Origin of the sequence: Leifsonia sp. NPDC080035 (genome assembly GCF_040050925.1) — a bacterium.
Lineage (GTDB): Bacteria > Actinomycetota > Actinomycetes > Actinomycetales > Microbacteriaceae > Leifsonia.
The window spans coordinates 3705658-3763328 of sequence record NZ_CP157390.1 but is presented as its reverse complement, the minus strand read 5'-3'; the positions used below and the strand labels follow the sequence as shown (position 1 = coordinate 3763328).

The 57671-nt window shown below is 71.0% G+C and carries 54 protein-coding genes (2 of these 54 only partly in view); 50 read left to right on the top strand and 4 right to left on the bottom strand.

What is annotated here, in order from left to right:
• On the top strand, positions 1-1956 hold the 3' portion of the coding sequence (locus AAME72_RS18240; protein ID WP_348787946.1) for a bifunctional (p)ppGpp synthetase/guanosine-3',5'-bis(diphosphate) 3'-pyrophosphohydrolase. 294 nt of this gene lie to the left of the window's left edge; only the last 1956 of its 2250 coding nucleotides appear in the window; the start codon falls outside the window, past its left edge; it ends in the stop codon at positions 1954-1956.
• A gap of 8 nt (positions 1957-1964) precedes the next feature.
• On the opposite strand, the gene AAME72_RS18235 is transcribed toward AAME72_RS18240, so the two are convergent.
• The 3 genes from AAME72_RS18235 to AAME72_RS18225 all read right to left on the bottom strand — a co-directional run bounded on the left by AAME72_RS18235 (position 1965) and on the right by AAME72_RS18225 (position 4675).
• Positions 1965-2525: a hypothetical protein gene (locus AAME72_RS18235; protein ID WP_348787945.1), complete on the bottom strand. Its 561-nt coding sequence runs from the start codon at positions 2523-2525 to the stop codon at positions 1965-1967.
• Positions 2526-2615: 90 nt separating this feature from the next.
• Entirely contained in the window at positions 2616-3845 is a 1230-nt protein-coding gene (locus AAME72_RS18230) for a DUF349 domain-containing protein (protein WP_348787944.1), read from the bottom strand.
• A gap of 56 nt (positions 3846-3901) precedes the next feature.
• Positions 3902-4675 carry a peptidylprolyl isomerase gene (locus AAME72_RS18225; RefSeq protein WP_348787943.1) on the bottom strand — a complete coding sequence of 258 codons (774 nt, stop codon included), beginning with the start codon at positions 4673-4675 and terminating at the stop codon, positions 3902-3904.
• A gap of 123 nt (positions 4676-4798) precedes the next feature.
• Between AAME72_RS18225 and AAME72_RS18220 the strand changes: the two genes are divergently transcribed.
• The 48 genes from AAME72_RS18220 to AAME72_RS17985 all read left to right on the top strand — a co-directional run bounded on the left by AAME72_RS18220 (position 4799) and on the right by AAME72_RS17985 (position 56607).
• Entirely contained in the window at positions 4799-6139 is a 1341-nt protein-coding gene (locus AAME72_RS18220) for a replication-associated recombination protein A (RefSeq protein WP_348787942.1), read from the top strand.
• 186 nt (positions 6140-6325) lie between these two features.
• Positions 6326-6949: a 30S ribosomal protein S4 gene (rpsD, locus tag AAME72_RS18215; protein ID WP_314145922.1), complete on the top strand. Its 624-nt coding sequence runs from the start codon at positions 6326-6328 to the stop codon at positions 6947-6949.
• A gap of 122 nt (positions 6950-7071) precedes the next feature.
• Positions 7072-7449 (top strand): DUF948 domain-containing protein, encoded by a 378-nt coding sequence (locus AAME72_RS18210; protein WP_348787941.1) that lies wholly within the window; start codon positions 7072-7074, stop codon positions 7447-7449.
• A 52-nt stretch (positions 7450-7501) separates the two neighbouring features.
• Positions 7502-7693 (top strand): hypothetical protein, encoded by a 192-nt coding sequence (locus AAME72_RS18205; protein ID WP_348787940.1) that lies wholly within the window; start codon positions 7502-7504, stop codon positions 7691-7693.
• Positions 7694-7735: 42 nt separating this feature from the next.
• Positions 7736-10393, top strand: a complete 2658-nt coding sequence (gene alaS / locus AAME72_RS18200; protein WP_348787939.1) for an alanine--tRNA ligase — start codon at positions 7736-7738, stop codon at positions 10391-10393.
• A gap of 3 nt (positions 10394-10396) precedes the next feature.
• Positions 10397-10849, top strand: coding sequence for a Holliday junction resolvase RuvX (ruvX, locus tag AAME72_RS18195; protein WP_348787938.1), 453 nt, complete (start codon positions 10397-10399; stop codon positions 10847-10849).
• 5 nt (positions 10850-10854) lie between these two features.
• Positions 10855-12372 (top strand): endolytic transglycosylase MltG, encoded by a 1518-nt coding sequence (mltG, locus tag AAME72_RS18190; protein ID WP_348787937.1) that lies wholly within the window; start codon positions 10855-10857, stop codon positions 12370-12372.
• Positions 12365-13540 carry a shikimate dehydrogenase gene (locus AAME72_RS18185; RefSeq protein WP_348787936.1) on the top strand — a complete coding sequence of 392 codons (1176 nt, stop codon included), beginning with the start codon at positions 12365-12367 and terminating at the stop codon, positions 13538-13540. The genes mltG and AAME72_RS18185 overlap by 8 nt, the downstream gene beginning before the upstream one ends.
• 54 nt (positions 13541-13594) lie before the next feature.
• Positions 13595-14803 carry a chorismate synthase gene (gene aroC, locus AAME72_RS18180; RefSeq protein ID WP_348787935.1) on the top strand — a complete coding sequence of 403 codons (1209 nt, stop codon included), beginning with the start codon at positions 13595-13597 and terminating at the stop codon, positions 14801-14803.
• An 8-nt stretch (positions 14804-14811) separates the two neighbouring features.
• Complete coding sequence (locus AAME72_RS18175) at positions 14812-15303, top strand: shikimate kinase (protein WP_348787934.1); 492 nt, start codon at positions 14812-14814, stop codon at positions 15301-15303.
• Positions 15300-16379, top strand: coding sequence for a 3-dehydroquinate synthase (gene aroB, locus AAME72_RS18170; protein WP_348787933.1), 1080 nt, complete (start codon positions 15300-15302; stop codon positions 16377-16379). Before AAME72_RS18175 ends, aroB begins: the two co-directional genes overlap by 4 nt.
• Complete coding sequence (locus tag AAME72_RS18165) at positions 16379-16768, top strand: hypothetical protein (protein WP_348787932.1); 390 nt, start codon at positions 16379-16381, stop codon at positions 16766-16768. The genes aroB and AAME72_RS18165 overlap by 1 nt, the downstream gene beginning before the upstream one ends.
• A gap of 5 nt (positions 16769-16773) precedes the next feature.
• The gene (locus AAME72_RS18160) at positions 16774-17211 is read left to right on the top strand and encodes a type II 3-dehydroquinate dehydratase (protein ID WP_348787931.1); all 438 of its coding nucleotides are present in this window, start codon (positions 16774-16776) and stop codon (positions 17209-17211) included.
• A gap of 104 nt (positions 17212-17315) precedes the next feature.
• The gene (gene efp, locus AAME72_RS18155) at positions 17316-17879 is read left to right on the top strand and encodes an elongation factor P (RefSeq protein ID WP_348787930.1); all 564 of its coding nucleotides are present in this window, start codon (positions 17316-17318) and stop codon (positions 17877-17879) included.
• Positions 17879-18298 (top strand): transcription antitermination factor NusB, encoded by a 420-nt coding sequence (nusB, locus tag AAME72_RS18150; protein ID WP_348787929.1) that lies wholly within the window; start codon positions 17879-17881, stop codon positions 18296-18298. Before efp ends, nusB begins: the two co-directional genes overlap by 1 nt.
• 13 nt (positions 18299-18311) lie before the next feature.
• Positions 18312-19016, top strand: coding sequence for a thioredoxin domain-containing protein (locus AAME72_RS18145; protein ID WP_348787928.1), 705 nt, complete (start codon positions 18312-18314; stop codon positions 19014-19016).
• A gap of 171 nt (positions 19017-19187) precedes the next feature.
• Positions 19188-19739 carry a bifunctional pyr operon transcriptional regulator/uracil phosphoribosyltransferase PyrR gene (gene pyrR, locus AAME72_RS18140; protein WP_348787927.1) on the top strand — a complete coding sequence of 184 codons (552 nt, stop codon included), beginning with the start codon at positions 19188-19190 and terminating at the stop codon, positions 19737-19739.
• The gene (locus AAME72_RS18135; RefSeq protein WP_348787926.1) at positions 19736-20695 is read left to right on the top strand and encodes an aspartate carbamoyltransferase catalytic subunit; all 960 of its coding nucleotides are present in this window, start codon (positions 19736-19738) and stop codon (positions 20693-20695) included. Before pyrR ends, AAME72_RS18135 begins: the two co-directional genes overlap by 4 nt.
• The gene (locus AAME72_RS18130; RefSeq protein ID WP_348787925.1) at positions 20692-22032 is read left to right on the top strand and encodes a dihydroorotase; all 1341 of its coding nucleotides are present in this window, start codon (positions 20692-20694) and stop codon (positions 22030-22032) included. The genes AAME72_RS18135 and AAME72_RS18130 overlap by 4 nt, the downstream gene beginning before the upstream one ends.
• Positions 22025-22573, top strand: a complete 549-nt coding sequence (locus AAME72_RS18125) for a hypothetical protein (protein ID WP_348787924.1) — start codon at positions 22025-22027, stop codon at positions 22571-22573. The genes AAME72_RS18130 and AAME72_RS18125 overlap by 8 nt, the downstream gene beginning before the upstream one ends.
• Entirely contained in the window at positions 22539-23744 is a 1206-nt protein-coding gene (gene carA, locus AAME72_RS18120) for a glutamine-hydrolyzing carbamoyl-phosphate synthase small subunit (protein WP_348787923.1), read from the top strand. The genes AAME72_RS18125 and carA overlap by 35 nt, the downstream gene beginning before the upstream one ends.
• Positions 23744-27025, top strand: a complete 3282-nt coding sequence (carB, locus tag AAME72_RS18115) for a carbamoyl-phosphate synthase large subunit (protein ID WP_348787922.1) — start codon at positions 23744-23746, stop codon at positions 27023-27025. The genes carA and carB overlap by 1 nt, the downstream gene beginning before the upstream one ends.
• Positions 27022-27891, top strand: coding sequence for an orotidine-5'-phosphate decarboxylase (pyrF, locus tag AAME72_RS18110; RefSeq protein WP_348787921.1), 870 nt, complete (start codon positions 27022-27024; stop codon positions 27889-27891). Before carB ends, pyrF begins: the two co-directional genes overlap by 4 nt.
• A complete protein-coding gene (gmk, locus tag AAME72_RS18105; RefSeq protein WP_348787920.1) occupies positions 27884-28813 on the top strand; it encodes a guanylate kinase in 930 nt (309 codons plus the stop codon). Before pyrF ends, gmk begins: the two co-directional genes overlap by 8 nt.
• Before the next feature lie 71 nt (positions 28814-28884).
• Entirely contained in the window at positions 28885-29145 is a 261-nt protein-coding gene (gene rpoZ / locus AAME72_RS18100) for a DNA-directed RNA polymerase subunit omega (RefSeq protein WP_348787919.1), read from the top strand.
• A gap of 61 nt (positions 29146-29206) precedes the next feature.
• Positions 29207-30487 carry a bifunctional phosphopantothenoylcysteine decarboxylase/phosphopantothenate synthase gene (locus AAME72_RS18095; protein ID WP_348790172.1) on the top strand — a complete coding sequence of 427 codons (1281 nt, stop codon included), beginning with the start codon at positions 29207-29209 and terminating at the stop codon, positions 30485-30487.
• Between the two features lie 37 nt (positions 30488-30524).
• Positions 30525-31718, top strand: a complete 1194-nt coding sequence (gene metK, locus AAME72_RS18090) for a methionine adenosyltransferase (RefSeq protein ID WP_348787918.1) — start codon at positions 30525-30527, stop codon at positions 31716-31718.
• A 2-nt stretch (positions 31719-31720) separates the two neighbouring features.
• On the top strand, positions 31721-33727 hold the full coding sequence (locus tag AAME72_RS18085; RefSeq protein WP_348787917.1) for a primosomal protein N': 2007 nt from the start codon (positions 31721-31723) through the stop codon (positions 33725-33727).
• A gap of 144 nt (positions 33728-33871) precedes the next feature.
• Positions 33872-34780 (top strand): methionyl-tRNA formyltransferase, encoded by a 909-nt coding sequence (fmt, locus tag AAME72_RS18080; protein ID WP_348787916.1) that lies wholly within the window; start codon positions 33872-33874, stop codon positions 34778-34780.
• On the top strand, positions 34777-36153 hold the full coding sequence (locus AAME72_RS18075) for a transcription antitermination factor NusB (RefSeq protein ID WP_348787915.1): 1377 nt from the start codon (positions 34777-34779) through the stop codon (positions 36151-36153). The genes fmt and AAME72_RS18075 overlap by 4 nt, the downstream gene beginning before the upstream one ends.
• A 130-nt stretch (positions 36154-36283) precedes the next feature.
• Positions 36284-36943: a ribulose-phosphate 3-epimerase gene (gene rpe / locus AAME72_RS18070; RefSeq protein ID WP_348787914.1), complete on the top strand. Its 660-nt coding sequence runs from the start codon at positions 36284-36286 to the stop codon at positions 36941-36943.
• A gap of 264 nt (positions 36944-37207) precedes the next feature.
• Positions 37208-37471, top strand: coding sequence for a phosphoribosyl-ATP diphosphatase (locus AAME72_RS18065; protein WP_348787913.1), 264 nt, complete (start codon positions 37208-37210; stop codon positions 37469-37471).
• 55 nt (positions 37472-37526) lie between these two features.
• Positions 37527-38366: an ATP phosphoribosyltransferase gene (hisG, locus tag AAME72_RS18060; protein WP_348787912.1), complete on the top strand. Its 840-nt coding sequence runs from the start codon at positions 37527-37529 to the stop codon at positions 38364-38366.
• Positions 38366-39130, top strand: a complete 765-nt coding sequence (gene hisF / locus AAME72_RS18055) for an imidazole glycerol phosphate synthase subunit HisF (protein WP_348787911.1) — start codon at positions 38366-38368, stop codon at positions 39128-39130. Before hisG ends, hisF begins: the two co-directional genes overlap by 1 nt.
• Positions 39127-39543, top strand: a complete 417-nt coding sequence (hisI, locus tag AAME72_RS18050) for a phosphoribosyl-AMP cyclohydrolase (protein WP_348787910.1) — start codon at positions 39127-39129, stop codon at positions 39541-39543. Before hisF ends, hisI begins: the two co-directional genes overlap by 4 nt.
• Positions 39540-41081, top strand: coding sequence for an anthranilate synthase component I (locus tag AAME72_RS18045; protein WP_348787909.1), 1542 nt, complete (start codon positions 39540-39542; stop codon positions 41079-41081). The genes hisI and AAME72_RS18045 overlap by 4 nt, the downstream gene beginning before the upstream one ends.
• Positions 41071-41766: a Trp biosynthesis-associated membrane protein gene (locus tag AAME72_RS18040; RefSeq protein ID WP_348787908.1), complete on the top strand. Its 696-nt coding sequence runs from the start codon at positions 41071-41073 to the stop codon at positions 41764-41766. Before AAME72_RS18045 ends, AAME72_RS18040 begins: the two co-directional genes overlap by 11 nt.
• Before the next feature lie 67 nt (positions 41767-41833).
• Positions 41834-42064: a DUF6704 family protein gene (locus tag AAME72_RS18035; protein ID WP_348787907.1), complete on the top strand. Its 231-nt coding sequence runs from the start codon at positions 41834-41836 to the stop codon at positions 42062-42064.
• 3 nt (positions 42065-42067) lie between these two features.
• Entirely contained in the window at positions 42068-42838 is a 771-nt protein-coding gene (trpC, locus tag AAME72_RS18030; RefSeq protein WP_348787906.1) for an indole-3-glycerol phosphate synthase TrpC, read from the top strand.
• Positions 42838-44049 (top strand): tryptophan synthase subunit beta, encoded by a 1212-nt coding sequence (trpB, locus tag AAME72_RS18025; protein ID WP_348787905.1) that lies wholly within the window; start codon positions 42838-42840, stop codon positions 44047-44049. Before trpC ends, trpB begins: the two co-directional genes overlap by 1 nt.
• Positions 44046-44831 (top strand): tryptophan synthase subunit alpha, encoded by a 786-nt coding sequence (gene trpA, locus AAME72_RS18020; protein ID WP_348787904.1) that lies wholly within the window; start codon positions 44046-44048, stop codon positions 44829-44831. The genes trpB and trpA overlap by 4 nt, the downstream gene beginning before the upstream one ends.
• Positions 44832-44916: 85 nt before the next feature.
• A complete protein-coding gene (gene lgt / locus AAME72_RS18015) occupies positions 44917-45909 on the top strand; it encodes a prolipoprotein diacylglyceryl transferase (protein WP_348787903.1) in 993 nt (330 codons plus the stop codon).
• Positions 45910-46095: 186 nt separating this feature from the next.
• Positions 46096-50673: a glutamate synthase large subunit gene (gltB, locus tag AAME72_RS18010; protein WP_348787902.1), complete on the top strand. Its 4578-nt coding sequence runs from the start codon at positions 46096-46098 to the stop codon at positions 50671-50673.
• A 42-nt stretch (positions 50674-50715) separates the two neighbouring features.
• The gene (locus tag AAME72_RS18005; protein WP_348790171.1) at positions 50716-52173 is read left to right on the top strand and encodes a glutamate synthase subunit beta; all 1458 of its coding nucleotides are present in this window, start codon (positions 50716-50718) and stop codon (positions 52171-52173) included.
• A gap of 60 nt (positions 52174-52233) precedes the next feature.
• Entirely contained in the window at positions 52234-53649 is a 1416-nt protein-coding gene (gene pyk / locus AAME72_RS18000) for a pyruvate kinase (RefSeq protein WP_348787901.1), read from the top strand.
• A 141-nt stretch (positions 53650-53790) separates the two neighbouring features.
• On the top strand, positions 53791-54831 hold the full coding sequence (locus tag AAME72_RS17995) for a DUF2092 domain-containing protein (RefSeq protein ID WP_348787900.1): 1041 nt from the start codon (positions 53791-53793) through the stop codon (positions 54829-54831).
• Positions 54828-55766, top strand: coding sequence for an ABC transporter ATP-binding protein (locus AAME72_RS17990; RefSeq protein ID WP_348787899.1), 939 nt, complete (start codon positions 54828-54830; stop codon positions 55764-55766). Before AAME72_RS17995 ends, AAME72_RS17990 begins: the two co-directional genes overlap by 4 nt.
• On the top strand, positions 55753-56607 hold the full coding sequence (locus AAME72_RS17985) for an ABC transporter permease (protein WP_348787898.1): 855 nt from the start codon (positions 55753-55755) through the stop codon (positions 56605-56607). The genes AAME72_RS17990 and AAME72_RS17985 overlap by 14 nt, the downstream gene beginning before the upstream one ends.
• 3 nt (positions 56608-56610) lie before the next feature.
• On the opposite strand, the gene AAME72_RS17980 is transcribed toward AAME72_RS17985, so the two are convergent.
• Positions 56611-57195 (bottom strand): GNAT family N-acetyltransferase, encoded by a 585-nt coding sequence (locus tag AAME72_RS17980; RefSeq protein ID WP_348787897.1) that lies wholly within the window; start codon positions 57193-57195, stop codon positions 56611-56613.
• A gap of 185 nt (positions 57196-57380) precedes the next feature.
• Between AAME72_RS17980 and AAME72_RS17975 the strand changes: the two genes are divergently transcribed.
• A protein-coding gene (locus AAME72_RS17975; RefSeq protein ID WP_348787896.1) for a phosphoketolase family protein crosses the window boundary here: on the top strand, positions 57381-57671 show its start. Its footprint extends 2154 nt past the window's final position; only the first 291 of its 2445 coding nucleotides appear in the window; it begins with the start codon at positions 57381-57383; its stop codon lies beyond the right edge, outside the window.

Sequence of the window (57671 nt, the reverse complement as noted above, 5' to 3'; positions counted from 1 at the left end):
ACCGTCGAGGACACCGAATACACCCTCGACGAGCTTCGCGACCAGTTCGGCGACGAGATCGCGATGCTGGTAGACGGCGTCACCAAGCTCGACAAGGTGAAGTACGGCGACAGCGCGCAGGCGGAGACCGTGCGCAAGATGATCGTCGCGATGTCGAAGGACATCCGCGTGCTGATCATCAAGCTCGCCGACCGGCTGCACAACGCTCGCACCTGGGGCTTCGTGCCGGCCGCGAACGCCGCCCGCAAGGCGACCGAGACGCTCGAGATCTACGCGCCGCTGGCGCACAGGCTCGGCATCCAGGCCATCAAGTGGGAGCTCGAAGACCTGTCGTTCGCGGTGCTCTACCCGAAGCTGTACGCGGAGATCGAGAGCCTGGTCAAGCAGCGCACACCCGAGCGTGAGCGACTGGTGCAGCAGGTGATCGCCTCGATCAACGAGGACCTCAAGTCCGCGAAGATCCGCGGGAAGGTCGTCGGCCGGCCCAAGCAGTACTACTCCATTTATCAGAAGATGGTCGTGCGCGGTCGCGAGTTCGACGACATCTACGACCTGGTCGGCATCCGCGTCCTCGTGACGACGGTGCGCGACTGCTACGCCGTGCTCGGCCAGATCCACGCCCGGTGGACGCCGATGCCCGGTCGGTTCAAGGACTACATCGCGACGCCGAAGTTCAACCTCTACCAGTCGCTGCACACCACCGTGATCGGGCCTCAGGGCCGCCCCGTCGAGATCCAGATCCGCACCGAGGAGATGCACCAGCGCGCCGAGTTCGGTGTGGCGGCGCACTGGAAGTACAAGGAGCAGACGACCGGGAAGAGCGCCGGGGGACCGTCCAAGGTCGACACCGACCTCGCCTGGCTCGCCCACATCTCCGATTGGCAGGCCGAGACCGCAGACCCGTCCGAGTTCCTGGACTCGCTTCGGTTCGAGATCGGCGCCAAAGAGGTCTACGTCTTCACGCCGAAGGGCCGGGTGATCGGTCTGCCCGCCGGTGCGACACCGGTGGACTTCGCGTACGCGGTGCACACGGAGGTCGGCCACCGCACGATGGGCGCCAAGGTGAACGGTCGCCTTGTGCCGCTGGAGAGCACGCTTGCCACGGGCGACGTCGTGGAGATCTTCACCTCGAAGAACCCGGACTCCGGCCCGAGCCAGGACTGGCTGAACTTCGTCAAGAGCCCCCGCGCTCGGAACAAGATCCGCCAGTGGTTCACCAAGGAGCGCCGCGACGAGGCGATCGAGCAGGGCAAGGATGCGATCGCCCGGGCGATGCGCAAGCAGAACCTGCCGCTGCAGAAGCTGATGACGCAGGATGCGCTCGTCGAGGTCGCCTCCTCGCTCAAGCATCCCGACGTCTCGTCGTTGTACGCGGCGGTCGGGGAAGGCCACATCTCCACCCAGTCCGTCATCGAGAAGATCGTCGCCTCGCTGCAGAGCGAGGTCGAGTCGGATGGCGAGCTGGACATCCCGGTCAAGGGCCGTGGCAAGCAGCTGCGGAACAGCGACTCGGGCGTGCTCGTGCGCGGGGCCCCGGACATCCTGGTGAAGCTCGCGAAGTGCTGCACCCCGGTTCCCGGTGACCCGATCGTCGGGTTCGTGACCCGTGGGCAGGGCGTCTCGGTGCACCAGGCCAGCTGTCACAACGTGCAGTCCCTGCTGCAGGAACCCGACCGGATGATCGACGTCGAGTGGGCGCCGAGTTCCAAGAGCGTGTTCCTGGTGCAGATCCAGGTCGAGGCCCTCGACCGCTCGGGGCTGCTCTCTGACGTGACGCGGGTGCTGTCGGAGCACCACGTGAACATCCTTTCCGCGACGGTCACCACCTCGAGCGACCGGCTGGCGCTCAGCCGGTTCGTGTTCGAGATGGGGGACACCACCCACCTCGACCGCGTGCTGAACGCGGTCCGTCGCATCGACGGCGTCTACGACGTCTACCGCGTCAGCGGCGGCTGACCGGGCGGTCACGGCAGGACCGCCCGCTCGACCTGCGCCACCCGTCCGAGTGCGCGCTTCACGCCGTTGCGCCGTGAGGAGGCCAGCCGCTCGGTCAGCGCCGTGACGCTCGCGCCTGCGATGGCGAGCAGGTGGGCAGCCTCCTGTGCGTCACGCCGACCGAACCGCGGCAGCGTGAGAAGCAGATCGGCGGCGGTACGCAGCGGTGAGGTCACGCGCACACCGGCGAGCGAGACGGCATCGCCGAGGGCGACATCGTGCTGGTGCGCATCCACACCGTCGGGCAGGCGGCCACGGCGCTTCGGGTCGATGCAGACCTGCGCCTGTGGAGGCGGCTCCGCCCGGACGCCGTGAATCCACGCCGCCGTCCCGCGATCGGCGATCGCCGGCCCGGCGCCGAGCTCGGCGAACGCGCGGGCGCGCAGACCGGGGGAGTCCGCCACGTCGAGCGGGGCGAAGGCGTCCCCGACGCGGAACGCCTGACCGTCGAGCACGAGCGCGAAGAGCTCGGCGATGGGCATGACGCTCCTGTCGAGGAGCGCGGGAGTTGCGGGATTCGCTTTCGTCATGCCCTCAGCCTCCCCGGCGCGAACGTGCTGAGGGGATGGCTGAGGGAATCGGTGGAAAGGTCCCGGGACGAACCGGGCTGTGGAGAAGGGCTACTTCAGCGCGTCGAGCCAGATCTTGCGGGCATCGAGCGCCTCCTGGGCCGCCTTCACCTTCGCGGCATCACCAGTGGCCTGGGCCTCGGCGAGCTCCTGCTCCAGTTTGGCGATCGCCGCGTTGAGCTGGCTGGCCAGCCCCTCCGAGCGCGCCTTCTTCTCGGGGTCGTTCTTCTCCCAGTGCTCCTCGTCGAGACGGCGGACGGCCGCCTCGACCTTGCGCAGCCGGTCCTCGATGGGGCGCACCTGCTCGCGGGGCACGCGTCCGATCGCGTCCCAGCGCTCCTGGATGGAGAGCAGGGCGGCGCGTGCGGTCTCGCGGTTCTTCTCGTGCAGGAGCGGCTCCGCCTCCTCGAGGAGCGCCAGCTTCAGCTGGAGGTTCGCCTCGTACTCGACGTTGTCGCGCGCGTCGACCTCGGCCTTCGCCGAGTAGATCGCGTCACCGGCTGCCTTGAACCGCGCCCAGAGGGCGTCGTCGTTCTTCTTGCCCGCGCGTCCCGCCAGCTTCCACTGGTCGAGCAGCCGCCGGTACTCCGGCACGCCGTCGGCCCCGAGCGGCACCAGACGCTCCGCCTGCTCGATGAGCGCGTTCTTGCGGGAGCGCACGTCGCGGTGCTGGCTGTCGAGCTCGGCGAAGAACGCCTTGCGGTTGTGCTCGATGGTCGACCGGGCGGCGCGGAACCGCTTCCAGAGCTCGTTCGCCTCGTTCTTGGGCAGGCGCGGCCCGTCGTGCTGGTGCGCCTGCCAGCGCGCGAACAGCGCATCAAGCGACGCGGTCGTCTGCTTCCACTGCGTCCGCTCGGGGTCCTGTGCCGCGAGCGCCTCCGCCTCCTCGACGATGGCGGTGCGCTCGAGGATCGCGTTCTCGACGGCGGCCTTGGCCTCGGCGCTCTGCTGCTCGGTCAGCTCCTCGACGGTGCCGCCGAGGGCGTCGAGACGGGTGAGCAGGGAGGCGAGGTCGCCGACCGCGTTCGCGCCCTCGACGGCGCTGCGGAGGTTGGCGACGGACTTCGCCACGTCGTTCGCCGGGGCGCCGCGCCGCGCGCGCTGCTCGAGCAGGCCGACCTGGCCGGCGAGATCCGTGTACTTGCGCTCGAAGTAGGCGATCGCCTCCTCCGCGGTACCGTCCGGGTACTCGCCGACGACGCGTTCGCCGTCGCCCTCGCGGACGTACACGGTGCCGGTCTCGTCGACGCGACCCCAGGGGTGCTGTTCAGAAGTAGCCAAGAGCCTCACCTTGCTTGCGGTGCCGGGATTGGGAAAAGCCTATTGCACGCGCCGCGTCACTGCAGCGTGAAGGTGTCGATCTTCGTCGACACGGCGGGTGCGCCGTCTCCGGCCCCGCCCTTCACGCCCTTGTCGGCGACCTGGCTCACCAGCGTGTCCAGTCCGCTCGTGACCTTCCCGATGACCGTGTAGCCGCCCGCGTCGTCCCGGCCGAGCTTCGTGTCCTTGTAGACGATGAAGAACTGGCTGCCCTGGCTCTTCGCGTTGTTGCCCTGGCGCGCCATCGCGATCGTGCCGGCGGGGTAGGTGTCGTCGCTCGGCGCGTTCTCGATGGGCCCGTACTCGTAGCCGGGCCCGCCGCCGCCCGTGCCTTCCGGGTCGCCGCACTGCAGCACGTAGATGCCGCTGGTCGTGAGGCGGTGGCAGCTCAGCCCGTCGTAGAACTTCTTCTGCGTCAGGTAGACGGTGCTGGAGACGGCCTGGGGCGCCTTCGCACCGTCCAGCGACACCCCGAGCGGGATGCCGTTGATCGTCATGGTGCCGGTCCAGGTGCGGTCCTCGGCGAGGGACTTCGAGGGCAGCGACAGCGCGGCGGACGACGCGGAGGGCGACGGCGACGCGGATGCGCTCGCGGGACCGGGCTTCGCGAAGTACAGCAGCTGCGTCCCGACGGCGAGCCCGACGATCACGATGACGGCGATGCCGGCGACCCAGTTGTCGCGCTTGCGCCGCTTCGTCTTCTCCTCGTGGACCGTCTGCCTGGCCTGGTACGCCCGGAGGCGCTCGCGGGCCTGTCGCGCGTCGCGGTCGTTCTGCTTGCTGGGTGCCACGTGTGTCCTCCGGGGGCGCCGTCGAGCGGGAATCTGCTGGATCGAACCCTATCCGGCGCTCCTATGGACTCCAAACCGCTCGGGCGGGGAAGCGGCGTCGGTGGTTGCGACTAGCCTTATCGGGTGGTCGATGTGCAGCCTGGGCTCCGGACGGGGGCGACGCCTCTCGCCGTGCGCATGCGGCCGAAGTCCCTCGACGAGGTCGCCGGCCAGCGGCACCTGCTGCGGCCCGGCTCGCCGCTCGTCGCGCTCGCATCCGACAAGGAGGGGCAGTCGGGCTCCGTCTCGGTCATCCTCTGGGGCCCTCCCGGCACCGGGAAGACCACGCTGGCGCAGGCGATCGCACACTCGTCCGGGCGGCGGTTCGTCGAGCTCTCCGCGGTGACGGCCGGCGTCAAGGACGTGCGGCTGGTCATGGAGGAGGCGCTCTCGACGCGCGACCTGTACGGCGTCTCCACCGTGCTCTTCCTCGACGAGATCCACCGCTTCACCAAGGCCCAGCAGGATGCCCTGCTCCCCGGTGTCGAGAACGGCTGGGTCATCCTGGTCGCCGCGACGACCGAGAACCCGTCGTTCTCCGTCATCTCGCCGCTGCTCTCGCGCTCGCTCCTGCTCACCCTCGAGACGCTGAGCGACGACGACCTGGGCGTCGTGATCGACCGCGCTGTCACAGACGAGCGCGGGCTCGCCGGACAATACACGCTGGACGACGAGGCGCGCGCCGCGCTCATCCGGCTGGCCTCCGGCGACGCCCGGCGCGCGCTCACCGCGCTGGAGGCGGCGTCGGTGACCGCCGCATCCTCCACTCCGGCGACGTCGAAGAAGAAGCCGGTGATCACCGCCGAGCTCGTGGCGCAGGCCGTGGACAGGGCGCTGCTGCGCTACGACCGCAACGGCGACGAGCACTACGACGTGATCAGCGCCTTCATCAAGTCGGTGCGCGGCTCGGACGTGGACGCGGCGCTGCATTACCTCGCCCGCATGATCGAGGCGGGGGAGGACCCGCGCTTCATCGCGCGGCGCATCATCGTCTCGGCCTCCGAGGACATCGGCATGGCCGACCCGCAGGCACTGGTGGTCGCGATCGCCGCGGCGGACGCGGTGCAGTACATCGGGATGCCCGAGGGGCGCATCCCGCTCGCCCAGGCGGTCGTCCACCTTGCAACGGCGCCGAAGTCGAACGCCGCGTACATGGCGCTGGATGCGGCGATCGCCGACGTGCGCGCCGGCAAGATCGGGCGAGTGCCCAAGCACCTGCGGGATGCGCACTACCCGGGCGCGAAGCGACTCGGCCACGGCAAGGGCTACAAGTATCCGCACGACGACGCGCTCGGTGTGCTGCGGCAGCAGTATCTGCCCGACGAGCTGAAGGGCACGAGCTACTACGCCCCGACGGAGCACGGCAACGAACGCGACGTCTCCGCGCGGCTGGCCAAGCTCCGCCGCATCGTCCGCGGGGAGTGACGAAAGCGGCGCGCGTGTTCTGCTAGAATCGATGCGCCTAGAAGCGTGTTCAGGGTGCGGCTGCCAGGGACACGGTTTCGACGGAATGGCCCTTTAGCCGGGCGTCCACGGCGACAATCCCTCTCTCTGCGGGCTTCAGCGTGCCCGCATCCATCGAACCTATAGAGAGAAAACCGAAAGGAAACCGTGTCTTCACGTTCCCGCAGCAAGACCCGTGAGTCTCGCGCACTGGGCATCGCCCTCACCCCGAAGGCCGCCCGCTACATGGAGAAGCGCCCGTACGCCCCGGGTGAGCACGGCCGCACGAAGCGCAAGGCCGACTCCGACTACGCCGTTCGTCTGCGCGAGAAGCAGCGTCTGCGCGCCCAGTACGGCATCCTCGAGAAGCAGCTCCGCATCGCGTTCGAGGAGGCCCGCCGCACCCAGGGTCTGACCGGTGAGAACCTGGTCGAGCTCCTCGAGATGCGTCTGGACGCCCTCGTGCTCCGCGCCGGCTTCGCCCGCACCATCTCGCAGGCCCGCCAGTTCGTCGTTCACCGTCACATCCTCGTCGACGGCAAGATCGTCGACCGCCCGTCGTTCCGCGTGAAGCCGGGTCAGACCATCGGCGTCAAGGCCCGCTCCGAGGGCACCGAGCCCTTCCAGGTCGCGGCCGCCGGCGGTCACGTCGACGTTCTGCCGAAGACCCCGGGCTACCTCGAGGTCGAGCTCGACAAGCTGCAGGCGGTGCTCGTGCGTCGCCCGAAGCGCGCCGAGGTCCCCGTCACCTGTGACGTCCAGCTCGTCGTCGAGTACTACGCGGCCCGCTAAGGATCGCGAGACTCCCTGGAACGGGGTCGTGGCTTCGCGCCACGGCCCCGTTCTCCTTTTCCCCGACGCGGCATTCCCGTACGCTGGGAATGTATGCCCGTCACGGAATGGAGGGGGCCGACATGTCCGCAGGAGACATCGCGGGACTGATCGCGGCGGTGGTCTTCGCCGTGCTGGTTGGCTTCATCGCCGTTCCGCTGCTGAAGCTCGGGCGCGTCCTCGACTCCACGAGGGATGCGATCAAGGAGGCCAGCGACGGCATCACGCCGATCCTGGATGAGACGGCGACGACGCTGCAGGAGACGAACAAGCAGCTCGCGCGCGTCGACGTGATCACCAAGAACGTCGCCGACGTCACCGGCAACGTCTCCGCCCTGGTCGCCCTGTTCGCCGCGACCGTGGGCGGCCCGCTCATCAAGCTCGCGGGGTTCAGCGCGGCCGCGCGGGCCGCGTTCCGGGCGGCGGGCGGCTCCCGGCGTCGCCGCGGCGGAGCGGACTAGACTTGCGCGAGTGCGCCTCGCGCGCACGCATCCAGGGAGGGAAGATCCAGCAATGAAGAGTTTCCTGTGGCTGCTCGCCGGCGTCGCACTCGGCTTCGCCGTCGCCCACAAGGTCAACGAGACCCCCAAGGGCCGCGAGTTCTTCAGCACGCTCGACAAGAAGGCGCGCGACTTCGGCGAGGCCGTCTCCGACGGCTACCGGCAGCGCGAGGCCGAGATCCGCTCGGCCATCGACGGCGACTGACCGTCTCTCATCCCCACGCACGCTTCGATACGACCGGAACCCATGCAGACTGCTGAAATCCACCGCCGCTGGCTCGACTTCTTCGCCAAGCGCGGTCACACCGTCGTCCCCTCCGCCTCCCTGGTCAGCGACGACCCGTCGCTGCTCTTCACGGTGGCCGGGATGGTGCCCTTCGTTCCGTACCTGACCGGTGTCGTCCCCGCGCCGTTCCCGCGCGCGACGAGCGTGCAGAAGTGCATCCGCACCCTCGACATCGAGGAGGTCGGCAAGACCCCTCGGCACGGCACGTTCTTCCAGATGTGCGGCAACTTCTCGTTCGGCGACTACTTCAAGGAGCAGGCGATCACCTTCGCCTGGGATCTGCTGACCACATCCGAGGAGGAGGGCGGCCTCGGCTTCTCGCCGGACGACCTGTGGGTCACCGTCTACGAGGAGGACGACGAGGCGCGGGAGATCTGGCAGCGCGTCTCCACCCTCCCTCCCGAGCGCATCCAGGACCTCGGCAAGGACACCAACTACTGGTCGACCGGCCAGCCCGGCCCCGCCGGCCCGTGCTCGGAGATCTTCTTCGACCGCGGTCCCGCGTACGGCATCGACGGCGGTCCCGCGACCGACGACGACCGCTATGTGGAGATCTGGAACCTGGTCTTCATGCAGTACCTGCGCGGCGAGGGCACGGGCAAGAAGGACTTCGAGATCCTCGGCGACCTGCCGAAGAAGAACATCGACACCGGCATGGGCCTCGAGCGCGTCGCGTTCATCAAGCAGGGCGTCGACAACATGTACGAGATCGACCAGGTGCGTCCGGTGCTGGACCGCGCCGCGGAGCTCGCGAACAAGCCGTACGGCAACGAGGCGCACGAGGACGACGTGCGACTGCGCGTCGTGGCGGACCACGTCCGCAGCGCGCTGATGCTGATGACCGACGGCGTCACGCCGTCCAACGAGGGCCGCGGCTACGTGCTGCGCCGGCTGCTGCGCCGCACCGTGCGCGCGATGCGGCTGCTCGGCGTCGAGGGTGCGACGTTCCCGGAGCTGTTCCCGGTGTCCCGTGACGCCATGAAGGCCGCATACCCGGAGATCGAGACAGAGTTCGCGCGCACCTCCCAGCTGGCCTACGCCGAGGAGGAGACCTTCCTGCGCACGCTCGCGGCCGGCACCAGCATCCTGGACACCGCGGTCGCGAACACGCGCAAGTCGGGTAAGGACCAGCTCGCGGGCGACACCGCGTTCCTGCTGCACGACACCTACGGCTTCCCGATCGATCTCACGCTGGAGATGGCGGAGGAGGCGGGCCTCAGCGTCGACCGCGGCGCGTTCGACAGCCTCATGGCCGACCAGCGCGCCCGCGCCAAGGCGGACGCGAAGGCGAAGAAGACCGCGCTCGCCGACCTCTCCGTCTACAGCGCGTTCCGCGCGCAGGGTGAGACCGTGTTCACTGGGTACACGGACCTGGAGACGGAGTCGAGCGTTCTCGGGCTGATCGTCGACGGTCAGTCTGTCTCGAAGGCGACCGAGGGCCAGGTCGCCGAGATCATCCTCGGTGCGACGGCGCTCTACGCCGAGTCGGGCGGTCAGGACGCGGACGCCGGCACCATCATCGGCCCGGGCTACGAGCTCGACGTGCTCGACGTCCAGAAGCCGGTGAAGGGCCTGATCAGCCACAAGGTGCTCGTCCGCAGCGGCGAGGTGGGCGTCGGCGCGCCGGCGACCAGCCTGGTCGACGCACAGTACCGTCGCGGCGCCAGGCAGGCGCACTCCGGCACGCACATCGTCCACGCCGCGCTCCGCCAGGTGCTCGGCCCCAACGCGCACCAGTCCGGCTCGTACAACAAGGCCGGCTACCTGCGCCTCGACTTCTCCTGGAACCAGGCCCTGTCGCCGGAGACGCGCAGCGAGATCGAGGAGATCTCGAACAACGCGATCCGGGACAACCTGGAGGTGACCACCCGCGAGCTGCCGCTGGCGGAGGCGAAGGCCCTCGGCGCGATGGCGCTGTTCGGCGAGAAGTACGGCGACGTCGTGCGCGTCGTCGACATCGGCGGCCCCTGGTCGCGCGAGCTCTGCGCGGGCACGCACGTGTCCAGCAGCGCCGAGATCGGGATGATCAACCTGGTCAGCGAGTCGTCCGTCGGCTCCACCAACCGTCGAGTGGAGTCGCTCGTCGGGCTGGAGGCGTTCCAGGACCTCGCGGTCGAGCGCACGATCGTCTCGCAGCTCTCCAGCTCGCTGAAGACGCCGCGCGAGCAACTGCCGGAGAAGATCGCCGACCTGATGGCGAGCCTGAAGGCGGCCGAGAAGCGCATCCAGGCGTTCGAGGCGCGCGCCGTGCTCGACAAGGTTCCGGGGCTGCTGGAGTCCGCGACCCGTCGCGGCGCGGTGACCGTGGTCGCGGAGGACGCGGGCACCCTGAACTCGGCCGACGACCTGCGCCTGCTCGTCACGACCGTGCGCGAGCGCCTCGGGTCCGACCCGGCGACGGTCGCCCTCGCGGCGCGCGCCGCGGGCAAGCCCGTCGTCATCGTGGCCACGAACCAGGCCGCGCGCGACGCCGGCGTGAACGCGGGCGCGCTCGCCAAGACCGCCGCGGGCATCCTCGGCGGGGGCGGCGGCGGCAAGGCGGACCTCGCACAGGGCGGCGGAACGGACGCGGACGCGATCCCGGCCGCGCTCGGCGCGGTGTCGTCGGCGATCGGGTAGCGCGTGCGGACGGGAGTTCGGCTCGGCATCGACGTCGGCAAGGTCAGGATCGGCGTCAGCCGGTCCGACCTCCACGGGATGCTGGCGACCCCTCTCGAGACCGTCGCACGCTCCGAGGATGCTGCGGATCGCCGCAGGATCGCCGAGATCGTGAGCGAACTCGGAGTTTTCGAGATTATCGTCGGGCTTCCGTTGGCCCTTTCGGGCGCGCACACCGCATCCACCGCCGACGCCGTGGCCTTCGCCGAAGCGCTCGGCGGGGAGGTGGAGGCTCCGATACGCCTTGTGGACGAGCGGCTGAGCACGGTCTCGGCCCATTCCGCGCTCCGGGCGTCCGGCAGAAACTCGAAAACTGCGCGTCCGGTGGTGGATCAGGTGGCGGCCACGATAATTTTGCAGCACGCCCTCGACGCGGAGCGCGCCTCTGGCCGTCCGCCGGGCGAACCCGTCGAATAAGAGCATTGGACAGCAGCTTGGCGCAGAACCCGCAGGAGAAGCCGGATCCCCCCGCGTTCCCTGCCGTGAACCGACCGCCGATGACCCGCCGCGAGGCGCGCGAGGCCCGGCAAGCGGCAGAGGCCGCCGAGGCGGCCGAGGCGCAGCAGAACGCGACGTCACCGGAGGCGGCGCAGCCGCAGGCGGATGCGCGGGAGGCCGAGCGCAGCGCGCTCGCGGGGCTGGACTTCGACTCCGTCATCACCGGGCCGGTCGCCAAGGTCGAGCCGGCCGAGGAGCCGGAGCTGGAGGCCGTCGGCGTCGGCGTCAGGCACGGATCCGACCAGGGCCACGAGCACGAACATCCCGTTCGTGCGCTGTTCGGTGCGCTCGACGAGGAGCCTGCCTCCTCCCAGGCCGAGTCGCCGCTGGCGTGGCGGCAGCAGCACTACCTCTCGCACGAGGACGCTCCGAAGCGCAAGCGCCGCTGGGTGAAGCCGCTCGTGGTGACGCTGGTGGTCCTGCTGATCCTGGGCGGACTGGGCGGGGGAGCGTACGCGTTCTTCCAGCCGCAGATCGCCAAGATCGTCACCGCGCTGAGCCCGGTGGACAACGACTACACCGGCGACGGCACCGGCGAGGTCATGTTCACGATCAAGTCGGGGGACACCGGCGACAGCATCGCGACGAACCTGCACGCCGCGGGGGTCACCAAGAGCTACGACGCGTTCTACGAGCTGCTGCTCCGCCAGCACCCGCAGGTGGAGTTCCAGCCCGGCGTCTTCAAGCTGGCCAAGCGGATGAGCGCGCAGTCCGCGCTGATCGCGCTGCAGGATCCCGCCTCGCGCGTGGAGAACACCGCGGTGATCCCGGAGGGAACGACCGAGAAGGACATCCTGAAGATCGTCGCGGACAGCACCAAGATCCCGCTCGCCGACCTGCAGAAGGCGTCCTCGACGCCGGCCGCGTACGGGCTGCCGCCGCAGGCGAAGTCGCTGGAGGGCTTCCTGTTCCCCGCGACGTACACCTTCGGGCCGAGCACCACCGCCAAGGAGGCCATCACCACGATGGTGAACCGGATGTTCCAGGCACTCGACGACGCGGGCGTCGCACCGGCGGACCGCTGGAGGACCGTCCTGCTCGCGTCCGTCGTGCAGCGGGAGGCGGGCCTGAAGGACGACTATCCGAAGGTCGCCCGCGTCTTCCTCAACCGGCTCGCGCAGGGCTGGAAGCTCGAGTCGGACGCGACCGTCACCTACGGCACCGGCCACACCGAGCGTGCGGGCACGACCGACGCCGAGCGCGCCGACGCGAGCAACCCGTACAACACCTACGTGCACCCGGGTCTGCCGCCCGCCCCGATCTCGAACCCGGGCGACCTGGCGATCAACGCCGCCGTGCACCCCGCGAACGGCCCGTGGATGTTCTTCGTGACCTGGAATCTGAAGACCGGAGAGACGATCTTCTCGACGACGCTCGCGGAGCACGAGGCGGCGGTCGAGAAGTGGCACCAGTGGATGAAGGACAACCCCGGATATGAGTGACGCCAGCAAGAAGAACGCACGCGCCGAGTCCGTCGAGGACGGCGTGTCCGAGGCGTCGGCCGAGGCCCTGATCGCCGAGCTCGTCGAGGCGGAGCGCGAGGCCGAGGCGGAGGAGAAGGCCGTCGCGGAGGCGGAGGCCGCCGCCGACAGCGAGGAGCCGGCGGACGACCAGGAGGTAGACGCCGCCGCGGACGAGCCCGCGCCGGAGGCCGAGCCCGAGCCGGCAACCGCGCCGGCGCCCACACCGGCCAAGCCCGCGGCGAAGAAGGCGAAGCCGTCGTCCGCCAAAGCGAAGACCTCCGCGAAGGCCCCCACGCGCAAGCTCGCGGTCCTCGGCTCGCCCATCGGCCACTCGAAGTCACCGGCCCTGCACCGCGCCGCCTACGGCGTGCTCGGCCTCGACTGGGCGTACGAACCCGTCGACGTCGCCGAGGGGGCCATCGCGGGCTTCATCGACGGACTCGGGCCCGAGTGGCGCGGTCTGTCGCTCACGATGCCGCTCAAGCAGGCCGTCCTCCCGCTGCTCACCGAGACCGACCGGGTGGCCGAGCAGACCGGCGCCGCCAACACGGTGCTGCTCGACGGCGACGAGGTGCGCGGCTTCAACACGGACGTCCCCGGCATGGTGCGCGCACTTCAGGCTGCCGGCGTCGAGAGCGCCCGCTACGTCCACATCCTCGGCGGGGGAGCGACCGCCGCATCCGCGCTCATCGCCGCGGCAGAGCTCGGCGCCGAGCGCGTCGACGTGCACGTCCGCAATCTCGAGAAGAGCGTGTGGCTGGAGGCGCTCGCGCACGAGGCCGGGCTGATGGTGCGGCTGCGGTCGTTCGCGCAGGCGGACCGCTCGCTGGACGTCCCGGAACTCGTCATCAGCGCCCTGCCGGGCGGCACCTCCACCGCCGCGGTCTACACCGACTCCACGCGGCGGCGCTCGCTGCTGTTCGACGTTGCGTACGACCCGTGGCCAAGCGCGCTGGCCGCCAGCTGGCAGGCCGTGGGCGGCCGGGTCGTGTCCGGCCTCGCGTTGCTCGTCCACCAGGCGCTGCTGCAGGTGCGCATCTTCGTCTCCGGTGACCCGCTGCAGCCGCTGCAGGGCGAGGACGAGGTGCTCGCAGCGATGCTCGACGCGGTCGGGATCGACGCGGCCGGCGCCCCGGTGAGCGAGTGACCGTCCCGGCGTAACCCGGCGGGGCGCTCCACCGCGCTGTGCCAGAATCGAAGCATGCTTCGTTGGCTCACCGCCGGGGAATCCCACGGCCCCGAACTCATCGCCGTCCTGGAGGGGCTCCCCGCCGGGGTGCCCGTCTCGCTCGAGAACGTGCGCGCCGATCTCGCGCGCCGCAAGCTCGGTTACGGCCGCGGCGCACGGATGAAGTTCGAGCAGGACGCACTGGAGGTCTCCGGCGGCGTCCGGCATGGCCTGAGCCTCGGCAGCCCGATCGCGCTGCGCATCGGCAACACGGAGTGGCCGAAGTGGGTCGACGTGATGAGCCCGGAGCCGGTCGACCCCGAGAAGCTCAGCTCGGGCCGCGGAGCCGCGCTGACACGCCCGCGCCCCGGCCACGCCGACCTGGTCGGCATGCAGAAGTACGGCTTCGACGAGGCCAGGCCGGTGCTTGAGCGCGCCAGCGCCCGGGAGACGGCCGCGCGCGTCGCGCTGGGCGCCGTCGCGCGCTCGTTCCTCGCGGAGCTCGGGATCACCCTGGTCAGCCACACGCTCTCGATCGGGCCCGTCCGGGTTCCGGAGGACGCCCCGCTGCCGAAGCCGGGGGATGTCGCGGCCCTGGACGCCGATCCGCTGCGCTGCTTCCACCCGGAGACCTCGGAGCGGATGGTCGCCGAGGTCGACGCCGCCCACAAGGACGGCGACACGCTGGGCGGCGTCGTCGAGGTGCTCGCCTACGGGCTCCCGCCGGGGCTCGGCTCGCACGTCCACTGGGACCGCCGACTGGATGCGCAGCTCGCCGCGGCGCTGATGGGCATCCAGGCGATCAAGGGCGTGGAGGTCGGCGACGGCTTCCTGACCACGACCCGTCGCGGGTCGGAGGCGCACGACGAGCTCGTCGCCGAGGACGGCACCATCGTCCGCACCAGTGACAAGGCCGGCGGCACCGAGGGCGGCATGAGCACCGGCAGCGTTCTGCGCGTCCGCGCCGGGATGAAGCCGATCGCCACGGTGCCGCACGCGCTGCGCACCATCGACATCGCCACCAGCGAGGCCGCGCCGGCGCACCACCAGCGCTCGGACGTCTGTGCCGTCCCCGCCGCCGGCGTCGTGGCCGAGGCGATGGTCGCGCTCGTGCTGGCGAACGCCGTGCTGGAGAAGTTCGGCGGCGACTCCGTCGCGGAGACCGCGCGCAACCTGCGCGGCTACCTCGACGCCATCCCGGAGAACCTTGCGACCGAGCGCCTGAGCGCTCCGTACGCCTGAGCGCCGCGGTGACGATCGTCCTGATCGGGCCGCCCGCGGCGGGGAAGACCAGAATCGGCAAGCGGCTGGCCAAACGGCTCGGGCTGCCGTTCGTGGACACCGACGCGGTCGTCGTCTCCCAGCACGGACCGATCCCCGGCATCTTCGCCGAGCACGGCGAACCGTACTTCCGTCGGCTGGAGCGCGCGGCGGTCGCCGAGGCGGTCGCAGAGCCGGGCGTCGTCTCGCTCGGTGGCGGCGCGATCCTGGACGCCGACACCCGCGCCGACCTTGCGGAGACGCGCGTGGTCCTGATCACCGTGCAGCCGGAGGCGATCGCCAAGCGCATCGCGAACAGCAAGCGGCCGCTGGTGACCGACATCGAATCCTGGAAGCGGCTCGTCTCCGAGCGCCGGGGCCTCTACGAGTCGCTCGCCGACTACACCGCTGACACATCGTCCCGGCCGATCGAGACCATCGTCGAAGAGATCGCCCGCTGGGCCGAGGAGGGAATGGAATGACCGACGAACCGACCGAGATCCTGGTGGCGGGGGAGCGACCGTACCCCGTCGTCGTCGGGCGCGGCCTGCGCTTCGAGCTGGCGCGTCACCTCGGCAGCGGCGTCAGCAAGATCCTGATCGTGCACGCGCCGACCCTGGGCGCCGCGGCCGCTGAGCTCCGCGAGTCGCTGCTCGGGACGTACGAGGTGCTCCTCGCCGAGGTCCCGGACGCCGAGGCGGCCAAGCGCATCGAGGTCGCCTCGTTCCTCTGGCAGATCATGGGCCAGGCCGACTTCACGCGCTCCGACGCTGTCGTCGGTTTCGGCGGCGGATCGGTGACCGACCTCGCCGGCTTCGTCGCGGCCACCTGGCTGCGCGGCGTGACGCTCGTGCAGGTGCCGACGACGGTGCTGGGGATGGTGGATGCGGCGGTCGGCGGCAAGACCGGCATCAACACGGCGGAGGGCAAGAACCTCGTCGGCGCCTTCTACGCGCCGTCGGCCGTGGTCTGCGACCTGGACACGCTCACCTCGCTCGGGCGGAACGAGCTGCTCGCCGGCTTCGCCGAGGTCGTCAAGTACGGCTTCATCGCCGAGCCGGAGATCCTGGACATCATCGAACGGGACGTGGACGTCGCCACCGACCCGGAGTCGCCGGAGTTCCGCCGGCTCGTCGAGCTCTCCATCGGCATCAAGGCGCGCGTCGTGGGGGAGGACTTCACCGAGCAGGGCCTCCGCGAGATCCTCAACTACGGCCACACCCTCGGCCACGCGATCGAGCACGCGGAGCGCTACCAGTGGCGGCACGGCGCGGCGATCTCGGTCGGGATGGTGTACGCGGCCGAGCTCGGCCGGCTGAGCGGGCGCCTGAGCGACGAGGTCGTCGAGCGGCACCGCCGCATCCTGGAATCCCTGACACTGCCCACCAGCTACCCGCTCGGTCGCTGGCAGACGCTGCTGGCGACGATGCAGCGCGACAAGAAGGCCCGCGGCAGCCTGCTCCGGTTCATTGTGCTCGACGACGTCGCCCGCCCGACCGTGCTCGCGGGTCCCGACCAGAGCCTGCTGTTCGCCGCCTACCAGGAGATCGGCTCCTGATGGCGAAGACCGTTGCGGAGAAGCTGCTGGTCCGGCCGGGCGACGCGCTCGGCGTGTCCGGAGCGTCGGAGCCGGAGCGCGCACTGCTCGATCCGCTGCCGGACGGCGTCACGGAGTCGGCGCCCGCCGCGGCCGCCGTCGCGGTGACGTTCGTGCGCACGCGCGACGAGCTGCTCGAACGTTTCGCCGGGCAGCTTCCTGTGCTCGGCGGCGCACGAGCCGTCTGGTTCCTGTACCCGAAGGGCGGTCGCGCCGACGTCAACCGCGACGTCATCATCGCGGAGTCAGGCGCCTTCGGCTGGCGTCCCGTCAGCAACGTCTCCGTCGACGACGTCTGGTCCGCCGTGCGCGTCCGGCCGCTCGCGGACGGGGAGGCACCGGTAGGGTGAGCGGCATGACCAGCGTCCTCGTTCTGAACGGCCCGAACCTCGGGCGGCTCGGCACCCGCGAGCCCGACGTCTATGGCTCCGGGACCCTCGACGACCTGCGCGCGCTGCTGCAGGACGACGCCCCCGGGCTGACGATCGACCTCCGGCAGACCGACACCGAGGGCGAGCTGCTCGGCTGGCTGCACGAGGCGATCGACACCGGTGCGCCCGTCATCCTCAACGCGGGCGCGTGGACGCACTACTCCTACGCGCTGCGGGATGCGGTGGGCATGGTAACGAAGGCCGGTGGGACGGTCATCGAGGTGCACATCTCCAACCCGCACGCCCGCGAGGAGTTCCGGCACACGAGTGTCATCAGCGCCGTCGCGACCGGGGTGATCGCCGGTTTCGGCTTCGAGTCGTACCGGCTCGCGCTCGCCTCCATTCGCCGAAACGCGCGCTGACCTTTAGAATCTCTTGGGGCCGCCGCTGGATGGACCCCCTTCGTGGACGACGCTCCGGCGTCCGCATCCACCCGAATCTTCCGAATACCGAATGGAACACGCGCATGGCATCGACCGCTGACATCAAGAACGGGATCGTCCTCAACATCGACGGACAGCTCTGGAGCGTGATCGAGTTCCAGCACGTCAAGCCGGGCAAGGGCGGTGCGTTCGTCCGCACCAAGCTGAAGAACGTCACCACCGGCAAGACGGTCGACCGCACCTACAACGCGGGCGCGAAGATCGAGATCACCAACGTCGACCGCCGCGACTACCAGTACCTGTACCAGGACGGCGCTGACTTCGTGTTCATGGACACCAGCGACTACGACCAGATCACCATCCCGGGCCCGGTCGTCGGCGACGCAGCCAACTTCATGCTCGAGAACCAGAACGTCACCGTCGCGCTGCACGAGGGCGAGCCGCTCTACGTCGAGCTCCCGGCCTCCGTCGTGCTCGAGATCACCTACACCGAGCCGGGCCTGCAGGGCGACCGCTCGACCGGCGGCACCAAGCCCGCCACGGTGCAGACCGGCTACCAGATCCAGGTCCCGCTGTTCCTCGAGACCGGCACGAAGGTCAAGGTCGACACCCGCACGGGCGACTACCTCGGCCGCGTCAACGACTAGTGAGCGCGAGGACCAAGGCGCGCAAGCGCGCCCTCGACGTGCTCTTCAGCGCCGACCTGCGGCAGCTCTCGCTGCCGCAGGCCCTGGCCGCCGAGGCGGAGCGCGCGGCGAACGAGCCGGCGCGTGAGGCGTCGTGGCTGTACGCCCGCGAGATCGTCGACGGGGTGATCGACCACCAGGACGAGATCGACGAGCAGATCGAGACGTACGCCCAGGGCTGGACGCTCGCGCGCATGCCCGCCGTCGATCGCGCCATCCTGCGCATCGGCGTCTGGGAGCTGCTCTTCAACGACGCGGTGCCGGAGGGCGTCGCGATCTCGGAGGCCGTCGAGGCGGCCACCGTGCTCTCGACCGACGACTCCGCCGGCTTCGTGAACGGGCTGCTGGCGAAGATCGCGCAGAACAACCCGCGCACCTGAACAGGGGACAGGCATGAAGCGAATCGTCCGCGCGATCGCCGCGACCGTGCTCGGCGTCGCGGTCGCCACAGGAGCGGCCGCGTGCTCGCTGATGGGCGACTCCAGCGTGCCGGTCGCGACGGCCAAACCGCCGACGGGGACCGACGGCGCTGTCAACTTCGACGGCGGCTACCTCAGTGCAGGCACGGGCGAGAAGAAGGTCGACATCTGGTTCGATGCGATGTGCCCGTTCTGCGGCGAGTTCGAGCGCACGAACGGCGCCACGCTGTCGAACGCGGTGAAGGACGACTCGGTCACCGTGCGTCTGCACCCGATCACCTTCCTCGACTCGCGCTCGAACGGCACCGGCTACTCGACCCGTGCGGCGGCCGCCCTGGTGTGCGTCGGCGTGCACGACCAGAACAAGGTGCTCGACTACTACCAGGCGCTGTTCGCCGACCAGCCGGAAGAGGGCTCCAGCGGTCTCACCGACGACGAGCTCGCCAAGCGGGCGACCGATCTGGGGATCGCCGATATCAGCGGCTGCATCACGCGCAGCGGGCCGTACCAGGCGTGGGCGCAGGCGAACACCGTGCACTCGCAGAATGGACCGATCGAGGTGGACGGCAGGAAGGTGCTCGATTCCATCCAGGGCACGCCGACCGTCCTCGTGAACGGCAAGCAGTATCCCGGCTCGGTGACCGACAAGAAGGCGTTCGCGGCGTTCCTCGGCAACTGAGCGGCGGCGAGTGCCTGGCCGATCTGGGATCGGTTGCGGAGTTGCTCACGCCATCCTTCGGCGTGTCGCGGGAAGAAGTCCGGAACGGATGGAGGCGCGCGCCCTGGTAGACTCGTCGATCGGTAGACATCCTTTAACGAGCCGTCCTGTGAGGCGGGGAAGGAGGTCGGCATGACAGCGCGCACCGTGCTGCACCAGGCTGACATCTCCCGGGCGTTGACTCGGATCTCGCACGAGATCCTCGAGTCCAACCGGGGAACGAACGATCTGGTGATCCTCGGCATCCCGACGCGTGGCGTCGTGCTGGCCAGGAGGATCGCCGAGAACATCCAGCGCATCGAACCGCAGGCCGTCGCGTCCGCGGGCGACATCGTCGGCGCGCTCGACGTGACGATGTACCGCGACGACCTGTCGCGGAACACCACGAGGACCCCGCAGCCCACCTCGCTGCCGGGCCCGATCGACGGCAAGACCGTGGTGCTGGTCGATGACGTGCTGTTCTCCGGACGCACCATCCGGGCGGCGCTGGACGCGCTCAACGACATCGGGCGTCCGCGCGCCGTGCGGCTCGCCGTGCTGGTGGACCGCGGGCACCGCGAGCTGCCCATCCGTGCGGACTTCGTCGGCAAGAACCTGCCGTCCGCCGCTTCCGAGCGCATCTACGTGCGCCTGGCGGACGTCGACGGCGAGGAGTCGGTGACGATCGAGGAGGGCGCGGCATGAGGCACCTGCTGTCGACCAAGACGCTGGCCCGCGAGGACGCCATCCGGCTGCTCGACGTCGCCGAGGACATGGCGGACGTGCAGGAGCGCGAGGTCAAGAAGCTGCCGACCCTGCGCGGCAAGACCGTCGTCAACCTGTTCTTCGAGGACTCGACGCGCACCAGGATCTCGTTCGAGGCGGCCGCGAAGCGGTTGTCCGCCGACGTCATCAACTTCTCGGCGAAGGGCTCCAGCGTCTCCAAGGGCGAGAGCCTGAAGGACACGGCCCAGACCCTCGAGGCGATGGGCGCCGACGCGGTCGTGGTGCGGCACAGCGCCTCGGGTGCGCCGCAGACGCTCGCGACGAGCGGCTGGATCGACGCGGGCATCATCAACGCCGGCGACGGCACGCACGAGCACCCGACGCAGGCGCTGCTCGACGCGTTCACGATGCGCCGCCGGCTGCACGGCTCCGGCTCGCGGGGCAGGGACCTCGACGGCGTCGCGGTGACCATCGTCGGCGACATCCTGCACTCCCGGGTCGCGCGCTCGAACGTCTGGCTGCTGCGCACCCTCGGCGCACACGTGACCCTAGTCGCCCCGCCGACGCTGCTGCCGGTGGATGTGTCCGGATGGCCGGCCGCGATCGGCTACGACCTGGACGCCGCGATCGCCGAGCGCCCGGACGTCGTGATGATGCTGCGCATCCAGGGCGAGCGGATGAACGCGGCGTTCTTCCCGACCACGCGCGAATACGCCAGGCGCTGGGGGCTCGACGAGGAACGGCTCGCACGCCTGAAGGCCGATAGCATTGTCATGCACCCAGGCCCGATGAACCGCGGGCTGGAGATCTCGGCAGCGGCAGCCGACTCGCCGCGTTCGACGGTGAGAGAGCAGGTCACGAGCGGCGTGTCCGTCCGGATGGCCGCCCTGTACCTCCTGCTGTCCGGTGCCGACGAAGAGGCGACGAAACGATGAGTGAGCGTGTGAACGATTCAGCTGTGCCTGCCCATTACGTGATCAGCGGCGCGACGCTGGCCGACGGCACCCGCACCGACCTGCTCATCCGCGACGGCCGCATCGCCGAGACCGGCTCCGGGCTCTCCGCCGCCGGCGCGACGGTGATCGACGCCGACGGCCTGCTCGCGCTCCCCGGCCTCGTCGACCTGCACACCCACCTGCGCGAGCCCGGCTACGAGCAGAGCGAGACCGTGCTGACCGGCACCCGCGCCGCGGCGGCGGGCGGCTTCACGGCGGTCTTCGCGATGGCGAACACATCCCCGGTCGCCGACACCGCCGGCGTCGTCGAGCAGGTGCTCAGCCTCGGCGAGGCGGCGGGCTACGCAACCGTCCGTCCGATCGGTGCCGTCACCGTCGGTCTCGAGGGCGAGCGGCTCGCAGAACTCGGCGCGATGGCCGACTCCCGGGCGCAGGTCCGCGTCTTCTCGGACGACGGCAAGTGCGTCTCCGACCCGCTGCTCATGCGCAGGGCGCTCGAGTACGTGAAGGCGTTCGACGGCGTGATCGCCCAGCACGCGCAGGAGCCGCGGCTCACCCAGGGCGCCCAGATGAACGAGGGCGCACTCTCGGGCGAGCTCGGGCTCACCGGCTGGCCGGCGGTCGCCGAGGAGTCGATCATCGCGCGGGATGTGCTGCTCGCCGAGCACGTCGGGTCCCGCCTGCACGTGTGCCACGTCTCCACCGCCGGCTCGGTCGACGTGATCCGCTGGGCCAAGGCCCGCGGCATCGACGTGACCGCCGAGGTCACCCCGCACCACCTGATGCTGACCGAGGAGCTCGCCTCCGGATACGACGCGCGCTACAAGGTCAACCCGCCGCTGCGCAGGGCCGAGGACGTCGAGGCGCTGCGCGCCGGGCTCGCGGACGGCACCATCGACATCGTCGCCACCGACCACGCGCCGCACCCCGTCGAGTCCAAGGACTGCGAGTGGGACGCCGCCGCGTTCGGGATGGTCGGCCTCGAGTCGGCGCTCAGCGTCGTTCAGGCGTCCGTCGTCGACAGCGGGATGCTCGGCTGGACCGACATCGCGCGGGTGCTCTCGGCGACGCCCGCCCGGATCGGCAGGCTGGCCGGTCACGGCGGACCGCTCGAGGCCGGTGCGCCCGCCGAGCTCTTCCTATACGACCCGACGGCGTCGCGGACGTTCCAGACCGGCGATCTCGCCGGCAAGGGCGTCAACTCGCCGTACCTGTCGATGACGCTGCCGGGCCGGGTGGCCTGGACCTTCCACCGCGGTCTCGCGACCGTGCGCGACGGTGCGGTCGTCGACCAGCTGGAGGTGGCCCGTGGATAAGCTCCTGCCGACGATCGGCATCCTGGCGGTCGTGATCGTGGTGCTCCTGCTCGCGATCATGGGCTGGCGACGACGGATGCGCCGCGACGCCCCCGCGGGCGGCGGGTACACCGCCCCCGCGACGCTCGCGGCGCCGACCACGACGGCCGACGTCCTGTACGTGGCGACGACCAAGGCGGGCGAGCACCTGGAACGGCTCGCCCTGCCCGGGCTGGCGTACCGCGGGAAGGGGACCGTGGAGGTCTCGCAGGACGGCGTGCAGCTGCGCGTCGCCGGCGAGCAGCCGGTCTTCGTCCCCGCCGCCGCGCTGAGCGGCGTCGGCGCCGCGACGGTCGCCATCGACCGCGTGGTGGAGCGGGACGGCCTGCTCCGCCTCGGCTGGACGACCTCCGGCGGCGCCGCCGCCGACAGCTACTTCCGGGTCGTCGACCCGGCCGGTCGCGGTGCGCTCACCGCGGCCATCGAAAGCATCCTCCCCGGCGACAGCGCCCAGGGGAGTACGAACCATGACCGTACTGGTCCAAAGAATTGGGAGGTGTGACGTGGCCGCAGCAGAACCTGCCGTGCTCGTCCTCGAAGACGGGAAGCGGTACGTGGGCCGGGCCTACGGCGCCCGCGGGCGGACGCTCGGCGAGGCCGTGTTCGCCACCGGCATGACCGGGTACCAGGAGACCCTGACCGACCCGTCCTACGCGGGTCAGATCGTCCTGATGACGGCGCCGCACATCGGCAACACCGGAACGAACGACGAGGACATGGAGTCGCGCCGGATCTGGGTGGACGGCTTCGTCGTCCGTGAGCCCAGCCGGGTGGTCTCCAACTTCCGCGCCCAGCGCAGCCTCGACGACGACCTCGTCGAGCAGGGAATCGTCGGCATCAGCGGCATCGACACCCGCGCCGTCACCCGCCACATCCGTTCGGCGGGAGCCATGCGCGCCGGGATCTTCTCCGGCGACGACTTCGGCCTGAGCGACTCGGAGCAGCTGGACCTGGTGCTCACCGGGTCCAAGATGACCGGCCGCAACCTGTCCGCCGAGGTCTCCACCGTCGAGCCGTACACGGTCCCCGCCGTCGGCGAGAAGATCGGCTCGGTCGCCGTGCTCGACCTCGGCGTCAAGAAGTCGACGCTCGAGAACCTGGCCGGCCGCGGCCTCGACGTGCACGTGCTCCCGCAGCAGGTGTCCGCCCAGGATGTGCTCGGCCTCGAGCCGTCCGCGCTGTTCTTCTCGAACGGCCCCGGCGACCCCCAGGCCTCCGACAAGCACGTCGCGCTGCTGCAGGAGACGCTGCGCGCCGGCCTGCCCTACTTCGGCATCTGCTTCGGCAACCAGCTGCTCGGCCGCGCGCTCGGCCTCGGCACGTACAAGCTGCCGTTCGGTCACCGCGGCATCAACCAGCCGGTGCTCGACAAGCGCACCGGCCGGGTGGAGATCACCGCGCAGAACCACGGCTTCGCTGTGAAGGCGCCGGTGGAGGGCACCTTCGACTCTCCGGCCGGCTTCGGCACCGTCGAGGTCAGCCACTTCTCGCTCAACGACAACGTGGTGGAAGGGCTCAACTGCCTCGACATCGCCGCGTTCAGCGTGCAGTACCACCCCGAGGCGGCGGCCGGCCCGCACGACGCCAACTACCTCTTCGACCGCTTCGTCGAGCTGATCAAGGCTCGCGAGTCGGACAAGGACGAGACGCAGACCCAGGAAGGCACCGACTGATGCCGAAGCGCACCGACATCCACTCCGTCCTGGTGATCGGCTCCGGCCCGATCGTCATCGGCCAGGCCTGCGAGTTCGACTACTCCGGCACCCAGGCCTGCCGCGTGCTGAAGCAGGAGGGCGTGCGCGTCATCCTGGTGAACTCCAACCCGGCCACGATCATGACCGACCCCGACTTCGCCGACGCGACCTACGTCGAGCCGATCACGTGGGAGGTCATCGAGACCATCATCGCCAAGGAGAAGCCGGACGCGATCCTGCCGACCCTGGGCGGCCAGACCGCGCTCAATGCCGCCATGCAGCTGCACGAGCACGGCATCCTCGAGAAGTACGGCGTCGAGCTGATCGGCGCGAAGTTCGAGGCCATCCGGAAGGGCGAGGACCGCCAGGTCTTCAAGGACCTCGTCATCGAGGCCGGCGCGGAGGTCGCCCGCTCGTACATCGCGCACACGGTGGACGAGGCGCTGGAGTACGCGGAGGACCTGGGCTACCCGCTCGTCGTCCGCCCCTCGTTCACGATGGGCGGCCTCGGCTCCGGCTTCGCGTACACCCCGGACGAGCTGCGCAGGATCGTCGGCGACGGCATCCACCAGAGCCCGACAAGCGAGGTGCTCCTGGAGGAGTCCATCCTCGGCTGGAAGGAGTACGAGCTCGAGCTCATGCGCGACACGGCCGACAACACGGTCGTGGTCTGCTCCATCGAGAACGTCGACCCGGTCGGCGTGCACACGGGCGACTCGATCACCGTCGCACCGGCGCTCACTCTCACCGACCGCGAGTACCAGAAGCTGCGCGACATCGGCATCGACATCATCCGGGCGGTCGGCGTCGACACCGGCGGCTGCAACATCCAGTTCGCGGTGAACCCCGAGAACGGCCGCGTCATCGTCATCGAGATGAACCCGCGTGTCTCCCGCTCCTCGGCGCTTGCCTCCAAGGCGACCGGCTTCCCGATCGCCAAGATCGCCGCGAAGCTGGCCATCGGCTACCGCCTGGACGAGATCCCGAACGACATCACCGGCGTCACCCCGGCGAGTTTCGAGCCGACGCTCGACTACGTCGTGGTGAAGGTGCCGCGGTTCGCGTTCGAGAAGTTCCCGGCCGCCGACCCCACGCTCACGACCACCATGAAGTCGGTCGGCGAGGCGATGGCCATCGGCCGCAACTACACCAGCGCCCTGCAGAAGGCGTTGCGCTCGCTGGAGAAGCGCGGCTCGTCGTTCCACTGGGGCGCCGAGGAGCGCACGGTCGAGGAGCTGCTCGAGACCATCAAGACCCCGACCGACGGCCGCATCGTCGACGTGCAGCAGGCCCTCCGGCTCGGCGCGACGGTGGAGCAGGTCTTCGAGTCGACCAAGATCGACCCCTGGTTCATCGACCAGATCGTGCTCGTCAACGAGGTGGCGGAGCAGATCCGCACCGCAGAGACCCTGGACACCGACACCCTCCGCTACGCCAAGGACCACGGCTTCTCCGACGCCCAGATCGGCGAGCTGCGCGGCTTCGGCGAGGCGGACGTGCGCGAGGTGCGGCACATCCTCGGCGTCCGCCCTGTCTACAAGACGGTGGACACCTGCGCCGGCGAGTTCCCCGCCCTCACGCCGTACCACTACTCCAGCTACGACGAGGAGACGGAGGTCGAGCCGAGCGACAAGCGCAAGGTCGTCATCCTCGGCTCCGGCCCGAACCGCATCGGCCAGGGCGTCGAGTTCGACTACTCGTGCGTGCACGCCTCGTTCGCCCTGCACGACGCCGGGTACGAGACGATCATGATCAACTGCAACCCGGAGACGGTCTCCACCGACTACGACACCTCCGACCGCCTGTACTTCGAGCCGCTGACGCTCGAGGACGTGCTGGAGGTCATCCACGCGGAGTCGCAGTCCGGCGAGCTCGTCGGCGTCGTGGTGCAGCTCGGCGGCCAGACCGCCCTCGGTCTCGCGAAGGGGCTCGAGGCGGCCGGCGTTCCGATCCTCGGCACCACCCCGAGCGCGATCGATCTGGCCGAGGAGCGCGGCCTGTTCGCCGAGATCCTCGAGAACGCCGGCCTGCTCGCGCCGCGCAACGGCACGGCGGTCGACTTCCCGAGCGCCGCCCACGTCGCCGAGCAGATCGGCTACCCGGTGCTGGTGCGCCCGAGCTTCGTGCTCGGCGGCCGCGGCATGGAGATCGTCTACGACAGCCCGTCGCTGGCGGACTACTTCGAGCGCGTCGCGGGCCAGGGGATCGTCGGACCGGCGCACCCGCTGCTGGTCGACCGGTTCCTGGACGACGCGATCGAGATCGACGTCGACGCGCTCTACGACGGCGAGCGGCTCTACATCGGCGGCGTGATGGAGCACATCGAGGAGGCGGGCATCCACTCCGGAGACTCCAGCTGCACGCTGCCGCCGATCACGCTCGGCCGCCGCGAGATCGACCGCGTGCGCGAGGCGACGCTGAAGATCGCCGAGGGGATCGGTGTGCGCGGCCTGCTCAACGTGCAGTTCGCGATCGGTGCCGGCGTGCTCTACGTCCTGGAGGCGAACCCGCGTGCGTCGCGCACCGTCCCGTTCGTGTCCAAGGCGCTCGGCATCCCGCTGGCCAAGGCCGCGTCGCGGATCATGGTCGGCTCCACGGTCGACGAGCTCGTCGCCGAGGGTCTGCTCCCCGAGGGCGACGGCTCGGTCATCCCGATGGACTCGCCGGTGGCGGTGAAGGAGGCGGTGCTCCCGTTCAAGCGCTTCCGCACCCGCGACGGCAAGATCGTCGACTCGGTTCTCGGCCCGGAGATGCGCTCGACCGGCGAGGTCATGGGCATCGACAAGGACTTCCCGACCGCGTTCGCGAAGAGCCAGGCCGCCGCCTACGGCGGGATGCCGCTGTCCGGCACCGTGTTCGTCTCGGTCTCCGACCGCGACAAGCGCGCCATCGTGCTCCCGGTGCTGCGGCTGCGTCAGCTCGGCTACGACATCATCGCGACCGAGGGCACGGCGGAGGTGCTGAACCGCAACGGCATCCCCGCCGGCGTCGTGCGCAAGTACAGCGAGACGGTCGAGGGCGACTCGATCGTCGACCTGATCACGCGCAACGAGGTGGATGTGGTGATCAACACCCCGAGCGGCGGCACGACGCGCGCCGACGGGTACGAGATCCGCGCAGCGGCCGTCGCCGGCGACAAGCCGCTGTTCACGACCATCGCGGAGCTGAGCGCCGCCGTCGCGTCGCTGGACGCGGTGCGCCAGGGCTTCGAGGTGACGTCGCTGCAGGAGTACGCCGTCCAGCGGGCCGCGCGCGCATGAGCCAGGCCGGTGCCGCGTTCGGCGATCGACTCGCCGAGGTCTTCGCCGAGCGCGGCCGGCTGTGCGTCGGGATCGACCCGCACGCGCACCTGCTCGCGGACTGGGGCCTGCCGGCCTCGGCCGCGGGCGTGCGCGAGTTCGGTCTGCGCGTCGTCGATGCGGCGGCGGGCCGGGCCGGGATCGTCAAGCCGCAGGTCGCGTTCTTCGAACGCTTCGGCGCGGCGGGATATGCGGCGCTCGAGGAGGTCATCGCCGCAGCGCGCGCCGCGGGGCTGCTCGTGATCGCCGACGCGAAGCGCGGCGACATCGGCACCAGCGTGACCGCGTACGCGGAGTCCTGGCTCACCCCGGGCTCGCCGCTGGAGGCCGACGCCATGACCGTCGCCGCCTTCCAGGGCGTCGGCTCGATCGCGGAGCCGATGCGGCTCGCCGAGAGCGCAGGCAAGGGACTGTTCGTGCTGGCCGCCACCTCCAACCCGGAAGCCGCGGCCATCCAACAGGCGGTCGTCGCCGACGGTCCGCGTGCGGGCATGACCGTTGCCCGTGCGATCATCGAAGACGTGCACTCGTTCAACCAGGAGCAGCCCCCGCACGCTCTCGGCACCGTCGGTCTCGTCCTCGGGGCGACCGTCGATCTCGCCGACTACGGGATCGACACCGAGACGGCGCCGACGCCGGCGGCTCCCGTGCTCGCGCCGGGATTCGGCCACCAGGGTGCGAAGGTCGAGGATGCGCCCCGGCTGTTCGGTGCCCTCGCCCCCGGCGTGATCGTCTCCGAGTCGCGCGGACTGCTCGGCGCCGGTCCCGACGGGATCGCCCGCGCGGTCGCGGCGCGCGTCGAGGAGGTGCGTGCACGCCATGCCTGAGCCCAGCGTCTCGCGGCGTCCGGCGCCGCCGCAGGTGGACAGGAGGGCCGCGTCCCAGGCCGCCGTCGCCGCGCGCCGGGCGCGCGCCGCCGTCAAGAATGCGATCGCCGCACGTGAGCTGTCCCCGCTGACCGTGCTCGACCGCGCGACGTCGGAGCCGGACGGCGTCGAGGGCAGGCTCCGGGTCACGGAGTTCCTGCTCAGCGTGCCCGCGATCGGCACCACGAAGATGCAGGAGGCGCTGCAACGACTGGCGATCTCGCCCGCCAAGCGCCTCGGCGGCCTCGGCAGGCACCAGCGGCTGCGGCTGCGCGACTACCTCATCGAGCGCGAGAACAAGGCCGGACGCCAGCGCAACCAGCTGGTCGTGCTCGCCGGTCCCACCGCGGTCGGCAAGGGCACCGTCTCCACCTACATCCGCGAGAACTACCCGGACGTGCTGCTCTCGGTGTCCGCGACGACGCGCGCGCCGCGTCCCGGCGAGGTGGACGGCGTCAACTACTACTTCGTCGACGACGCCAAGTTCGACAGGATGATCGCCGAGGGCGAGCTGCTCGAGTACGCCACCGTCCACAACGCGTACCGTTATGGGACGCCGCGCAAGCCGATCGAGGCCGCGCTCGACGAGGGGCGCAGCGTTCTGCTGGAGATCGACCTGCAGGGCGCCCGCCAGGTGCGGGCCAGCATGCCGGAGGCCAGGCTCATCTTCCTGCTGCCGCCGACGTGGGAGGAGCTGGTGCGCCGGCTCATCGGCCGGGGCACGGAGGACGCCGCGGAACAGCAGCGCAGGCTCGAGACCGCGAAGGTCGAACTGGCCGCCCAGGACGAGTTCGACTACCGCGTGGTGAACCACACCGTCGCAGACGCCGCGCGGGAGGTCGTAGACTTGATGAAGGTGCGCGCGGCGCCGTCGCGTCCGTAGCCCGCACCTCGTCCCAGACCTCTCGCGCCGGATCCGGCGCCATCCGTCCGCCGACCAAGGAGAACTTCCGCATGGCAACCAGCAACAACGGCATCATCGATCCGCCCATCGACGACCTTCTCGCGCGCGTTGAGTCCAAGTACGCGCTCGTGATCTTCGCCTCCAAGCGCGCGCGTCAGATCAACGACTACTACGCGGACCTGCACGAGGGCAGCCTGTTCGACAACGTCGGCCCGCTGGTCGACTCGTCCGTCGACGACAAGCCGCTCTCCGTCGCCCTGCACGAGATCAACGAGGACAAGCTGGTCCTGAAGCCGATCGCCGCCGAGTAAACAGGTACGACCCCGCCAGGCGTGGCCTGGCCGATGAGGAGATGCCGCCGTGAGCGCACGATTGACCGTTGTCGTCGGAGTGACCGGCGGCATCGCCGCGTACAAGGCCGTCGGAGTGATCAGGGCACTCGTGCTCGAGGGCCACTCCGTCCACGTCGTCGCGACGGAGGCCGCGCTGCGGTTCGTGGGCCGGCCGACGCTGGAGGCGATCAGCAGGAACCCGGTCGCCACCGACCTGTACGAGGGCGTCGCCGAGGTGCGGCACGTGGCGATCGGCCAGTCCGCCGACCTGATCGTGATCGCCCCGGCGACCGCCAACACGCTCGCCAAGCTGGCCGCCGGCATCGCCGACGACCTGCTGGGCAACACGGTGCTCGCCTCCACCGCCCCGCTCGTCGTCGCGCCCGCCATGCACACGGAGATGTGGCGCAACCCGGCGACGGTCGCCAACGTCGCGACGCTGCGCAGCCGCGGCGTGACGGTCGTCGGTCCCGCCTCCGGCCAGCTCACCGGCGCCGACTCCGGTCCCGGCCGGATGGAGGAGCCGGAGGTCATCGTCCGCGCCGCCCTGCGCGCGGCGGGCGTCTCCCCGCGGCTGGTGGTCTCCGCCGCCCCGGAGCCGGCCGACGTGGTCGTGCTCTCCGAGCGCCGGCGCGCGAACGACGCGGCGCGCCGCCCGCGCGGCGGTGTCGACCTGAGCGGAAAGCGCGTCGTCGTCACCGCCGGCGGAACCCGCGAGCCGCTGGACCCGGTGCGCTTCCTCGGCAACCGGTCGAGCGGCCGCCAGGGCGTCGCCATCGCGAGCGCCGCGCAGGCCCGCGGCGCCGAGGTCGTCCTCATCGCCGCCCACCTCGAGGTGGAGCCGCCGGAGGGCGTCGAGCTCATCGAGGTGCAGACCGCGCTCGAACTGCAGGAGGCGGTCACGGAGGCCGCCCGCGCCGCGGACGTCGTCGTCATGACCGCGGCCGTCGCCGACTACCGCCCGGCCGAGCTGCGCGAGAGCAAGATCAAGAAGTCGGAGGCGGGGCAGACGCTCACGCTCGAGCTCGTCGCCAACCCCGACATCCTCGCCGGCCTCGCCGCCGGCAAGCGCGACGGGCAGGTGCTCGTCGGCTTCGCCGCGGAGACCGAGCCAGAGCCCTCCGCTCTCATCGAACTGGGACGTTCGAAGCTCGCCGCGAAGGGCAGCGACTTCCTCGTCATCAACCAGGTGGGCTGGGAGCAGGGCTTCGCAACCGAGAGCAACGAAGTCGTCGTGCTCCGGAAGGGCGGAGATATAGTGATGGAGGCCTCGGGCAGCAAGCTGTCGGTGGCGGATCGTATTCTCGACGTCATCGTCTGAGACCCAGCGAACAGCGCCCGTCGACCTAGGGAGAACAATGGCAGATCTGCGCCTCTTCACGTCCGAATCGGTCACCGAGGGGCACCCGGACAAGATCTGCGACCAGATCTCCGACAGCATCCTGGATGCGCTGCTCGCGGTCGACCCGCACAGCCGCGTCGCCGTGGAGACGCTGGTCACCACCGGGCTCGTGCACGTCGCAGGCGAGGTCACCACCAACGGGTACGTCGAGATCCCTGCGCTGGTCCGCGACAAGATCGTCCAGATCGGCTACGACTCCTCCGACGTCAGCTTCGACGGCACCCAGTGCGGCGTCTCCGTCTCGATCGGCGCGCAGTCGCCGGACATCGCGCAGGGCGTCGACAACGCGCTGGAGACCCGGGCCGAGCAGAGCATCGACGACCTGGACCGGCAGGGCGCCGGCGACCAGGGCATCATGTTCGGGTTCGCGACCACCGAGACGCCGCAGTACATGCCGCTGCCGATCTGGCTGGCGCACCGCCTGGCCGAGCGCCTGGCCGAGGTGCGCAAGGACGGAACCCTCGACTACCTGCGTCCGGACGGCAAGACCCAGGTCACGATCGGCTATGAGGGCTACACCCCGAAGACGGTCGAGACGGTCGTGCTCTCCACCCAGCACGCGCCGCACGTCTCCACCGAGCAGTTGCAGGCGGAGGTCGTGGAGGAGGTCATCGCCCCGGTGATGCACGCCGCGGGACTGGAGACCGCGCGCATCCGCACGCTCATCAACCCGACAGGGCGCTTCGAGATCGGCGGCCCGAAGGGCGACGCGGGACTCACCGGCCGCAAGATCATCGTCGACACCTACGGCGGCGCCAGCCGGCACGGCGGCGGCGCGTTCTCGGGCAAGGACCCCTCGAAGGTCGACCGCTCGGCCGCGTACGCCATGCGCTGGGTGGCCAAGAACGCGGTGGCCGCCGGCCTTGCGGACCGCCTCGAGGTGCAGATCGCGTACGCGATCGGCAAGGCGGCTCCGGTGGGCCTGTACGTGGAGACCTTCGGGACCGGGAAGGTGCCGGACGAGCTGATCATCCGCGCCATCCGCGACGTCTTCGACCTGCGTCCCGCCGCGATCACCCGCGACCTCGACCTGCTGCGCCCGATCTACGCCCGCACGGCGACGTACGGCCACTTCGGCCGCGAGCTCCCCGAGTTCACCTGGGAGCGGCTCGACCGCGTGGACGACCTGCGGTCGGCCGCGGGGCTGTAGCGGTGCCGGCGGCCGGCCGGATCGGCCGCGTCGTCCTCGACTCGCCGCTGCCGCAGCTCGACCACTTCTTCGACTACGCGATCCCGGAGGAGCTGGCGGCGGATGCGGTGCCCGGGGTGCGGGTGCGTGTCCCGCTGCGCTCCGCGGGCCGGGTGGCCGACGGCTACCTCGTCGAGGTGGCGGATGCGGACGAGCCGGAGGGCGGCGAGGGCTTCCGCGGAGCGCTGAGCCCGATCGAGGCGGTCGTGTCGCCGGTGCCGGTGCTGACGCCCGGCGTCTGGCGGCTGGCCAGGCGGCTCGCCGACCGCAGCGCGGGAACGGCGAGCGACATCCTGCGGCTCGCGGTGCCGGGGCGGATGGTGCGCGCCGAGAAGGCGTGGCTGGCCCAGCCGGAGGAGGAGCGCAATCCGCCCCCGCAGGCGCCATCCGTCGGGGTGCGCGGGTACGGCGACGGCGTGCTGGAGGCGGCGGTCGCGCGCGGCGAGCGGCTCGCCTTGCGCCCGATCCCGCGGCTCAGCCGACTTCCCGACGGCACCTGGGTGGGCGAGTGGGCCGTGACCCTTGCCGCCCTCGCGGCCTCCTGCTGGAGCGGAGGCCGCTCCGCGATCGTCGCGGTCCCCGACCACCGCGACCTGGACCAGCTGGCGGCCGCGCTGGCGGCGATCGCGCCGGCACGGGCGCTCGTCCGCACCGACGCCTCGCAGGCGAACGCGGAGCGCTACCGCGGCTTCCTGGAGGCGCTCGCCGGCCCGCGCATCCTGATCGGCAACCGGTCGGTCGTGTACGCGCCCGCCGAGCGACTCGGCATGATCGCCGTCTGGGAGGACAGCGATCCGCTGCACGCCGAGCCGCTCGCGCCGTACGTGCACACGCGTGACGCCGCGCTGGTGCGGCAGGAGCTGGAGGGCTGCGCGCTCGTCGTGAGCGGCCTGGTGCGCAGCGTGGAGGCGCAGCGGCTGGTCGAGATCGGGTGGCTGCGGGATGCCGGTCCCGAGCGGGTGACGCTGCCGAAGGTGGTGCTGACGGCGAACCAGCAGGCGGCGGAGCCCGCGGCACGCGCCGCGCGCATCCCCTCCGGTGCGTGGCGGGCGGCCAGGGAGGCATTGAGCGGCGAGGGCGGACGGCCGAAGGGCCCCGTTCTCGTTCAGGTCGCACGCCCGGGCTACGTCCCGGTGCTCGCCTGCGCGAAGTGCGGGCAGGCGGCCCGCTGCACGCGCTGCACGGGCCCGCTGGAGCAGAAGCGGGCCGGGGCGACGCCCTCGTGCGCGTGGTGCGGGGCGCTCGCCACGGACTGGCAGTGCGACCGCTGCGAGCACCGCGCGTTCCGGATGGTGACGGTCGGCTCGGGCCGCACGGCGGAGGAGCTCGGCCGAGCGTTCCCGGGCACCCGGGTCGTGCTGGCGGACGGCGAGCATCCCGTGCTCCGCGTCGGGCCCGCGCCCGCCCTCGTCGTCGCAACGCGCGGCGCGGAGCCGATCGCCGAGGGCGGCTACCAGGCCGTGCTGCTCCTCGACGGCGAGCGGATGCTCGCACGCGAGACGCTGCACGTCGCCGAGGACTGCCTCCGCTGGTGGTCGAGCGCGGCGGTGCTCGCGGCGCCGGGAGCGCCCACCGTGCTCGTCGGCGTCGGAGGCGACCTCGCCCGCGACTTCGCCACGGGCAGGTTCGTGGACTTCGCCCGCGCCGAACTGGTGGACCGCAGGGAGCTGCGCTTCCCGCCCGCGGTGCGCCTGGCATCCATCGCCGGCGCAGAGGAGACGGTGCGCACGGTCGTGGACGCCGTGGACCCGGAGCTGCTGGTCGACGTGCTCGGGCCGGCACCCGTCGACGAGCACACCGTGCGCGCCATCCTGCGCTTCGACTACGCGCGCGGCGCCGAGGTCGCGGCGGCCGTGCGCGCCGCGGTCGTACGCAACGCGACCAAGCGCCGCAAGGCGCCCGCAGGCGGGGGCCGGTACCGCCCCGCGCCGAGCCTGCGCGTGCGTTTCGACGACCCCGAGATCCTGTAGCCCCGCGACTGCCTGTTCGGTGCGTCACGACCCTCTTCGAGCGGGGTCATTCGTTCCGGGAGGGGGCATTCGGTCCGAACTGGGGCGGGCGCGCCCCGGGGACGCGTAGACTCGATTGCCGAACTGAACCGGAAGAACCTTCGCATGCGCCTCGTCTTCGCCGGCACCCCCGCGGTCGCCGTCCCCGCCCTCCGCAGCCTCGCCGAACGCTTCGAGATCGCCGCGGCGATCACGCGCGAGGATGCGCCGCTCGGCCGCAAGCGGGTGCTCACGCCGTCGCCGGTCGCTGTCGCCGCCACCGGACTCGGCCTTCCCGTCATCAAGGCGAACCGGCTGCGCGAGGAGGTCACCGAGGAGGTGCAGGCCCTCGAGCCCGACCTCGGCGTGATCGTCGCCTACGGCGGCCTGGTCCGCGAGCCGCTGCTGTCGACGCCGCGGCTCGGCTGGGTCAACCTGCACTTCTCGTTGCTGCCGCGCTGGCGCGGCGCCGCGCCCGTGCAGCGGGCGCTCATCGCCGGCGACACCGAGACCGGCGCCGCCGTGTTCCAGCTCGTTCCGGAGCTCGACGCCGGCGCTGTGTTCTCCGAGCTGCGCCGCCCGATCGGCCCGGACGAGACCGCCGGGGAGCTGCTGGACGCGCTCGCGGTCTCCGGAGCGGCCCTCCTCGCCGACACCGTCGCCGCACTCGGCGACGGCACGGCGGTCGCCACCCCGCAGACCGGCGAGCCGACGCTCGCGCCGAAGCTCGGCATCGACGACGCGCACCTGGATCTCGGCCGGCCGGTGGACGAGGTCTACGCCCGGTTCCGCGGCGTCACACCGGAGCCCGGAGCCTGGGCGTCGCTCGGCGCCGAGCGGTTCAAGATCCACGCCGCGCGGCCGAGCGCCGCCGACCCCCTCCCCGCCGGCGTCGTGGCGGCGGACGGGACGCGCATCCTGGTCGGCACCGGCAGCCGCCCGCTCGAGCTCGTCACCGTCCAGCCCGCGGGCAAGAAGCCGATGGCCGCCGCCGACTGGTGGCGCGGCGCCGGGGGACAGGCGGTGCTCTCGTGAACGACCGGAGCCGTGTCCAGCCCGCGCGGCGGGTCGCCCTCGACGTGCTCACCGCGGTCAGGGAGTCGGACGCCTACGCCAACCTGCTGCTGCCCGGCCGCATCGCGCGCGCCGGGCTGAACGCCGCCGACGCCGCGCTCGCCACCGAGCTCACCTACGGGACGCTGCGGATGCAGGGCTACTACGACCGCGTGATCGCGCGCGCGGCCGGCCGCCCCGTCGACCGCATCGACCCGCCCATCCTCGACGTGCTGCGGCTCGGCGCGCACCAGCTGCTCTCCACCCGCGTCGCGCCGCACGCGGCGGTCAACGAGTCGGTCGGGCTCGCGCGGATGGTCGGCAGTCGCTCGGCGACCGGGTTCGCCAACGGCGTGCTGCGCGAGATCGGCAGGCACACACCGGAGGAGTGGCGGCAGCGCGTCGTCGGCGACGCCAGGAACGAGGACGACCGGCTCTCTGCGCTGACGTCGCACCCCACCTGGATCGTGCGTGCGCTGCGCCGGTCCCTGGACGCCGAGGGCCGCGGCGACGAGCTGGAGGCGCTGCTGGAGGCGGACAACACCGCGCCGCGCGTGAACCTGATCGCGCTGCCCGGGCTCGCCGAGGCGCCGGAGGGCTCCCGCGCCGACCGGTTCTCGCCTGCCGGCTTCACCACCGGGGGCGGCGACCCGCAGGGCCTCGTCGAGGACTCCGACGGCCGTATCCGGGTGCAGGACGAGGGCTCGCAGCTCGCGGCGCTCGCCCTCACCCGCGCCCGCCCGGTCGAGCCGGGCGAGCGCTGGCTCGACCTCTGCGCCGGTCCCGGCGGCAAGGCCGCCCTGCTCGCGGCGGAGGCGCTGGCGGGCGGCGCGACGCTCGTCGCCAACGAGGTGGTCCCCGCCCGCGCCGACCTGGTGCGGCGCGCCCTCGCGGCCGTGCCGCTCGACGTCCCGGTGTGGGAGCGCGACGGCATCGAGGTGGGCGAGAGCGAGCGGGAGGCGTTCGACCGCATCCTGCTGGATGCCCCGTGCACCGGCCTCGGCGCCCTGCGCCGGCGCCCGGAGGCGCGCTGGCGCAAGTCGCCGCGCGACGTGTCCGAGCTGACCGCGCTGCAGGCCCGGCTGCTCGACTCCGCGGTCGCCGCGCTGAAGCCGGGCGGGCTGCTGGCCTACGTCACCTGCTCCCCGCACATCGCCGAGACGCGCGCCGTGGTGGCGGCCGCCATCGACCGGCATGCCGGCGTGCTGGAGGCGGTGCCGACCGCGGCGGTCGTCCAGGGCTTCGCCGAGGAGCGTCTCGACCTCGCCGGGGACGGCGAGCAGGTGCAGCTCTGGCCGCACCGGCACCTGACCGACGCGATGTTCATCGCGCTCCTCACCAAGCGCGCCGGCTGATCCGCACACCGCTCCCGTTCCTCGCCATCCGTTCCAGAGTTCTTCACGGGTCAGCGCGGCGTGTCGCGTGCACAACTCCGGAACGGATGGCTGGGCGTGGCGCCCGGGCGCGGCCGAATAGGCTGGAGGCATGGCAGCGCGCATCAACCCCAGCATCCTGGCCGCCGACTTCGTCAACATGGAGCGCGACCTCGGCCGGATCGCCACCGCCGACCTCGTCCACGTGGACGTCATGGACAACCACTTCGTACCGAACCTGACGTTCGGGCCGCAGATGGTGGGCCGCATCCAGGACGTGAGCGCCATCCCGCTCGACGTGCACCTGATGATAGACGACCCCCACCGCTGGGCCCCGGGATACGCCGAGCTGGGTGCGTACTCCGTCACGTTCCACGCGGAGGCGGCCGGCGACCCGGTCGCGCTGGCCCGCCGGCTGCGCGCCATCGGCGCCCGCGCCGGCATCGCGCTGAAGCCGGGGACGCCGGTCGACGACTACCTGGAGCTGCTGCCCGAGTTCGACCAGGTGCTCGTGATGACGGTGGAGCCGGGATTCGGCGGCCAGTCGTTCATGCCGGAGACGATGCCGAAGCTGCGCGCGCTGCGCGAGGCCGTCGAGGCGCGCGGGCTCGAGACCTGGCTCCAGGTGGACGGCGGCATCACCGAGGAGACCATCGTCACCGCCGCGGAGAGCGGCGCGGACACGTTCGTCGCCGGCTCGTCGGTGTTCCGCGGCGACCCCGCCGCGCAGATCGCGCTGCTCCGCGACACCGCCGCCGCGCACATCCACTGAGGCGCCGCACGAACTGTCCCGGTCGGCCTCGAGGCGCCGCCCCTCGTCACGAATGCGCGGGATTCGTCACGAACGACACGCATTCGTGACGAACCATGGGCGGTTACGGGCCGGGACAGCGCTGACGGAGAACGACTGCGCCCGTATGGAACGACCGCGTCGGCGCGCGCAGCCGCACACGTTCCGCAGAGCCGCAGTCGCGCTCGGCCCGCAGTGCGGTGCCAGGGGCGCAGGCGTCCTCGCGATCACTAGTACGCTGTAACGGTGAAAACCTTCGACGACCTCTTCGCCGAGCTCAGCGAGAAGGCCGCCACCCGACCGGAGGGTTCCGGGACGGTGCGCGAGCTGGACGCGGGAGTGCACGCCATCGGAAAGAAGATCGTGGAGGAGGCCGCCGAGGTCTGGATGGCCGCCGAGTACGAGACCGACACGGCCTGCGCCGAGGAGATCTCCCAGCTGCTGTACCACCTGCAGGTGCTCATGCTCGCCAAGGGCCTCAGCCCGGCCGACGTGTACCGACATCTGTGACGACCGAACTCCTCGACACAGTATCCGTCCACGTCACGAAAGCTCACTGATCACCATGCTGAAGATCGCCGTCCCCAACAAGGGTTCCCTCTCCGAGACCGCGGCGCAGATGCTCCACGAGGCCGGCTACGTCGGCCGCCGCGACCCCAAGGAGCTGATCGTCACCGACGCCCGCAACGGCGTCGAATTCTTCTACCTGCGCCCGCGCGACATCGCCACCTACGTCGGCTCCGGTGCGCTCGACGTCGGCATCACCGGACGCGACCTGCTGCTCGACTCCGGTTCCTCGGCGACGGAGATCGCCGCGCTGGACTTCGCCGCCTCCACCTTCCGGTTCGCCGGTCCCGCCGGCTCCTTCACCGAGCTCGCCGATCTGCAGGGCACCCGCGTCGCCACCAGCTACCCGGGCCTCGTCGGCCAGTTCCTCGCCGACAACGGCGTCGACTCCACGCTGATCAAGCTGGACGGCGCCGTCGAGTCCGCCGTGCGCCTCGGCGTCGCGGACGCGGTGGCCGACGTCGTCGAGACCGGCTCCACGCTGCGCAAGCAGGGCCTGGAGATCTTCGGCCCCGTCATCCTGGAGTCCGAGGCGGTCCTCATCTCCTCGACCTCGCCCGCGGCGGGCGTCGACACGCTGCTGCGGCGCCTGCAGGGCGTCATGGTCGCCCGGCAGTACGTGCTGATCGACTACAACCTCCCCGTCGCCCTGCTCGAGAGGGCGGTCGCCCTCACGCCCGGCGTCGAGTCGCCGACGGTGTCGCCACTCGGCGAGCCGGACTGGGTCGCGGTCCGCGTGATGATCAAGCGCGATCAGACGAACCACATCATGGATGCGCTCTACGAGCTGGGCGCCCGCGCCATCCTGGTCACATCGATCCACGCGGCGCGCATCTGATGAGCGTCGCGGTGCGGGTCATCCCCTGTCTGGACGTGGCCGCCGGCCGCGTCGTCAAGGGGGTCAACTTCCAGAACCTGCGCGATCAGGGCGACCCGGTCGAGCTGGCCAGGCGCTACTTCGAGCAGGGCGCGGACGAGCTCACCTTCCTCGACGTCACCGCGACGGTCGACGACCGGTCCACCACCTACGACGTCGTCCGCGCGACGGCCGAGCAGGTGTTCATCCCGCTCACGGTCGGCGGCGGCGTGCGCAGCACAGAGGACGTGGCGAAGCTGCTCGGCAGCGGGGCGGACAAGGTAGGCGTCAACTCGGCGGCCATCGCGCGTCCCGAGCTGGTCGCCGAGATCGCCGGCCGCTTCGGAGCGCAGGTGCTCGTGCTGTCCCTCGACGTGAAGCGGTCGGCGGCGACGCCCTCCGGCTTCGTCGTCACCACGCACGGCGGACGCACCGAGACCGACCTGGACGCCCTGGACTGGGCCGCGCGCGCGATCGAGCTGGGCGCGGGGGAGCTGCTGGTCAACTCCATCGACGCGGACGGCACCAAGGAGGGCTTCGACCTGGAGCTGATCAGGGAGATGCGCGCGATCAGCAGCGTCCCGGTCATCGCGTCCGGCGGCGCCGGGGCGGTCGGCGACTTCGCGCCGGCGATCGACGCGGGCGCGGACGCCGTGCTCGCCGCCAGCGTGTTCCACTCTGGCGAGATGACCATCGGCGACGTCAAGGCGGCGCTGCGCGATTCGGGACGGGAGGTCCGCGCATGACCACGGACGACACGAGCGGTGTCACGGCGATCCTCGACCGCATCCGCTTCACGGACGCCGGGCTGGTGCCCGCGATCATCCAGCAGTTCGACTCCAGCGAGGTGCTGATGATGGGCTGGATGGACGCGGAGGCGTTCCGCCGCACGATGACGGAGGGCCGGGTCACGTTCTGGTCGCGCTCCCGCCAGGAGTACTGGCGGAAGGGCGACACCTCCGGCCACGCCCAGTACGTGAAGGGCGCCGCGCTGGACTGCGACGGGGATACCCTGCTGGTGACGGTGGACCAGGTCGGCGCCGCGTGCCACACCGGCACCCGGACGTGCTTCGACGCCGACCAGCTGGAGCCCGCGACCGGAGAGCGCCCGGCGCCCGGGGCGACCCCGGCGCCGAGCGCGGGAACGGAGACGCTGTGATCGCGACGACCGACGGCACGACGAGCCGCGACGCGTTCGCCGCGCTCGTCGGCGCCCACCGGGTCGTCCCGGTGATCAGGGAGCTCTTCGCCGACGGCGAGACGCCCGTCGGGATCTACCGGAAGCTCGCCGCGGGACGCCCGGGGACGTTCCTGCTGGAGTCGGCGGAGCAGGGCGGCATCTGGTCGCGGTTCTCGTTCGTCGGGGCCGCGTCCTTCGGCGTGCTCACCCAGCACGGCGACGAGGCGCTGTGGCTCGACTACGGACTCTCGGCGGAGCGCGCCCTCGGCACGGACGCCCCCGTCCGGCCGCTGGAGGCGCTCGCGGCGCTGCACGCGCGCTGGCAGACGCCGCGCATCCCCGGCCTGCCCCCGCTCACCGGCGGGCTCGTCGGGTTCATCGGCTGGGAGGCGATCCGGCAGATCGAGCGGCTGCCGCAGCAGCCGCCTGCCGACTACGACGTGCCGGGCCAGGCGCTCGCGTTCGCCGCCGACCTGGTCGTCATCGACCACCGTTCCGGCACGGTGAAGCTGATCGCCAACGCGCTCGCCGACGGCGAGGCCGACGCGGACGCCCTGTGGGCCGACGCGCAGGCACGCCTCGACCGGATGCAACGGGAGCTGGCCCAGCCCTCCGAGGCGTGGCTCGCCGAGGTGGACCTCGGCACGCCGGCCAATCCGGTCTCCCGGACGCCGAAGGACGACTTCCTCGCGTCCGTCGCCACCGCCAAGGAGCGGATCGTCGACGGCGACATCTTCCAGGTCGTCATCTCGCAGCGCTTCGAGCTCGAGTGCACCGCGCCCGCGCTCGACGTCTACCGCGTGCTGCGCGCGCTGAACCCGAGCCCGTACATGTACCTGCTGTCCCTGGAGAAGCCGGACGGCGCCGCCTACCAGATCGTCGGCTCCTCGCCGGAGGCGCTCGTGAAGGTGCAGGAGGGGCGTGCGTTCACGCATCCCATCGCCGGATCCCGCCCGCGCGGCGCGAGCCCGGAGGAGGACCTGGACCTGGAGGCGTCGCTGCTCGCAGACGACAAGGAACGCGCCGAGCACCTGATGCTCGTCGACCTCGCCCGCAACGACCTGCTGAAGGTCTGCGCGGCGGGCAGCGTCGAGGTCACCGAGTTCATGCGCATCGAGCGGTTCAGCCACATCATGCACATCGTCTCCTCGGTCGAGGGCGACCTGCTTCCGACCGCCACCGCGGTCGACGCCTTCCGGGCCACCTTCCCGGCCGGGACGCTCTCCGGCGCCCCGAAGCCGATGGCGCTGCGGATCATCGACGAGCTGGAGCCGGCGCAGCGCGGCGTGTACGGGGGAGTGATCGGCTACTTCGACTTCGCCGGCGACGCCGATCTCGCCATCGCGATCCGCACCGCGACGATCATGGACGGCGTGGCGCGCGTGCAGGCCGGCGGCGGACTGGTCGCAGACTCCGTTCCCGAGCTGGAGTTCGAGGAGTCGCAGAACAAGGCGGCCGCTCCGCTGCGCGCGGTGGCCGTGGCCAACGCGATGAGGCGGGTGCAGGGTGGCCGGTAACGCCTCCGGTGGACGCCGCGCCAAGTACCTGACGCTGCTGCTGCTCGTCGTCGGCAGCGGTCTCGCGCTGCTCGCCGCGACGCAGACGTGGTTCACCGTCCATCTGACCGACGTGGCGAACCACGTCGCGACCGTGACGGTCGCCGGCTCCGCCGCCGCGCCTGCGTTGACCGCGCTGGCCCTGGCGGGGCTCGCCCTCACCGCCGCGCTCGCGATCGCGGGACCGGCGTTCCGCATCGTGCTCTCGCTCCTCGGCATCCTGCTCGGCGTCTCCGTCGTGTTCTCCGCCGTGTCCGCCGTCGCCGACCCGTTCCGGGCCGCGAGCGCGGCGATCACCTCGGCGACCGGCGTGGCAGGCCAGGCGTCGGTTCGCAAGCTGGTCGACGAGCTGGACACCGCCTTCTGGCCGTGGTTCGCCGTCGCGGGGGGCGTCGTCATCGTGCTGGCGAGTGCGGCGGCGATCGTGACGCTGCGGCTCTGGCCCGGGCCGTCCCGGAAGTACCAGACCCGCTTCCAGGGCGAGGACGGCCGCACGGCGGAGGACACGCTCGCCGAGGCATCCGACGCCGAGGAGGCGCGCGCCGTCGCCGAGGGCGAGGCTCCCGCGGAGCCGTCCTCGCTCGACCGCGACACCGCGATCGACAGCTGGGACGAGCTGAGCCGCGGCGACGACCCAACGCGGTGAGCCACTAGACTGGACGCGATCCACCCAATCGTGCGCGCAGCGCGCGCACCCGACGTGCAGGAGTCCCATGAGCACCGAGTCAGTCGAACCAGGCCACGGTCATTCGCCGGCGGCGTGGACGGCCGTGATCATCATGCTGGTGGCCTTCACCATCGGCGCGATCGCGTTCTTCTTCGACGCGCCCGTCATCGTGTGGGCCTCGGCCGGTCTCGCCGTCATCGGTCTGATCGTCGGCTGGATCATGAAGCGGGCCGGCTACGGCGTAGGTGGCGACAAGTACACTCCGAAGGGCCACTGACCCGTGCTCGCCGACCTCGTCGCCGGCGCGCTGGAGGATGCAGAACGGCGGCGCGCTGAGCGTCCGCTCGCCGTCGTCGAGGCGGCCGCTGTCGATCGCGCCCCGGCCATCGACGCCCTCGCGGCGCTCGCCCCGGCCGAGCGCGTCAAGATCATCGCCGAGGTGAAGCGCGCGAGCCCCTCGCGCGGCCACCTCGCCGAGATCCCCGACCCGGCCGCCCTCGCCGCGCAGTACGAGGCGGGCGGCGCGAGCGCCATCAGCGTCCTCACCGAGGAGCGCCGGTTCCACGGCTCGCTCGCCGACCTCGAGGCGGTCCGCGCCACGGTGTCGCTGCCCGTGCTCCGCAAGGAGTTCGTCGCCGACCCGTACCAGGTCTTCGAGGCCCGCGCCGCCGGCGCCGACCTCGTCCTCCTCATCGTCGCAGCGCTCGAGCAGAAGCAGCTCGTCGAACTGCACGACCTCATCGCGCAGCTGGGCATGACCCCGCTCGTTGAGGCGCACACCGAGGAGGAGCTGAGCCGCGCGTTCGACACCGGCGCGAGGCTCGTGGGCGTGAACGCCCGCAACCTCTCCACGTTCGAGCTGGATCGGGATCTGTTCGGCCGCCTGGCCGACTCCTACCCGTCCGGCGTCACCCGCGTGGCGGAGTCGGCCGTGAAGTCGGCCGCCGACGTCGCGCACTACCGAGCGGCGGGCGCGGATGTCGTGCTCGTCGGCGAGGCGCTCGTCACGAGCGACCCCGTCGCAACGCTCGGCGAGTTCCTGGGAGTCTGATGTCCCTCCGTTCCGAAGAAGGCCCATACTTCGGCGAGTTCGGCGGCCGGTTCGTACCGGAGTCGCTGGTCGCCGCCCTCGACGAGCTCTCGGTCGCCTGGGAGGCCGCGAAGGCCGACCCGGCGTTCCACGCCGAGCTCGACGAGCTGCACCGCACGTACACCGGCCGGCCCTCGATCATCACCGAGGTCCCGCGGTTCGCGCAGCATGCCGGAGGCGCTCGCGTCATCCTCAAGCGCGAGGACCTGAATCACACCGGGTCGCACAAGATCAACAATGTGCTGGGCCAGGCCATCCTGACCAAGCGCATCGGCAAGAAGCGCGTCATCGCCGAGACCGGCGCCGGCCAGCACGGCGTCGCCACGGCGACCGCCGCCGCCCTGTTCGGCCTCGAGTGCACCATCTACATGGGCGAGGTCGACACCGAGCGCCAGGCGCTGAACGTCGCCAGGATGCGCCTGCTCGGCGCCGAGGTGATCGCGGTCAAGACCGGCTCGCGCACCCTCAAGGACGCGATCAACGACGCGATGCGCGACTGGGTTACGAACGTCGAGACCACCAACTACATCTTCGGCACGGTCGCGGGTCCGCACCCGTTCCCGGCCATGGTCCGCGATCTGCAGAAGATCATCGGCGAGGAGGCGCGCGAGCAGGTGCTCGCGCTCACCGGCCGGCTGCCGGACGCGGTCGCCGCGTGCGTCGGCGGCGGCTCCAACGCCATGGGCATCTTCCACGCGTTCCTGGACGACGAGGACGTGCGCCTGGTCGGCTTCGAGGCCGGCGGGGAGGGCGCGGAGACCCTACGCCACGCCGCGACCATCACCAAGGGCCGCCCTGGCGTCCTGCACGGCGCGCGCAGCATGCTGCTGCAGGACGAGGACGGCCAGACCATCGAGTCGCACTCGATCTCAGCCGGCCTCGACTACCCGGGCGTCGGCCCGGAGCACGCGTGGCTTGCGAAGATCGGCCGCGCCGAGTACCGCCCGGTCTCGGACGCCGACGCGATGGAGGCGCTGCGGCTGCTCAGCCTCACCGAGGGCATCATCCCCGCCATCGAGTCGTCGCACGCCCTCGCCGGCGCACTCGCGCTGGGCCGCGAGCTGGGGCCGGAGGGCATCGTGCTCGTCAACCTCAGCGGTCGCGGCGACAAGGACATGGAGACCGCCGGACGCTACTTCGGCCTGATCGACGAAGGAGCCGTGCAGTCGTGAGCCGCGTGGCAGACACCATCGCCCGCCGCAAGCAGGAGGCGGCCGGCTCGCTGATCGGTTACCTGCCCGCCGGCTTCCCCGACCTCCGCACGAGCATCGACGCCGCGGTGGCCCTCGCGGAGAACGGCGTCGACATCATCGAGCTCGGTCTCCCGTACTCCGACCCGGTCATGGACGGTGCCGTGATCCAGGCGGCGACCCAGCAGGCGCTCGCGAACGGCTTCCGGCTGCGCGACGGCTTCACGGCCGTGCGCGAGATCACGCAACGCGTCGACATCCCGGTCCTCGTGATGACGTACTGGAACCCGGTGCTGCAGTACGGCGTCGACCGCTTCGCCGACGACCTGGTGGCCGCCGGGGGAGCCGGGCTGATCACGCCCGACCTCATCCCCGATGAGGGTGCGCTGTGGCTGGACGCGTCCGACCGGACCGGCCTCGACCGCGTCTTCCTCGCCGCGCCGTCCTCGACCGACGCCCGGCTGGCCCAAGCCGTCGAGAAGAGCCGCGGCTTCGTCTACGCCGTGTCCACGATGGGGATCACCGGCGCGCGCAGCGACGTCGACTCCGCCGCCCGCACGCTCGTCGGCCGCCTCCGCGACGCAGGCGCCACGAGCACCTGCGTCGGCCTCGGCATCTCCAGCGCCGCCCAGGTGAGCGAGGTGCTCGCGTACGCGGATGGCGCGATCGTCGGCTCCGCCCTCGTGAAGGCGCTGGCCGACGGCGGCGTGGAGGCGGCGGGCCGCACCGCCGCAGACCTCGCCCGCGGCACGGCGCGCGCGTAGGAGCGTCTTAGACTAAGTTGGCCGCGCGCACTCCTGCGCGGAATCCCTGAACGATCGAAAGGTGAGTCATCGGGTGGTTGCGACGATGAGCAGCTGGGTTGCCAGCATCCCGAGCCCGGGGCCCGAGTGGCAGCAGATCCCGATCGACATCTTCGGTCTGCACTGGCGCATCCAGACGTACGCGATCATGATCCTCATCGGGATCGTGGTCGCCGCGATCTGGACGTCGCGACGACTGACCAAGCGCGGCGCCGAGCCCGGCGTCGTCCTCGACATCCTGCTCTGGGCCGTCCCGCTCGGCATCATCGGCGCCCGGCTCTACCACGTGTTCACGCACCCGGCGGACTACTTCTACGCCGGCGCCGACCTGTGGAAGGTCCTCTTCATCTGGGAGGGCGGCAACGCCATCTTCGGCTCGCTGATCGGCGGGGCCATCGGTGTCTGGATCGGCTGCCGCTGGACGGGTCTGCGGTTCTGGACCTTCGCCGACGCCGTGGCCCCCGCGCTGCTGCTCGCGCAGGCGATCGGACGCCTCGGCAACTACTTCAACCAGGAGCTCTTCGGCCTGCCCACCAACCTGCCCTGGGGGCTCCAGATCGATTCGGGCAACAAGGCCATCCCGGTCGGCCTGCCCGACGGCACGCTGTTCCAGCCGCTGTTCCTCTACGAGATCATCTGGAACGTCATCGGCGTCGTCGTCATCGTCTGGCTGGAGCGGAAGTTCCGCCTGCAGTGGGGCAAGGTGCTCGCCGTCTACCTGATCTGGTACGGCCTGGGCCGCTCCTACCTGGAGTCGATCCGCATCGACCCGAGCGAGTTCTCGTTCCTCGGCATCCCGACCAATGTCTGGGCCGCGTTCGCCGCGGTCGTGCTCGGCGTCGTCATCTTCATCGTCCAGTCGAAGCGGCACACCGGCCTCGAGCCGAGCCCCTACGTACCGGGTCGTGAATGGGTCGCGCCCGATGCTGAGGTAGACTCTGACGACACCGACCTGGATGACGAGATCACCGACGAGGACGACGGAGAGACCGCCGGGTCACGCAAGCCCAAGGCCACAAGCCCCGCCGGCTCGAAGTAACACCCGCTCGAACCCACGTCCGCGGCACGCACTATCCACTGCGCGACCGCGTCACCACCACCTCCCGAAACACACCCGCCGGGCCGCACACAGCCCGCGGCGGAGGAGGATCCCACCCAGCACCGGGCCGATGGCGTCCCCGTACCCACATCCCCACATCCACGACACTGTGAGGACGGTCCCCAAATGGCGCTCACGCCTCCCCACTCCCGGTTCGGAACCATCCCGGCCAAGCAGGGCCTCTACGACCCTGCCGCCGAGAAGGACGCCTGCGGCCTCGCGATGGTCGCGACGCTGCGCGGAACGGCCGGTCACGACATCATCGACGCCGCGCTCGAGGCGCTGCGTCACCTGGAGCACCGCGGCGCGGTCGGCTCCGACGCCGGCACCGGCGACGGAGCGGGCATCATCACGCAGGTGCCGGACGCGTTCCTGCGCGCCGTCGCCGGCGTCGAACTGCCCGGCGCCGGACGCTACGCGGTCGGCAACGCGTTCCTGCCCACCGACGACGGCGTCCGCGCCGAGGTGAAGGCCGCGGTCGAGGCGATCGCCGCCGAGCAGGACCTCGTCGTGCTCGGCTGGCGCGAGGTGCCGGTCCGCCCCGGCGAGCTCGGCAACCTGGCGCGCGCGGCGATGCCGGTCATCGAGCAGCTGTACGTGAAGAGCACCCGCAGCGACGAGAAGGGCGAGCCGGTCGCCGGGATCGCCCTCGACCGCCAGACCTTCTTCCTCCGCAAGCGCGCCGAGCGCGAGCTCGACCTCTACTTCTCGTCGCTGTCCAGCCGCACGCTCGTCTACAAGGGCATGGTCACCACGCTCCAGCTGGAGCCGTTCTACCCCGACCTCTCCGACCCGCGTTTCGCCTCCAAGCTGGCGCTGGTGCACTCGCGGTACTCGACGAACACGTTCCCGTCCTGGCCGCTCGCCCAGCCGTTCCGCATGATCGCGCACAACGGCGAGATCAACACCGTGCAGGGCAACCGCAACTGGATGCGCGCCCGCCAGTCGCAGCTCGAGAGCGAGCTGCTCGGCGAGCTGGACCCGGTGCTGCCGATCGTCACGCCCGGTGCGTCCGACTCCGCCTCCTTCGACGAGGTCGTCGAGCTGCTCTCGCTGACCGGCCGTTCGCTGCCCCACGCGGTGATGATGATGGTGCCGGAGGCCTGGGAGAACCAGACCGAGATCGACCCGGTCCGCCGCGACTTCTACGAGTACCACTCGATGCTCATGGAGCCGTGGGACGGCCCGGCGGCGATCGTGTTCACCGACGGTTCGCTCGTCGGCGCGACGCTCGACCGCAACGGGCTGCGCCCCGGGCGCTACGTCGTGACGAACGACGGCCTCGTCGTGCTCGCCTCCGAGATCGGCGTGCTCGACATCGAGCCCAGCCGCGTCGTGCGCAAGGGCCGGCTGCGTCCGGGCCGGATGTTCCTGGTGGACACCGTGGCCGGCCGCCTGATCGAGGACGACGAGATCAAGTCCGAGCTCGCCGCCTCCGCTCCCTACGGCGAGTGGCTCGAGCAGGGCCGCATCAACCTCAAGGACCTGCCGGAGCGCGAGCACATCGTGCACACCCCGGCCTCCATCACGCGCCGCCAGCGCACCTTCGGCTACACGGAGGAGGAGGTCCGCATCCTCCTGAAGCCGATGGCGACCACCGGCGCGGAGCCGCTCGGCGCGATGGGCTCAGACACCCCCGTCGCGGTGCTCTCCGAGCGTCCGCGGCTGCTGTTCGACTACTTCACGCAGCAGTTCGCGCAGGTGACGAACCCGCCGCTGGACTCCATCCGCGAAGAGGTCGTCACCACCATGAAGCTCGGCCTCGGCCCGGAGCGCAACCTGCTCAGTGCGGGTCCGGAGCACGCCAAGCAGGTCGTGCTCGACTTCCCGGTGATCGACAACGACGAGCTGGCGAAGATCCAGCACATCGACCCGCGCCCCGGCAGCAGGCTGACGACGACGGTCCGCGGTCTCTACCGGTTCGACGCGGGCACCGACGCCATGGAGCGGCGGCTCGCGGAGATGTGCGACGAGGTCGACGAGGCCATCGAGGCCGGCGCGCAGTTCATCGTGCTGAGCGACCGCGACTCGAACAAGGACCTCGCGCCCATCCCGTCGCTGCTCATGCTCGCCGCGGTGCACCACCACCTGATCCGGGCCGAGAACCGGATGAAGGTCGGTCTGATCGTCGAGGCGGGCGACGTGCGCGAGGTGCACCACGTCGCGCTGCTCATCGGCTACGGCGCATCGGCGATCAACCCGTACCTGGCGATGGAGACCTGCGAGGAGCTCGTCCGCAGCGGCATGATCACCGGCGTCTCTCCGGAGAAGGCCGTGAAGAACGTCATCAAGGCGCTCGGCAAGGGCGTGCTGAAGATCATGTCCAAGATGGGCATCTCCACGGTGTCCTCGTACGCGGGAGCGCAGGCGTTCGAGGCCGTCGGCCTCAGCCAGGAGTTCGTCAACCAGTACTTCACCGGCACCACCAGCAAGCTCGGCGGCGTCGGCATCGACGTGATCGCGGCCGAGAACCTCTCCCGGCACACCAGCGCGTATCCGGCCGAGGGCGCGATCCTCGCGCACGAGCGCCTGGCGACCGGCGGCGAGTACCAGTGGCGCAGGGACGGTGCACCGCACCTGTTCAACCCGGAGACGGTGTTCCGGCTGCAGCACTCGACCCGCACGCGCCGCTACGACATCTTCCGCGAGTACACCAAGCTCGTGGACGACCAGTCCGAGTCTCTGATGACCCTGCGCGGGATGTTCTCGCTGAAGGCGGGGGAGCGGCAGCCGGTGCCGATCGACGAGGTCGAGCCGGTCTCCTCGATCGTCAAGCGATTCTCCACGGGTGCGATGAGCTACGGCTCGATCTCCAAGGAGGCGCACGAGACCCTCGCGATCGCCATGAACCGGCTCGGCGCCAAGTCGAACACCGGTGAGGGCGGCGAGGACCTCGACCGGCTGCTCGACCCGGAGCGTCGCAGCGCGATCAAGCAGGTCGCGTCGGGACGGTTCGGCGTCACCTCGATGTACCTGACGCACGCGGACGACATCCAGATCAAGCTCGCCCAGGGCGCGAAGCCGGGCGAGGGGGGTCAGCTCCCACCGACCAAGGTGTACCCGTGGGTGGCCCGCACCCGGCACGCGACCGCGGGTGTCGGCCTGATCTCGCCGCCCCCGCACCACGACATCTACTCGATCGAGGACCTCAAGCAGCTGATCTTCGACCTGAAGCGGGCGAACCCGGGCGCGCGCGTCCACGTCAAGCTCGTCAGCGAGTCCGGCATCGGCGCGGTCGCCGCCGGCACCGCGAAGGCCTTGGCCGACGTCATCCTGGTCTCCGGGCACGACGGCGGCACGGGCGCCTCCCCGGTCAACTCGCTCAAGCACGCGGGGACGCCGTGGGAGCTGGGCCTCGCCGAGACGCAGCAGACGCTGATGCTGAACGGGATGCGCGAGCGCGTCGTCGTCCAGGTCGACGGCCAGCTGAAGACAGGCCGCGATGTGATCGTCGGCGCCCTGCTCGGCGCGGAGGAGTTCGGTTTCGCGACCGCCCCGCTGGTGGTCTCCGGCTGCGTCATGATGCGCGTGTGCCACCTCGACACCTGCCCGGTCGGCGTCGCCACGCAGAACCCGGAGCTGCGCTCCCGGTTCTCCGGCAAGCCGGAGTTCGTGGTCAACTTCTTCGAGTTCATCGCCCAGGAGGTGCGCGAGTACCTCGCCGAGCTCGGCTTCCGCAGCCTGGACGAGGCGATCGGCCACTCCGAGCTGCTGGACGTCGACCGCGCCATCCGGCACTGGAAGGCGTCCGGGATGGACCTCTCGCCCATCCTCGACGGCCCCGAGTTCTCGGACGACGCGCCGCGCAAGAACGGCCGCGCCCAGGACCACGAGCTCGACGAGCACTTCGACAACCAGCTCATCCAGGCGGCGCAGGACGTGCTGACGAACGGCGGCACCCTGCAGCTGAACCTGCCGATCCGGAACACCGAGCGCGCCGTCGGCACGATGCTCGGCCACGAGGTGACCGTCCGCCACGGCGAGAACGGCCTGCCGACCGGTTCGATCGACATCACGCTGACCGGATCCGCCGGCCAGTCGCTCGGCGCGTTCCTTCCCGCGGGCATCACGCTCCGGCTGGAGGGCGACTCCAACGACTACGTCGGCAAGGGTCTCTCCGGCGGCCAGATCGTCGTCCGCCCGCCGAAGGGCAGCGTGTTCGCGGCCGAGCGCAACGTGATCGCCGGCAACGTCATCGGCTACGGCGCGACGCAGGGCAGCATGTTCATCCGCGGCATCGTCGGCGAGCGATTCCTCGTCAGGAACTCCGGCGCGACCGCCGTCGTCGAGGGCGTCGGCGACCACGCGCTCGAGTACATGACCGGCGGCCTGGCGGTCATCCTCGGCGGCACCGGCCGGAACCTCGGCGCGGGCATGTCCGGCGGAACCGCCTACGTGTACGAGCTGAAGACGGACCGCGTCAACCGCGAGTCCCTCGCCAGCGGCGAGCTCGAACTGCTGCCCCTCGGCAGCGCCGACATCGAGATCGTCCGCGACCTGCTGGAGAAGCACCGCGCCGAGACGGGCTCGGCTCTGGCCGACCGGATGCTGGAGGACTTCGACGCAACCGTCGCGAAGTTCGTCAAGGTGCTGCCGCGCGACTACGCGGCGGTGCTGCAGATGCGGCAGGAGGCCGTCGACGAGGGGCTCGACCCCGACGGCGACATCGTGTGGAACCGGATTCTGGAGGTGACCGCGCGATGATGCCGACCTTTCTGAAAGCTGTACTCGAACTGGAGGTGAATGGTGGCTGACCCCAAAGGGTTTTTGAAGACGACCGAGCGGGAGCTGCCGAAGCGCCGTCCCGTCTCCGTCCGGCTGATGGACTGGAAAGAGGTCTACGAGGCCGGTGACCCCGCCCAGCTGCGCCGGCAGGCCGGGCGCTGCATGGACTGCGGCGTGCCGTTCTGCCACCAGGGCTGCCCGCTCGGCAACCTCATCCCCGAGTGGAACGACCTGATGTGGCGCGGGGAGGGCCGGCAGGCCATCGAGCGCCTGCACGCGACCAACAACTTCCCGGAGTTCACCGGCCGGCTCTGCCCCGCGCCGTGCGAGTCCTCGTGCGTGCTCGGCATCAACCAGCCGGCCGTCACGATCAAGCAGGTCGAGGTCTCGATCATCGACCAGGCCTGGCAGAACGGCTGGGTGCAGCCGCACCCGCCGGAGCGCCTCACCGGCAAGACGGTCGCCGTTGTCGGCTCCGGTCCCGCCGGTCTGGCCGCGGCCCAGCAGCTGACCCGCGCCGGTCACACGGTCGCCGTGTACGAGCGGGACGACCGCATCGGCGGCCTGCTGCGCTACGGCATCCCGGACTTCAAGATGGAGAAGAAGCACCTCGAGGCGCGCCTCAACCAGATGATGGCAGAGGGCACCCGCTTCCGCGCCGGCGTCGACATCGGCACCGACATCTCCTGGTCCGACCTGCGCACCCGCTACGACGCCGTCGTGATCGCCACCGGCGCCATGGTGCCGCGCGACCTGCCCATCCCCGGCCGTGACCTCGCCGGCGTGCACTTCGCCATGGAGTACCTCGTCCAGCAGAACAAGGCGGGCGCCGGCGACCAGGTCGCCGACCAGATCACCGCGGACGGTAAGCACGTCGTGGTCCTCGGCGGCGGCGACACCGGCGCCGACTGCATCGGCACCGCGCACCGCCAGGGCGCGGCCAGCGTCACGAACCTCGCCATCGGCGTGCAGCCGCCGAGCGAGCGTCCCGCCCATCAGCCGTGGCCGACCACCCCGACCCTGTTCGAGGTGCAGTCCGCGCACGAGGAGGGCGGCAAGCGCGAGTACCTCGCCTCCACCGTCGAGTTCCTCGCGAACGAGTACGGCGAGGTCCGCGCCCTGCGTGTGGCCGAGACCGAGTACCTCGACGGCCGCCGGGTGCCGAAGGCGGGCACCGAGCGCGAGATCCCCGCGGACCTGGTGCTGCTCGCCCTGGGCTTCACCGGCCCGGAGCAGGACGACATCTCGTCCCAGCTGAACGTGCCGTTCGACGCGCGCGGCAACGTCGCGCGCGGCGGCGACTACCAGACCAGCGAGCCCGGCGTCTTCGTCGCGGGCGACGCCGGCCGCGGTCAGTCGCTGATCGTCTGGGCCATCGCAGAGGGCCGGGCGGCGGCCGCCGCCGTCGACCGGTATCTTGAAGGGGAGACGCAGTTGCCGGCTCCGGTCCGCCCCACGGACCGCGGCATCCTGGTCTGACACCCCTCCATCACGAGAACGCGCCGTCAGGGGCGCGAGAATCACGGAGCAAGTAAAAGCATGAGAAGGGCGAAAATCGTCGCGACCCTCGGGCCGGCGACGTCCAGCTACGACAACATCCGCGCGATCATCGACGCGGGTGTAGACGTGGCCAGGATGAATCTGAGCCACGGCAGCTACGAGGTGCACGAGGGGGTCTACGCGAACGTGCGGAAGGCCGCCGAGGACGCCGGGAAGCCGGTCGCGGTCCTCGTCGACCTCCAGGGTCCGAAGATCCGCCTCGGCAAGTTCGAGGCCGGTCCCTACGACCTCGCCGAGGGTGACATCTTCAAGATCACCACCGACGACATCATCGGCACCAGGGAGATCTCCTCGACCACGTTCAAGGGCCTGCCCCAGGACGTGAAGCCGGGCGACTTCCTGCTGATCGACGACGGTAAGGTGCGCGTGAAGGTCATCGAGACCGACGGCACGGTCGTCACGACCCAGGTCGTCGTCGCCGGTCCGGTGTCCAACAACAAGGGCATCAACCTGCCGGGCGTCGCGGTCAACGTGCCCGCCCTCTCCGACAAGGACGAGGCGGACCTGCGCTGGGGCCTCAAGCTGGGCGCCGACATCATCGCCCTGTCGTTCGTGCGCAACGCCGCGGACATCCAGCGCGTGCACGAGATCATGGCCGAGGTCGGGCGCCGCGTGCCCGTCGTCGCCAAGATCGAGAAGCCGCAGGCGGTCGACGCGCTCGAGGAGATCATCGAGGCCTTCGACGCGATCATGGTCGCCCGTGGCGACCTCGGCGTCGAGCTGCCGCTGGAGGCGGTCCCGATCGTGCAGAAGCGCGCGGTCGAGCTCGCCCGCCGTGCGGCGAAGCCGGTCATCGTCGCCACGCAGATGCTGGAGTCGATGATCTCGAGCCCGGTCCCGACCCGCGCCGAGACCTCCGACGTCGCGAACGCGGTGCTGGACGGCGCGGACGCGGTCATGCTCTCCGGAGAGACGAGCGTCGGCGAGTACCCGACCGTCACGGTCTCCACGATGGCGAAGATCGTCACGTCGACCGAGGAGCACGGTCTCGAGCGCATCCCACCGCTCGGCACCAAGCCGCGCACCCAGTCCGGCGCGATCACGCTGGCCGCCACCGAGGTCGCCGACTTCGTTGAGGCCAAGTACCTCTGCGTGTTCACCGAGTCCGGCGAGTCCGCCCGCCGCATGGCGCGGCTGCGCAACAAGATCCCGATCCTGGCGTTCACGCCGGAGGAGTCGACCCGCCGCAAGATGTCGCTGTACTGGGGCGTCGAGTCGTTCGTCGTCGACCGCGTCACCCACACCGACCAGATGGTCGCCCAGGTGGACGAGGCGCTCAAGTCGACCGGACGCGCCGAGAACGGCGACAAGGTCATCATCATCTCCGGCTCCCCTCCCGGGATCCCCGGCACCACCAACGACATCCGCGTCCACAAGGTGGGCGACGTCCTCTAGGCGTCACGGATGCACGGAAGGCCCCGCTGAAGAGCGGGGCCTTCCCGCGTCTGACGGCCGTGTCATACCAGGGGATGATTTCGGCCTCTCCCATGGACTTCGGAGGGTCGGCGGCCGGGCGCGAAGCGTATCCTCTGGGGTATGAAGCACCGCTGGGTCCGTTGGCTGCCTGCCGTGGCCGTCCCCGCCGCGATCGCCGCAGGCGCGATCGTCGCACCGCTCGCCGCGGGCGCCGCCGACCTGCCGGAGAAGACGCCCGCCGACGTGCTGAAGCTGGTCGCGGCCAGTGACACGCGTGCGTTCTCGGGAACCGTCGAGCAGAGCTCCGACCTCGGCCTGCCCAGCCTGCCGAAGACCTCCGGTTCGTCGGAGGACTCCAGCGCCGCGAGCACGCTCGAGCTGCTGATGGGCGACCACACTGCCAAGGTCTACGTCGACGGCCCGAAGAAGGTCAGGGTGCAGCTGCTCGACCAGCTCGCCGAGCGGGACGCGATCCGCAACGGCAGCGACGTCTGGCTCTACGACTCGACGGGCGAGAAGGCGACGCATGTCACCCTCCCCGCGCGCGACGCCTCCACCGCCCGACCCGACGCCACGGCCACCACGCCGTCCGCGCTCGCGCAGCGGTTCCTCGCCGCCGTCGACCCGAGCACCTCGGTCACCCTCGGTGCGAACACGAACGTCGCCGGGCGCGACGCGTACGAACTCGTGCTGACGCCGAAGACCGCGGCGACCCTGGTCGGCTCGGTGTCCATCGCCGTCGACGGGACGACCGGCATCCCGCTGCGCGTGCAGGTCACCGCCCGGGGCGCCTCCGATCCGTCGTTCCAGGCGGGGTTCACCTCGTTCAGCGATCAGGCGCCGGCATCGTCGGTGTTCGCCTTCACGCCGCCGAAGGGCGCGACCGTGACGGAGCAGACGCCGAAGGCGGACGCGCGCCCGGAGAAGGGTACACACCCGAAGCCCGCCGTGACCGGTGAAGGCTGGGCGACCATCGTCTCGCTGCCCGCCGGTTCGGCGCCCGCGTCCCTCACCGCCGACCCGCTGGTCGCCCGGCTGACACAGCCCGTGGACGGCGGCCGCGCCCTCTCGACCTCGCTGGTCTCCGTGCTCGTCACCGCCGACGGCCGCGTGCTCGCCGGCGCCGTCCCCGTCTCCGCGCTGCAGTCCGCCGCCCGGTGAGCGAGCCCGCCGCGATAGCGACGAGCGGCCTGACCAAGCGCTTCCGCGCCAGGGCGGTGGTCGACGGTCTCGACCTGGCGGTGCCACGCGGGTCGGTGTTCGGCTTCCTCGGTCCCAACGGTTCGGGCAAGACGACGACGATCCGGATGCTGCTCGGGCTCATCTCGCCGTCCGCCGGTTCGATCGAGGTGCTCGGCGAGCCGATGCCGGACCGGGCCGCCGGTGTCCTGCCCCGGGTGGGCGCGCTCGTGGAGGGTCCGGCGTTCGCGCCGTACCTGTCCGGCGAGGCGAACCTGCGCCGACGGGACACCGCCGACCGGTTCGCGCCGCGCGCCACCCGGTCGGCGCGGATCGAGACGGCGCTGGAGCGCGTCGGCCTCTCGCACGCGGCCGGCAAGCACGTGCGGGCGTACTCGCTCGGGATGAAACAGCGGCTCGGCATCGCCGGTGCCCTGCTCACCGACCGGGACCTGCTGGTGCTCGACGAGCCGACGAACGGCCTCGACCCGCAGGGCACCAGGGAGGTGCGGACGCTCATCCGTTCGCTCGCGGACGGCGGCACGACGGTGTTCGTGTCCAGCCACCTCCTCGCGGAGATCGAGCAGGTGTGCACGCACGCCGCGATCATGCGCGCCGGCCGGCTGGTCGCGCAAGGCTCGCTCGACGAGCTGCGCAGCGCGTCCGGTCCGCGCGTGGAGGTCCTCACGCCGGACCGGGACGCCGCCGCGGCCGTCCTCGCCCGCTTCGGCCTGCGGGCGCAGGCCGGCGGCGACGGCGTGGAGGCGGCGCTGACCGGGCGCGCTCCGGCGGCGGAGGAGCTCGCGGCGGCGCTTGTCGGCGACGGGGTGCGGCTGCGCGGCTTCGCGGTGCGCGCATCCAGCCTGGAGGAGCGCTTCGTGGAACTGACCGGGGAGGGCTTCGATGTCGAGCAGTGAGGCGACGGTCGGCACGCGCCTGCGGCGTCCCTCGGCGGGCTGGGACCTGCTCGCCTCCGAGCTGACTGTGCTGTTCCGGCGCTGGCGGACCTGGGCGATGCTCGGCGCGCTCGCGGCGGTGCCGATCCTGATCGCCGTCGCCATCAAGATCAGCGGCGGCCGGCGGGGAGGCCCCGGCTTCCTCGAGCAGATCAGCGGCAACGGCCTGTTCGTGGCGTTCAGCGCCCTCGTCGTCTGCGTCCCGCTGTTCCTGCCGCTGACGATCGGCGTGGTCGCCGGAGACACGATCGCGGGCGAGGCGAGCCACGGCACGCTGCGCTACCTGGTGATCGCCCCGGCGGGACGCCTCCGGCTGCTCGCGGTCAAGTACGCGGGCTCGGCGGTGTTCTGCGTCGCCGCCGCGCTCACGGTCGGCGTCGCCGGTGCGGTGATCGGCGCGATCCTGTTCCCGATCGGGCCGGTGACGCTGCTCTCCGGCACGACGGTCGGCGTGGGCGACGCGCTGCTCCGGATGCTGCTCATCGCGCTCTACATCGTCGTCTCGCTGCTCGGGATGTGCGCGATCGGGCTGTTCCTGTCGACGCTCACGGATGTGCCGGTCGGGTCGATGGCCGCGACCGCCGTCCTGGCGGTGGTCTCGCAGGTGCTCGACCAGCTGCCGCAGCTCGACGCCATCCACCCCTGGCTGTTCAGCCACTACTGGCTCGGCTTCGCCGACCTGCTGCGGGATCCGATCGCCTGGGACTCGTTCGCATCCAACGCGGTCCTGCAGGCGGGCTACATCGCCGTCTTCGGCGCCCTCGCCGTCGGCCGCTTCCTCACCAAGGACATCCTGTCCTGAGGCTCAGCCCGCGGGCTGCAGGGTGCGGCGCATGAGGGCGCGGGTGGCGCTGGGGCGGCGGACCACCTCGAAGCCGCCGGAGGTGAAGAGCGAGACCGTGCCGTGGTACCGCTCGGCGGCGGAGAGCTTCGGGCGTGCGCCGGTGTCCACCGGATAGCCCTCGATCACCGTGGCGCCGCGCTCGCGGGCGTGCTCCAGTGCGCCGCGCAGCAGGGCGCGCGCGACGCCCTTGCGCCGGTGCTCCAGGCGAACGACGAAGCAGGTGACCGCCCACGGGTCTGACGGGTCCTCTGCGGTGCGCCGGGTGATCGGTGAGCGCGCGAGGCTCGGGTACGCGCTGAAGGGTTCGACGGCCGCCCAGCCGACGGGTTCGTCGCCGAGCCAGGCGAGCACGCCCGGCGAGCCGGCGTCGGCCTGGGCGTGCAGCAGCTCTGCCTTCTGCGTGCGGTCGGTGCCGTCCCAGTCGGAACGGCTCAGCTTGAACCACTGGCACCAGCATCCCGCCGGGTCGCCCCTCGTGCCGAAAACCGTCGTGAGCGCATCCCACGAGGAGGCGTCGACCGAGCGCGTGACAACATCGTCCGTCATACCGTGAACCTATCGCGTGCCGCCGACGTCGAGAGTCCCCGGCACGATTTGCGCCAAATGGTGGCTGTGACGGCGCCAGAACCACGATTTGTGCCAAATGGTGGCCGTACCGCCATGAGAGGGAAGCTCGCGCCCGCCGGTTTTCACACCTGTATTTCGGCTGCCCCCGCTCGTAGGATGCCCGGGTGAGCGACACGACGAGCACGCGCCCCGACCACTCCGTCTCCGAGCAGGATCTCGACCGCATCGACGCCTGGTGGCGCGCGGCGAACTACCTCTCGGTCGGCCAGATCTACCTCCTCGACAATCCGCTGCTGCGACGGCCGCTCTCCCGCGACGACATCAAGCCGCGGCTGCTCGGGCACTGGGGGACCACCCCCGGGCTGAACTTCATCTATGCGCACCTGAACCGCGTCATCCGCGAGCGCGACCTCGACACGATCTTCGTCGCAGGGCCCGGCCACGGCGGCCCCGGC

Bases quoted from the DNA above. Each gene is read 5' to 3' on its own strand.
- AAME72_RS18235 (WP_348787945.1), bottom strand. From the start codon at position 2,525: ATGACGAAAGCGAATCCCGCAACTCCCGCGCTCCTCGACAGGAGCGTC.
- AAME72_RS18210 (WP_348787941.1), top strand. From the start codon at position 7,072: ATGTCCGCAGGAGACATCGCGGGACTGATCGCGGCGGTGGTCTTCGCC.
- AAME72_RS18205 (WP_348787940.1), top strand. From the start codon at position 7,502: ATGAAGAGTTTCCTGTGGCTGCTCGCCGGCGTCGCACTCGGCTTCGCC.
- alaS (WP_348787939.1), top strand. From the start codon at position 7,736: ATGCAGACTGCTGAAATCCACCGCCGCTGGCTCGACTTCTTCGCCAAG.
- AAME72_RS18185 (WP_348787936.1), top strand. From the start codon at position 12,365: ATGAGTGACGCCAGCAAGAAGAACGCACGCGCCGAGTCCGTCGAGGAC.
- aroC (WP_348787935.1), top strand. From the start codon at position 13,595: ATGCTTCGTTGGCTCACCGCCGGGGAATCCCACGGCCCCGAACTCATC.
- aroB (WP_348787933.1), top strand. From the start codon at position 15,300: ATGACCGACGAACCGACCGAGATCCTGGTGGCGGGGGAGCGACCGTAC.
- AAME72_RS18165 (WP_348787932.1), top strand. From the start codon at position 16,379: ATGGCGAAGACCGTTGCGGAGAAGCTGCTGGTCCGGCCGGGCGACGCG.
- AAME72_RS18160 (WP_348787931.1), top strand. From the start codon at position 16,774: ATGACCAGCGTCCTCGTTCTGAACGGCCCGAACCTCGGGCGGCTCGGC.
- efp (WP_348787930.1), top strand. From the start codon at position 17,316: ATGGCATCGACCGCTGACATCAAGAACGGGATCGTCCTCAACATCGAC.
- AAME72_RS18145 (WP_348787928.1), top strand. From the start codon at position 18,312: ATGAAGCGAATCGTCCGCGCGATCGCCGCGACCGTGCTCGGCGTCGCG.
- pyrR (WP_348787927.1), top strand. From the start codon at position 19,188: ATGACAGCGCGCACCGTGCTGCACCAGGCTGACATCTCCCGGGCGTTG.
- AAME72_RS18135 (WP_348787926.1), top strand. From the start codon at position 19,736: ATGAGGCACCTGCTGTCGACCAAGACGCTGGCCCGCGAGGACGCCATC.
- AAME72_RS18130 (WP_348787925.1), top strand. From the start codon at position 20,692: ATGAGTGAGCGTGTGAACGATTCAGCTGTGCCTGCCCATTACGTGATC.
- carA (WP_348787923.1), top strand. From the start codon at position 22,539: ATGACCGTACTGGTCCAAAGAATTGGGAGGTGTGACGTGGCCGCAGCA.
- carB (WP_348787922.1), top strand. From the start codon at position 23,744: ATGCCGAAGCGCACCGACATCCACTCCGTCCTGGTGATCGGCTCCGGC.
- pyrF (WP_348787921.1), top strand. From the start codon at position 27,022: ATGAGCCAGGCCGGTGCCGCGTTCGGCGATCGACTCGCCGAGGTCTTC.
- gmk (WP_348787920.1), top strand. From the start codon at position 27,884: ATGCCTGAGCCCAGCGTCTCGCGGCGTCCGGCGCCGCCGCAGGTGGAC.
- rpoZ (WP_348787919.1), top strand. From the start codon at position 28,885: ATGGCAACCAGCAACAACGGCATCATCGATCCGCCCATCGACGACCTT.
- metK (WP_348787918.1), top strand. From the start codon at position 30,525: ATGGCAGATCTGCGCCTCTTCACGTCCGAATCGGTCACCGAGGGGCAC.
- fmt (WP_348787916.1), top strand. From the start codon at position 33,872: ATGCGCCTCGTCTTCGCCGGCACCCCCGCGGTCGCCGTCCCCGCCCTC.
- rpe (WP_348787914.1), top strand. From the start codon at position 36,284: ATGGCAGCGCGCATCAACCCCAGCATCCTGGCCGCCGACTTCGTCAAC.
- hisG (WP_348787912.1), top strand. From the start codon at position 37,527: ATGCTGAAGATCGCCGTCCCCAACAAGGGTTCCCTCTCCGAGACCGCG.
- hisF (WP_348787911.1), top strand. From the start codon at position 38,366: ATGAGCGTCGCGGTGCGGGTCATCCCCTGTCTGGACGTGGCCGCCGGC.
- hisI (WP_348787910.1), top strand. From the start codon at position 39,127: ATGACCACGGACGACACGAGCGGTGTCACGGCGATCCTCGACCGCATC.
- AAME72_RS18035 (WP_348787907.1), top strand. From the start codon at position 41,834: ATGAGCACCGAGTCAGTCGAACCAGGCCACGGTCATTCGCCGGCGGCG.
- trpB (WP_348787905.1), top strand. From the start codon at position 42,838: ATGTCCCTCCGTTCCGAAGAAGGCCCATACTTCGGCGAGTTCGGCGGC.
- lgt (WP_348787903.1), top strand. From the start codon at position 44,917: ATGAGCAGCTGGGTTGCCAGCATCCCGAGCCCGGGGCCCGAGTGGCAG.
- gltB (WP_348787902.1), top strand. From the start codon at position 46,096: ATGGCGCTCACGCCTCCCCACTCCCGGTTCGGAACCATCCCGGCCAAG.
- pyk (WP_348787901.1), top strand. From the start codon at position 52,234: ATGAGAAGGGCGAAAATCGTCGCGACCCTCGGGCCGGCGACGTCCAGC.
- AAME72_RS17995 (WP_348787900.1), top strand. From the start codon at position 53,791: ATGAAGCACCGCTGGGTCCGTTGGCTGCCTGCCGTGGCCGTCCCCGCC.
- AAME72_RS17985 (WP_348787898.1), top strand. From the start codon at position 55,753: ATGTCGAGCAGTGAGGCGACGGTCGGCACGCGCCTGCGGCGTCCCTCG.
- AAME72_RS17980 (WP_348787897.1), bottom strand. From the start codon at position 57,195: ATGACGGACGATGTTGTCACGCGCTCGGTCGACGCCTCCTCGTGGGAT.